This window comes from Rhodococcus sp. IEGM 1381, from assembly GCF_030056795.1.
GTDB lineage: Bacteria > Actinomycetota > Actinomycetes > Mycobacteriales > Mycobacteriaceae > Rhodococcoides.
Genome location: NZ_JASHKQ010000012.1, coordinates 1 through 57671 on the forward strand (window position 1 = coordinate 1; position 57671 = coordinate 57671).

Annotated in this window: 15 protein-coding genes (1 of these 15 running past the window's edge); 8 read left to right on the plus strand and 7 right to left on the minus strand. The window is 65.3% G+C overall.

What is annotated here, in order from left to right:
• The 4 genes from rplW to rpsJ all read right to left on the minus strand — a co-directional run.
• The coding region (gene rplW, locus QM797_RS20405; protein WP_283277550.1) for a 50S ribosomal protein L23 at window positions 1–145 on the minus strand (145 nt) is incomplete at its 3' end.
• On the minus strand, window positions 142–819 hold the full coding sequence (gene rplD / locus QM797_RS20410) for a 50S ribosomal protein L4 (RefSeq protein WP_032404662.1): 678 nt from the start codon (window positions 817–819) through the stop codon (window positions 142–144). The genes rplW and rplD, both read right to left, overlap by 4 nt.
• On the minus strand, window positions 816–1481 hold the full coding sequence (gene rplC / locus QM797_RS20415) for a 50S ribosomal protein L3 (protein ID WP_283277489.1): 666 nt from the start codon (window positions 1479–1481) through the stop codon (window positions 816–818). The genes rplD and rplC overlap by 4 nt, the downstream gene beginning before the upstream one ends.
• A 14-nt stretch (window positions 1482–1495) precedes the next feature.
• Window positions 1496–1801, minus strand: a complete 306-nt coding sequence (rpsJ, locus tag QM797_RS20420) for a 30S ribosomal protein S10 (protein ID WP_003938093.1) — start codon at window positions 1799–1801, stop codon at window positions 1496–1498.
• A gap of 490 nt (window positions 1802–2291) precedes the next feature.
• On the opposite strand from rpsJ, the gene QM797_RS20425 reads away from it, so the two are divergent.
• The 8 genes from QM797_RS20425 (at window position 2292) to QM797_RS20460 (ending at window position 9536) form a co-directional block, all read left to right on the plus strand.
• A complete protein-coding gene (locus QM797_RS20425; RefSeq protein ID WP_283277490.1) occupies window positions 2292–2786 on the plus strand; it encodes a hotdog fold domain-containing protein in 495 nt (164 codons plus the stop codon).
• 12 nt (window positions 2787–2798) lie between these two features.
• Window positions 2799–3704 carry a prephenate dehydrogenase dimerization domain-containing protein gene (locus QM797_RS20430; protein WP_283277491.1) on the plus strand — a complete coding sequence of 302 codons (906 nt, stop codon included), beginning with the start codon at window positions 2799–2801 and terminating at the stop codon, window positions 3702–3704.
• 32 nt (window positions 3705–3736) lie between these two features.
• Window positions 3737–4690 carry an AurF N-oxygenase family protein gene (locus tag QM797_RS20435; RefSeq protein ID WP_283277551.1) on the plus strand — a complete coding sequence of 318 codons (954 nt, stop codon included), beginning with the start codon at window positions 3737–3739 and terminating at the stop codon, window positions 4688–4690.
• A 121-nt stretch (window positions 4691–4811) separates the two neighbouring features.
• Entirely contained in the window at window positions 4812–5783 is a 972-nt protein-coding gene (locus QM797_RS20440; protein WP_283277492.1) for an ATP-binding cassette domain-containing protein, read from the plus strand.
• Window positions 5780–6637, plus strand: a complete 858-nt coding sequence (locus tag QM797_RS20445; protein ID WP_283277493.1) for an ABC transporter permease — start codon at window positions 5780–5782, stop codon at window positions 6635–6637. The genes QM797_RS20440 and QM797_RS20445 overlap by 4 nt, the downstream gene beginning before the upstream one ends.
• Before the next feature lie 10 nt (window positions 6638–6647).
• Window positions 6648–7502, plus strand: a complete 855-nt coding sequence (locus QM797_RS20450; protein ID WP_283277494.1) for an ABC transporter permease — start codon at window positions 6648–6650, stop codon at window positions 7500–7502.
• A gap of 190 nt (window positions 7503–7692) precedes the next feature.
• Window positions 7693–8616, plus strand: coding sequence for an esterase/lipase family protein (locus QM797_RS20455; protein ID WP_283277495.1), 924 nt, complete (start codon window positions 7693–7695; stop codon window positions 8614–8616).
• 65 nt (window positions 8617–8681) lie between these two features.
• Window positions 8682–9536 carry a glycosyltransferase family 2 protein gene (locus QM797_RS20460; RefSeq protein ID WP_283277496.1) on the plus strand — a complete coding sequence of 285 codons (855 nt, stop codon included), beginning with the start codon at window positions 8682–8684 and terminating at the stop codon, window positions 9534–9536.
• On the opposite strand, the gene QM797_RS20465 is transcribed toward QM797_RS20460, so the two are convergent.
• The 3 genes from QM797_RS20465 to QM797_RS20475 form a co-directional block, all read right to left on the minus strand.
• Window positions 9533–23269, minus strand: a complete 13737-nt coding sequence (locus QM797_RS20465; RefSeq protein ID WP_283277497.1) for a non-ribosomal peptide synthetase — start codon at window positions 23267–23269, stop codon at window positions 9533–9535. The genes QM797_RS20460 and QM797_RS20465 overlap by 4 nt on opposite strands.
• A gap of 219 nt (window positions 23270–23488) precedes the next feature.
• Window positions 23489–45247 (minus strand): non-ribosomal peptide synthase/polyketide synthase, encoded by a 21759-nt coding sequence (locus tag QM797_RS20470; protein WP_283277498.1) that lies wholly within the window; start codon window positions 45245–45247, stop codon window positions 23489–23491.
• A 53-nt stretch (window positions 45248–45300) separates the two neighbouring features.
• Window positions 45301–57671, minus strand: partial view of a non-ribosomal peptide synthase/polyketide synthase gene (locus tag QM797_RS20475; RefSeq protein WP_283277499.1) — the 3' portion only. It continues 8536 nt past the right edge of the window; only the last 12371 of its 20907 coding nucleotides appear in the window; the start codon falls outside the window, past its right edge; the stop codon is at window positions 45301–45303.

A 57671-nucleotide genomic window follows, 5' to 3' on the forward strand; every position in this document is an offset into this window, starting at 1 on the left:
TCTTCTCGACGGCAATCTTGATCTGCGTCTTGTTCGAGTCCGGGTGCACCAGGAACGTGTACGTGCCTTCTTCGATCAGTCCGTAGGACTTCTCGGAGATGACCGGTGCCAGCAAGACGTCGCGTGGATCGGCGATCGTGGTCACTTGCTTGCCTCCTCGTTCTTTGCAGGCCCAGCGATGAAGGTGTTCAGCGCTTCCACGCTGAAAATGACGTCATCGGCGTTGAGCACGTCGTACGTGTTGAGCTGGTCGGGTGCGATGGGGTGCACGCCGTCCAGGTTCTGGACGCTCTTCCACGCTGCGGTGTCTTCGCGTCCGACGACGAGCAGGACCTTCTTGCGGTCCGAGAGCTCGGCGAGGAACGTCTTGGCGCCCTTGGTGGATGGAATCTGTCCGGCAACCAGTTCGGTGATCACGTGGATCCGCTCGCTGCGAGCCCGATCGGAGAGGGCACCGCGCAATGCGGCCGCCTTCATCTTCTTGGGAGTCCGCTGGCTGTAGTCACGCGGCTGCGGTCCGTGGACCGTGCCACCGCCGACGAACTGAGGAGCGCGGGTCGAGCCCTGACGGGCGCGGCCGGTTCCCTTCTGGCGGTACGGCTTCTTGCCACCGCCGCGAACCTCGCCACGAGTCTTCGTGGAGTGCGTTCCCTGGCGTGCCGCTGCGAGCTGCGCAATGACAACCTGGTGGAGGAGCGCGATGTTCGCGGGTGCGTCGAAGATCGCCGACGGCAGATCGACGGTTCCGTTGGTCTTGCCACCGACCTCTTTGACGTCCAGCGTCAAGTTGGTTTCGGTCTTCTTGTCGAGGCTGGTCATGCCCGTGCACCACCCTTCAATGCAGACTTGACGATCACGACGTTGCCGCGACGGCCCGGGATTGCTCCCTTGATCAGCAGCAGACCGTTTTCGCTGTCCACCTTGTGGACCGAGAGGTTCTGCGTGGTTACGCGATCGCCACCCATACGTCCGGACATGCGCATTCCCTTGAACACGCGACCCGGAGTTGCGCAGCCACCGATGGATCCGGGGCGACGGTGCACGGCCTGTGCACCGTGGCTCGCACCCTGACCCTTGAAGCCGTGACGCTTCATGGTTCCGGCGAAGCCCTTGCCCTTGCTGGTGCCGGTGACGTCGACGTATGCGCCGTCCTCGAACACTGCAGCGGTGAGCTCCTGGCCGACCTCGAACTGCGAGGCGTCGGCTACGCGAATCTCCACGATGTGGCGACGCGGCGTGACACCTGCCTTCTCGAACTGGCCGGTATCGGGCTTGTTCACCTTGCGCGGGTCGATCGCACCGAATGCGACCTGGACGGCGCTGTAGCCGTCACGTTCCTGGGTGCGGACCTGGGTGACCACATTGGGGCCTGCCTTGATCACGGTCACCGGAACGACGCGGTTGTTCTCGTCGAAGACCTGGGTCATTCCGAGCTTGGTGCCCAGAATTCCTGTCGCAGGCCGGTTCTTGTTATCAGTCATCGTTGTCTCCGCGCTCACTGGATGTTGACGTCGACACTGGCCGGGAGGTCGATGCGCATGAGCGCGTCAACCGTCTTCGGTGTCGGGTCGAGGATGTCAATGAGCCGCTTGTGAGTACGCATCTCGAAGTGTTCGCGCGAGTCCTTGTACTTGTGCGGCGAACGGATGACGCAGTACACGTTCTTCTCTGTCGGCAACGGCACCGGTCCGACGACGCGGGCACCCGTACGGGTGACCGTTTCGACGATCTTGCGCGCTGACGCGTCGATCGCCTCATGGTCGTAGGCCTTGAGCCTGATGCGGATCTTTTGTCCCGCCACGCTTAGTGTCCTTTTCTTGCCGCTTGGTCGTAGAACGGGCCGTTCGGCCTGCTCCACCTCGTCTGCACAGTCCCCGAGCCGGTGGAACCCACCGACCCGAACTGCCTTCGTGCACACACGACAGTGAAAAACGTTGACGACCCAGGCGTGGCCTGCATCCGTTGCCGCTCTTCATCTGTCATGGTTCTCCGGTCCACGCGGTCGGGCGTGTCGCGATTCCGCTCATTCGTCTGCGCTGAAACTTTCGCTTCAACCACTCGAATCCAACGAAACCCGCACCGTTCGAGCTGGTGGTCCGGACGCGCTCACGTGGAGCGCTGATCTCATGTCCTACTCAGCCGGCCCGAAGGCCGACTCACCTGTTTCAGGCCGCACGCATGCGCGTCCCGTGTCCAGGCAACCCGACCAGTATGCCGCAGTCCGGGCGACAGATCAACTCGGGGTTCGTCGACACCGGCCGCGGTACCTTACCGAGCAGTAAGGTAGCGCCATGACAACAGTCGAGAACACCACCGGTGCCACGTATCGCGCCTGGTCCAAGCTTCCGAACAATACTATCGGGTCCACCCTGTTCTCCCTCGGCATGTGTTTGCGGGTTCCCTACTTTGCGTCCGTGCTGCCCAAAGTGGTCGCGCTCGAACCCGGTCGGTGCGAGGTAGCCGCTCCCAAATGGTTCGGTGTCCGGAACCACCTGGGTACCTTCCACGCCATCGCTGCGTGCAATCTCGCCGAGGTCGCGATGGGCATGCTTGCCGAGGCAACGGTGCCGACATCGCACCGGTGGATTCCCAAGTCCATGACAGTCGGCTATCTGACGAAGGCCACCACATCGCTGCGCGCGGTCGCCGAACTAGACAGGATTCCCGACTTCGCGGCCGTCACCGAGGGCATCGACCTCGTCGTCCCGGTCTCGATACGCGACACCGCAGGCATCGAAGTCGTGCATGCGGACATCACGATCTGGGTGTCCGCCGCGGCTCGTTGACATACTCGAACGATGAATGCGGTGCGGCAGTCGGAGTCCGATGGCTCGGTAGTGGTGGTCGGTGGCTCGGGGGCCGTCGGCCGATTGATGGTCGACCTGCTGCGCGGTGACGGCGTACCGGTGACGGTCGTCGACCTGTCCGGCAGTCCCGATGCCGGCTCTGCCGTCACGGTCGGAAACATCACCGCGCCCGACGAACGGCTCGGCTCGATTCTGGCAAGTGCCGTCACAGTAATTCTGGCGGTGCCCGAATCCGTGGCGTTGGCCGCAGACCTGTCGGCCTTACGGCCCGACGCGCTGCTGGTCGAGACCTTGTCGGTGAAGTCCGGCTTTTCTCGCCATGTGGACGCCATCGATCGACCCGGTGCCACCGTCGGTATCAACCCGATGTTCGCCCCGTCGCTGGGAATGGCCGGACGCCCGGTTGCCGTCGTCGTGCACCGCGAAGGCCCGTTGGCACAGGCCTTTCTCGACGGTGTCGCTCGATGGGGTGGGCGCGTGGTGCTTCTCGACGCCGCACGCCACGATCGCCTCGCCGCCGCGACGCAGGCACTGACGCATGCCAGCGTGCTGGCGTTCGGGTTGGCACTGGCCGAACTCGACCTTCCCTTTGCCGACATCGATGCCGTTGCGCCTCCTCCACACGCCACGATGCTCGCCATGCTTGCTCGCATCACGGGCGGCGAACCCGAGGTCTACTGGGACGTACAGGCAGGCAATCCCCACGCCGCCGAGGCCAGAGCGGCACTGCGCCGCGCTACGCAGACTCTGAACGAGACGGTCGATTCCGGTTCCGAGGCCCAGTTCGCGCGACTGTTGACCGAGGCAGAGTCCGCGTTGGACGGAAGCGGCGATCGCTATCGAGCCGTGTGTGCCGAGATGTTCGGTATCGTTCTGGGTAACAGTGGTAATCGATGACCACGGGTAACAGCGCGGAGGCGAGGCACGCAATGCTGGAACAGCCGTCGTTTCCGGAGTTCGACTCCGACGATGTCGTGGAGAGTGCGGTCGTCTCACGGTTGGCCAAGAACTGGGCGCAGCGCGCGACAGTGAAGAAGCCCGAACCCGAGCTCGACGACCTGTTCGACACGTCCAAACAGGATTTCCCCGACGCCCTCATCCCCTTCGGCGAGCACGACACCTTCACCGGTGCCACCCCCGAGCAGAAGGATCGCCTCCGAGCCTGGGGTTGGATCGCATTCAACAAGAACGTGATGGATGTCGAGCAGCACGTCGTCCATCCTGGTTTCGCGATTCTGGCGCAGGACGTGTTCGAAACCGGAATGGGTGACACCCTCGCAGTAGCAGTGACCCAGGCGATGGTGGACGAGCAGTACCACACGCTGATGCACCTCAACGCGAGCGCAGCGACGCGGCGCGGGCGAGGGTGGGCCCTGTCGGAGCGTTCGTTGCCGTTCAGCTCCACCGTCCGTCGGCAGCGCGCCGCTCAGGCGACCAGCGACGACCCGTGGTCGTCGGCAATCAGTTCGCTCGCCTTCATGACCGTCGCAGAGATCTCCATCACGTCCTACCTCGACTTGATCGAGGACGACGACGTCATCCAGCCCATCAATCGGGCGACCGTGAAACTGCACAATCGCGACGAGTACTGCCATGCGTCGATCGCCGACGACATGGCCGCAATCGTGTTCGATCGGCTCGGAGCCAACGACCGACAGAAGTTCCTCGACGGTCTCGTCGATGGCATGGATGCGTTCTCGAGCAGCGATTTCTCCACCTGGCGACGCATTCTCGAGCTCGAGGGCATCTGCGGTGCCGAAGAGATGCTGGCCGATGTCGAGCAGGACAAGAGTCGCCGTGCTCTGGTTCAGGACTACAGCGGGCTTCGGTCTCTGTGCCGGAAACTCGACGTCGAGGACAGTATCGATATCGATTGGGGCTGACTGCGAAGGTCACCCGGCGTCGACCCGCAGGTAACATTCTCGGGGAATTCCGGTATCAAGTAGTGGCCCTCGACTCCACGGGGTCCTGTCCCACCATTCACCCCGACAGCTCGGAGATTCGATGTCGTCAGCTCAACACGCAGCCGTACACGTGGAGGACGTACACAAGTCCTTCGGTGATGTGCATGCGCTGCGCGGCATCAGCTTCTCCGCCGAACGGGGGACTGTCCTGGGCATTCTCGGCCCCAACGGAGCAGGCAAAACGACCACCGTCAAGGTGCTGTCCACCCTGATCGCACCGGACAGTGGCCGCGCCTTCGTCGCGGGACACGATGTTGCCGCGGACGCCCCGGCGGTACGACGCTCGATCATGATGACCGGACAGTACGCGGCCCTGGACGACACCCTGTCCGGCCGCGAGAACATAGAGTTGTTCGGCCGCCTGATGGGTCTGGACAAGAGGGCCGCCAAGGCGCGCGCCAAGGCTCTGCTCGACGAGTTCGACCTCTCGGACACCGGTAAGCGGCCTGTCAAAGGGTACTCCGGCGGCATGCGTCGCCGCATCGACATCGCGTGTGGCTTGGTCGTGCGGCCGGAGGTCGTGTTCCTCGACGAGCCGACCACCGGACTCGACCCTCGCAGCCGACAGGGTGTGTGGTCGCTGGTCGAGGCGCTCAAGGCACAGGGCATCACCGTGCTGTTGACGACGCAGTACCTCGAAGAAGCGGACGTCCTCAGCGACAACATCATCGTCATCGACAGGGGCACTGTCATCGCCGAGGGGACCTCGGATCAGCTCAAGGCCATGACCGGCGGCAGCTACTGCGAAGTGGTACCGCTCGATCCCGGTCAGCTCCGAGCAGCCGCCCGTGCGTTGGGTGAAATGGTCCCGGCTGCCGTGCACGCCGAGATCACCGCTACATCCGACCGGCTCTCCGTGCCGGCACCCGACGGCGCAGCGACGCTGTCCGAGATACTGCGCCGCGTCGACGCGGAGGGAATCGTGTTGGCCGACATCGCACTGCGGCGACCCTCGCTGGACGACGTGTTCCTCACCCTCACCGGGCACTCGCAGACGACCACCACACCATGACGGCCACGACGCGAGGCGTACCCAACACGCAGGCACGGATCGTGGAACGGACCGGTGCCGGCTCGACGACTCAGCAGCCGAAACGGCGATCGAAGACGAGGCCGTCGGGTTTCGTGCAATGGCAGGCCCTCACCGGCCGTGCCCTCTGGACCATGTTGACCAAGGGTGAATTGCTCGTCGCGGTCATCGCCCCGCTGATCTTCACCGTCGGCTTCTATCTGCCGTTGAAGTTCGTGATGGGCCTGCAAGGCATCAATTACGCCCAGTTTCTGATGCCGATCATCGTGCTGCAGGCAATGGCGTTCACCGCCATTTCCGCCGCACAACGGGCATCGATGGAGGCCATGAGTGGACTCAATTCTCGTTTGAAGACGATGCCCGTCGTACGCGGTGTCCCACTGGTTTCCCGAATCTCGAGTGGCGTCGTCCGTTCGCTGGTGTCGCTCGTATCCGCCCTGGCTTTCGGTTACGTCATCGGTTTTCGCTTCACTGCAGGCTTCGGTCAGGCCCTTCTGTTCTGCGCACTGGCCATGCTGATCAGCACCACGCTGTCTATCGGTGCCGACGCGATCGGAACGCTGTCGAAGAGCCCCGAAGCGACCAGCCAAGTGTTGACCCTTCCCCAGCTCATTCTCGGTATGGCCTCGTGCGGGTTCGTTCCGGAAAGCGGTTTCCCGGAACTGATCCGCCCGTTCGTTCGCAATCAACCGATTTCGCAGTTCTCTTTCGCGATGCGGGATATGGCCGAAGGCGGAGTCAGCTTCCAGGTGTTGTGGCCGTCGCTCGCGTGGGTGGTCGGCCTCATCCTGTTCTTCGTACCGCTCGCCATCTGGGCGAGCTCGAGACCAGAGTGACGAGTCCGAGATGACGATGTCAGAAGCATCGGTGAACACCACCCGAGTGTCCAGCTTGACCTTCCCCGAACCGAACATGGTGCTGCGCGAAGGGTCTCTTCGTGCACTCTGGACCCACAGTCTGATCCAGGCCAAGCGACTGTTGATGCGATGGATGCGCGATCCGTCGACGATGATTCAAGCATTGCTGTACCCCGCCTTGATGCTGGTCATGTTCCGTGTGGTGCTCGGAAACTCGATTTCCGCGGCCACCGGATCGCCGGCGATCTACGGCCAGGTGCCGATGATCGCCCTCGTCGGAGCCATGTTCGGATCCATCGTCAGCGCAGTCGGCCTCAAGGGCGAACGTAAATCGGGTTTGTTGTCCCGGTTCTGGACGACACCTACGCACCGCGCCGCCGGCCTGCTGGGAAGGATGATCGCCGAAGCAGTTCGAGTGTTCGTCACAACCATTGTCATCACCTGTGCCGGTGTGGCGATGGGGTTCCGATTCACCCAGGGAGTTCCGGCCGGCATCTTGTTGATCTTGGTGCCAGTGGTATTCGGCATCGGGTTCGCGGTGATGGTGACGTTCCTGGCCACCGTCGCCGGCGACGCGCCCCTGGTCGAAGTCGTCTCGATCTTCGCCACCCTGCTCATGTTCTTCAATGCCGGATTCGTACCCGTGCTGGCCTACCCCCCGTGGCTTCAACCGGTCGTCGCCGCTCAGCCGATGTCGGTTGCGGTCGATGCAATGCGAAATCTTGCGATGGGTGGTCCGGTTCTGACGCCGGTATTGCACACCCTTGCGTGGTCACTGGGAATGGCAGCAGTGTTTCTGATCCCCGCAATCCGCGGTTACAAGAAGGCATCTGCGACCGGCTGACACCCCGGCGATCGGGCACCGGCGACAGAAAGCCCGTGCACGTGGGCATCATCACACTGGTGCGGATACACAACCCGTAGACCAGCAATCTTGACATTCTCCACAAGGCTGCAGGCAACAAAGATGTTACGGTCGTGTCAACCACGTTCTGCCGCCGTCGTCCGACGGTGAGCCATATCGGAAAGAGGCCATGGCGATTTCAACCCGAGCTGCGCGTATCTTGTGCGCGATCGCAGCAACGTCCGCCATGATTTTCTCGGGGACCTCCATCGCGTCCGCCGCTCCCGACGCTCCCCCGGTGCCGGTCCCGACCGTCGAGGGAACCAACGACTTCAGCTGTGTTCCCAGCCCAGAGCATCCTCGACCCGTCGTCTTGATACACGGAACCAAGATGGACGCCACGACATGGGCAATTCTCGCCCCTCAGCTCATCGAGCAAGGCTACTGCGTGTTCGCACCCAGCTACGGTGCAGTGGGCCTGCTGTTCGAGCCGGGCAAGGTCATCTGGGGCTCCGGCGACATCCCGCAGTCCGCGCGCGAAATCGGCGGGTTCATCGACAAGGTGTTGACGTCGACCGGAGCCTCCCAGGTAGACATCGTCGGACACTCGCAGGGCGGAACGGTAGCTCGCCAGTACATGAAGTTCGACGGCGGTACAGATCCCACCGACCCAGCGCGCAACAAGGTACACAGCCTCGTCACCTTGGGCGCGACCAACCACGGAACCACGTTCGGTGGGCTCCAGGAGTTGGCAAGGGTGGTCACGTCACTTGGACTCCCCGGTGACGCCATCACACCGTTGACCTGGAACATGGCAGGTGCCCAGCAACTGGTGGGCTCGCCGGTGCTGGTCAACCTCAATGCCGGCGGTGACGCGCTACCAGGAGTGGACTACACGGTGATCGCCACTCGCGACGACACCATCTCGACACCGCCCGATCTGACCTTCCTGCGGACGGGAGACACGGAGTCGGTGCACAACGTCTGGGTTCAGGACGTCTGCCCCGCTGCTACGACCAGCCACGTCGGCCTCGTGACGGATCCAGCACCGAACTTCATGGTGATCTCCGCACTCGACCCGGAATACGCCTCGACTCACACCGCGCCCTGCTGACGGTGAGACGGGCGGACCGGAACGTAGCGTTTCATCCGACCGCCAGCTAGAGAAGGATCTTCTTCGTGTCCGAGTCCATAGCCGTCTCGATCGTGGTGCCCGCTCACAATGCCGGGGAATTACTGGCTGTCCAGTTGACCGCGCTGTTGCAGCAGGACTATGACGGACTGTTCGAGGTCGTGGTGGTCGACAACAATTCGACGGACGGTTCGGTGGACCACCTCGAGAATTCGGATTACGGCCGGCCGGTGCGCATCGTGCGGGCCCACGACGGTGTCGGGCCTGCCTACGCCCGAAATCGAGGGGCAGATGCCGCTCACGGCGAACTGCTGCTGTTCTGTGACGCCGACGATCGGGTCCACCCCGATTGGGTACGCAAGATGGTCGATTTCCTGCACGACGGCAAGTACGACATCGTGACATCTGCTGTCGAGGGACGAACCCTCAACCCTTCAGGGCATCGCAAGATCGCCGAGATCGCGTCTCCGGAAAAGTTTCAATCCCCCAAGTTCTTCGCCCCGATCGTCGTGGGGTGCAGCTTCGGATGCACGGCTGCGGCGTACCGAGCTCTGGGAGGGATCGACGAAACCTACCGGGCGAACGAGGAAGTCGAATTCGGGTGGCGTGCGGTCCGGTCCGGTTACCGAGTGGGCTACTTGCCCGAGGCACTCGTCGCATACCGGTATCGAGTCGGCTTCCGAGCTGGTTTCCGCCAGGGCATGTCTCGCGGAACCAGCTTCGCGCGACTCGCAGATGCGTTCACCGAAAGTGGGCTGCCCGCCCAGTCGGCCACTCGCCTCTGCGGTGAACTCCTCGGACTCGCTGTTGCCCGCGCGACGTCCGAGGAGCGCGGCTTGCTGATGGGTATCGCACTCGGCCGCATGCGCGGCGGGATCACCCACCGCAACCTGCGTCTCTAATCGATCGTTCGCCTCTCGGCCGCAGCCATCGCCGTGTCGAGTACTTGCCCGACCACCGCCAACGACTCCGGTGTGGTCATGTTCGCGTGTGTGGTGTCGACGTCTACATTCTCGATGGTCCCGCTCACAAACGGCGACCACATCAGGGCTGCGTCGGCCGCAGACGGGTGATCGTGTGACGCAGAGAAGAACAGCAGATCCCCCTCCAGGGTCGCAGGCGAGTAGCCGTTGATCTTCGTCGCGCTGGACACCGCGTCGTCGTACAGGTTCGACACCTGCTGCTCGTCGAACATGTCGAGTTCGGCCAATACGAGATCGACCACCTGCCGGCGCGTGGCAGCACTTCGCACGTTTTCGAACTCCCCCACCCCACCGATCCCGAGCGCGCGTAGGTTGTCTGCGAACTCCTCGACGAAAACGGTCTCGTCGACGGTCGGAAGACTGTCGAGCATCGCGACCACGCCGACGTCGTTGCCGGACGCGCGGAGCGCAACGGCGACGGCATGCGCAAGAACGCCTCCGAACGACCAGCCCAACAGATGGATCGGTCCTGTGGGTTGCACGCGAAGAATCTCGCGCGCGTAGAACTCTGCTTGCTCGTCCATCGTGCGCAGTGATGCCGATGCATCGAGCAACCGAGGAAGTTGCAGGCCGTAGATGGGGCGGCCCGGTGCCGTGGTCTCGGCCAACGCGGCGTAGTTCCATGCCAGCCCGATCATCGGGTGGATGCAGAACAGCGCCGGACCGTCACCACCGCCCCGAATGGGAAGTACCGCCGCCAACGGATCCGCCGCCGTGGTCTCCTCGGACGCCGACGCCTCGTGTATGCGACGCGCCAAGAGTTCGACGGTCGGCTCGGTCAAGACCCACTGCACCGACACCGCAGCGCCGCAGCGCGATCGGATGCGTGCCGCGAGCTTGGCGGCGAGGAGCGAATTGCCGCCCAGTTCGAAAAACCTGTCGTCGAGTCCGATGTCGCCGAGACCCAGCACATCGGCCACCGAGGCAGCCACCTCGGCTTCGAGTTCGGTTGTCGGCGCACGAAACTCGATCCGGCGCAGCTGCGGGTCGGGCAGAGCTCGACGATCCAGCTTTCCGTTGACCGTGAGCGGCAACGAATCGAGCACCATCACGGCATCGGGAACCATGTACGACGCCAAACGCCGTGCCACATGCTCCCGCACGAGATCGACATCGAGGGACGCGCCGGCCGCCGCATCGGGTACCACGTAGCCGACCAGCTGCGATCCGAGGTGACCGTCCTCGCGGACCACGGCGACCGTCTGCTTCACGCCGGGCACCGACGAAAGCGCCGCTTCGATCTCACCGAGCTCGATCCGGAAGCCGCGTAACTGCACCTGCGAGTCCGCCCGGCCGACGTAGTCGAGGGTGCCCTGCGGCGTCCACTGCGCCAGATCGCCGGTGCGGTACATTCGCGCGCCGACGCCGTGGAACGGGTTCGCGACGAAGCGTCCCACCGTCAGTCCTGCACGTCCGAGATACCCGCGCGCGAGCTGCACACCGAACACGTAGACCTCGCCCACCACTCCGACCGGAACCGGACGCAGACCCTGATCGAGTACGTAAGTGCCGAGGCCGTCGATCGCCGTCCCGATCGGGTGTCGGACGTTCTCGTCGACACCGCGGACCTCGTGATGTGTCACGTGCACCGTGGTCTCGGTGATCCCGTACATATTGCTCAGCAGTGGTGCATCGGTTCCGTGCGCGTCGAACCAGCCGGTGAGCTTGCTCGGGTCGAGAGCCTCGCCGCCGAACACTATGTGGCGCAGCGCCGTCGGCGACGCCGAGGCGGTCCGCTCGGCGTCGATGAACTGGTAGAACGCCGACGGTGTCTGGCTGAGCATCGTCACGCCCTCGCGCGCCACGAGCTCGACGAACTCCTGTGGCGAACGAGACGTGGCATGTTCCACCACCACCAGAGTTCCGCCGTGCAGCAGCGGCCCCCATATTTCCCACACGGAGAAGTCGAACGCGAACGAGTGAAACATCGTCCAGACGTCGCCCGGTCCGAAATCGAACGTCCGATCGGTGTTGCGGAACAGCCGCACGACATTCTCGTTCGGCACCGCAACACCTTTGGGAGTACCGGTGGACCCGGAGGTGTAGATGACGTACGCCAGGTCGGCGCCGCTGCGCACCGCGGCGCGCCGGGCCGTCGTCTGCCGATGCTCTTCGTCGCTCCCGCGGGCGTCCTCGACATCAATCACGGGTACACCGAACTCGGCGTACGCCGACGCGCCGTCGCTGTCGGTCAGCACACCGACCGGTCGCGCATCCTCGATCATGAACCGCGCCCGGTCGACCGGAAGCGACGTGTCGACGGGCAGGTAGCCGGCACCGGACTTCAGCACGGCCAGCAACCCTACGATCAGCTCGATACCGCGGGGAAGTGCTACGGCCACCAAGGTTTCGCGTGTTGCTCCCCGACGTTCGAGAGCGCCGGCCAGATGCTCGGCGCGCACATCGAGTTCGCGGTAGGTCACGCGCGAATCACCGAACACCACCGCGGTCGCGTCGGGTGCGGCGAGCACCTGCTTCTCGAACAGCGAGATCAGCGATTCATCCGAGTTGTCGGAATCAGGCTCTGCTACAGCCTCTTTCGTGACACCGTTCCAGGTCTGCAAGACCTGCGTCCGCTCGTCACGGTCGAGAATGTCGATGGACCCGGCCGCGCCGGTGGAGTCGCCTGCAACGGCACCGAGCACCCGGGCGAATCTGGTCGTCATCGACGCCGCTGCTTCTGCATCGATCAGATCGGTTCGATACTTCAGAGTGAAGGTGATCTCGGCGTCGGCCACGACCACCATGGTCAACGGGTAGTGGGTTGCGTCCTTGGTGTCGACCCCCATGACGCTCATGCCGTCGATGGAACTCGCGGCGGACAAACCTGACTTGTCGATCGGGTACGACTCGAACACCACGAGGGTGTCGAACATCGCCCCGGTACCCACGGCCTGCTGGATGTCGGTCAGACCGACGTAGTGATGGTCGAGCAACCCCGACTGCTCCCGCTGCGTACGGTGCACCAGATCCTCGATGCTCGTGGTCGCGTCCTGCGTGAACCGAACCGGGACGGTGTTGATGAACAGACCGACCATCGACTCGATGCCGTCCAACTCCGCTGGACGACCGGACACGGTTGTTCCGAACACGACATCGTCGCGAGTCAGCAAACGCGAGAGGAGTATTCCCCACGCCACCTGCACGAGGGTGTTCATCGTGACGCCCAGTTCCGACGCGCGCTCCGACAGCCGAGAAGCATCGGCACCGCTCAGGACGAGCTTCTTCTCGGCTATGCCCTCGGCGCCGGCATCGCCGGTGGCACGCTGCGAGATCAGCGTCGGGTCGTCGAGTCCAGCGAACGCCCGTCGCCATGCGTCCAGCGAATCGCCGATCGCACGCGTGGACAACCACGCGAGGAAATTGCGGTACGGGCGCACTCGCGGCAGAACGCTCGTCTCGCCGCGAGTCGCATACAGAATCAACAGATCCTTCATCAGGATCGGCATCGACCATCCGTCGAGCAGGATGTGATGGCTGGTCACGCCGAGTGTCCAGCGATCGACGGACGTGCGCACCAGCAGGAAACGGATCAGCGGTGGCGTGGTCATGTCGAATCCGAGCGCTTGCTCGCTTCTCAACAGCTCTTCCGCGGATGTCGAATCACTGTCGGCAACAGTGAGATCGACGGTTCGCCACGGCACGCGAACCGAATCGACGACGACCTGAACAGCAGTGCCGGTCTCGTCGCGCAGGAATGCGGTACGCAGGTTCGAATAGCGTTCGAGAATCCGATCCGCTGCGGTGTGCAGCCTGTCGGCATCGACGTCGCCACCGAGGTGCAGCTGTATCTGCGTGGTGTACACGTCGGTGGTTGCCTCGGAGATCGACGCGTGGAACAGCAGACCGTTCTGCAACGGCGACAGTGGCCAGATGTCACCGACCGCCGGCAGCTCCGACTCGATCCGCTCGATGTCGCGTTGGGAGAGGTGCACGAGCGGCAGGTCCGACGGCGTCAGACCTCCGGCGCCGTCGCGACCCCCGTGCTCGACGATCGACGTCAGCGCATCTCGCCAGTGCTCGGCCAACGCTTGCACGTCGGGCTCGGACAGCAAGGTCGTCGGAAAGCCGAAGTCCGCGGTGAGGCGTCCCCCCACCACGACTGCGTTGATGTCGATGGGTGCCATCGCGGGCGCATCCGCGTCCGGGGTCCCGGTGAGATCGCCGAGGTCGCCGGCCGGAATCCACCCGACTGCCCCCATCCCCTCGGGTATGTCGGCGGCCGAGACCCTGCCGAGGTAGTTGAAGCTGATCTGCGCGTGCGCCGCCGAGGGCGGGGCGAACGCCGGGTCGCCCATGTATCGCAGCAAGCCGTAGCCCAGTCCCTTGTCCGGAATCGATCGCAGCTGCTCCTTGACCGACTTGAGCACGGTGCCGGCCGCGGATCCGCCGGAGAAAGCGTCGCCGATGTCGATGGCGTCGAGTTCGAGCCGAACGGGGTAGATGCCGGTGAACCAGCCGACGGTTCGAGACAGGTCGGCCCCTGGTGCCAGGGACTCCTCACGTCCGTGGCCCTCGAGTCGGATCAGGACCGACGAGGACTGCTCGCCCCGCTCACCACGCCATCGGGCTACCGCCAGCGAGAGCGCGGCGAGGAGAACATCGTCGACGCCGGCGTTGAAGGCAGTCGGTATCGCCGCCGTCACGGCATCGGTCGTGGCCTCGTCCACCTCGATGTGTACCTTGCGCACCGTCGATGCCAAGTCGACTGCCGGGTCGAAGTCGCGCGGGCCCACCGGCAACTCGACGTTGTCGACAACTGAAGTCCAGTAGGGCAATTCGGCTCTACGGACGTCGGAAGCTGCGTTGTCGGCGAGTGCATGTGCCCACCGCCGGAACGAGGTACCGGTCGCGTCGAGTGTCGGGACCGCACCGCCCGACACCTGCAGCCAGGCGGAGATCAGATCGGGAACGATGATGCGCCAGGAGACGCCGTCGACGACGAGGTGGTGCGCGGCGACGATGAGCCGGCCCGTGTCGTCGGTTCGTTCTCCCGACGGTGAGGTCGGATCGAGCCACGCGAACTCGACGACTCGTCCGGCCGCCGGATCCAGACGACCGAGCGCGCCCTCAAGTGCTGTCGCGGCGAGCGCCCGACGATCCTCGTCACCGAGGGCCGGGTCCATGGCCGTGCGAGTGACGGCCGCTCCGACGTCGACACTGCCGTGCTCGCGCGTGCGCAGCTCCCATGCGCCGTCGACGCCCCGCTGCAGTACCGCCCGCAGCATGTCGTGGCGATCGACCACGGCGGTGAGGGTGGCGACGATCTGACTCTCGGTGATGCCGGAGGGAAGCTCGAGAGCAAGGTTCTGGGTGAACCGATCGAAGCCACCGGCGCGCTCGACCATGAAGCCGACGGCCGGGGTCAGCGGAATCGTCCCCACTCCCCCGCCTGGCAGTTCCTCGAGCACCTCGGCGGCACCGGATTCCACTATCTCAGCAAGTGCGGCAACGGTTCTGAGCTCGAACACGTCCCGCGGTCCGAAGTTCAGGCCGCGGGCCCGGGCGCGAGAGACCAGCTGGATGGATACGATGCTGTCGCCGCCGAGGGCGAAGAACGAGTCGTCCACGCCCACGGTGTCGACACCGAGTACTTCCGCGAACACCTCACTCAGGGCGCGCTCGGTGTCGGTGGACGGTTCGCGACCTGCACTGGTCTCGAACACCGGCTCCGGCAACGCGTTTCGATCGAGCTTGCCCACCGGCGTCAGCGGGACTTCGTCCACCACGATCACCGCGGAGGGCACCATGTGCGCGGGAAGGGATTTCCCGACGTGGTCGCGAACATCGGCGGCGTCGACGTGAGCTCCCGGCTGCAGTCGGACGTACGACACGAGTGCGGTGCCGCCGGAGGGAAGCGTCCGCCCCAGGGTGGCAACGAAATCCACGCCCGGGTAGGCCGCAACGACGGAGTCGATCTCACCGAGCTCGATACGGAATCCGCGAATCTTGACCTGGAAGTCCGAGCGGCCCACGTATTCGATCACGTTGCTGCCGTTGTTCTTTCGCCAGCGTACGACGTCGCCCGTGCGATACATCCGGTCCACCGCGTCACCGAACGGATTCGCGACGAAGCGCTCGGCCGTCAGTCCGTGCCGCCGGAGATATCCCCGCGATAGCTGAACACCGGCGAGGTAGAGCTCGCCGGTGACGCCGAGCGGCACCGGACGCAGGCGCGAATCCAGGACGTACGACGCCATTCCCCGGATCGGTCCGCCGATCGACAACAGGTCGTTCGACGTCAGGGCATCGCTGATGTTCGTCATGATGGTGGTCTCGGTGGGGCCGTAACCGTTGAAGAACCGAACCCGAGCAGACCAGCGCTGCACCAACTCCGGCGTGCACTGCTCACCGCCGGCGATCACGACGTCGAGACTGGTCACCGCGTCGGGATCGATCGAGGCGAGCACCGTCGGTGTCAGGAACGTGTGCGTCACCGACTCTCGCGTGATCAGCGCCTCCAGCTCGCCGCCGCCGTACGTGCGCGGTGGCGCGATCACCAGGGTGGACGCGGAGGCGACCGCGAGAAGCAACTCGAGAACGGAGGCGTCGAAACTGGGCGACGCGAAGTGCAGCGCACGCGAGTACTCGGTGAGTTCGTACCTCTCGCTCTGCTCGGCCGCAAAGTTGGCCAGCCCGCGATGTGTGACCACCACACCCTTGGGCTTTCCGGTGGAGCCGGAGGTGTAGATGACGTATGCGGCGTCGCCGGTCTGCGCACGGCGAATCGAATCAGGCTGCACTACTGGGGTGTTCGGCTGTACGAGTGTATCGACGACAATCCAGTCCACGTCGGTCGGCAGCGAGTCGACGACATCCGATGTCGTCAGACCGACCTGTACGCCGGAGTCGCTGAGCATGAAGCGAACACGATCGTCCGGATAATCGGGATCTACGGGTACAAAGGCTGCGCCGGATGCAGTCACCGCCCACACTGCGGTCACCGACTCGATGCTGCGGCGCGTGGCCACGGCCACCATGGTGCCCGGTCCGACACCGCGATCTATCAGGGTTTCGGCGATCGCTGCGGACGTCTCGTCGAGCTCACGATAAGTCACCCGGTCGGCGCCCTGCGCCATTGCGACTCCGTCCGGGTTCGAAGCGACTGCGTCGGACATCAGATCCGCGAGAGTGCGCGCGGGCACGGTTCCCACCGGTCCGCGGAGCAGATCCTGCACCTCGCCCGGTGCCGACAACTCGATGTCGCCCACCACCGTCTCGGGATCGGCCGCTACCGCGGCGAGCACCCGCACGAGGCGTGCCGAGATCTCCTCGACGGTGTCTGCATCGAACAGGTCGGTGGCGTAGGTGATCACGCCTGCCATGCCGTCGGGGCTGCCGTCGGACCGGGCTTGCTCGGACAACGTGAACTGCATGTCGAACTTTGCGCTCGTGTCCTCGATGTCGACACCGGCGATCGTCAGATCGGGCAGCGTCAGAGAGCTCGTGGCCGGGTTCTGGAACGAAAGCGCGATCTGGAACAGCGGGTGCCTGGACTGCGACCGCTCCGGGTTGAGCTTTTCCACCAGCCGCTCGAACGGGACGTCGGCGTGGGCGAACGCATCGAGGTCCGAGTGCCGCACCGTGTTCAGAACGGTGTGGAACGAACTGCTCGGCTGCACCTCGGTGCGCAGTACGAGGGTGTTGACGAACATGCCGACGAGGTCGTCGAGAGCGGCGTCGCCGCGTCCCGCGATCGGCGTGCCGATCACCACGTCGTCGGTCGCCGCCAATCGCGCGATCAGCACGGCCAGCGCAGCGTGGACCACCATGAACAGTGTCGAGCCGTTCTCGCGTGCGATTCGGCCCAGGGCATCGTGCAGCGAGGCGTCGATCTCGAATCGAGCCGCCGCTCCCCTGTTGCTGGTCACCGGCGGACGCGGTCGGTCGGTGGGTAGATCCACTCGGTCGGGAATTCCGGCAAGCGTGCGAGCCCAGAAGTCGAGCTGCTTCGAGAGCACCGACTCCGGGTCGGACTCCTCACCCAGTACTCGGCGCTGCCACAGGGTGTAGTCCGCGTACTGCACGGCCAGACTCGACCAGGCCGGGGCGGATCCCGCTGTGCGGGCCGAGTAGGCCACCGCGAGGTCGCGCGCGAGCGGACCCATCGAGAACGCGTCACCGCTGATGTGGTGTACCACCACGGCCAGCACGTACTCGCGGTCACTGAGCCGGTACAGCCAGGCTCGCAGCGGTACCTGGATCGTCACATCGAACGGCATGCCGACTGCATCGGTCAGAACAGCGACGAGTTCGTCGGGCCGAACCGCAATGGGCGTGATGTCAGGCACCTCGATACCCTCGGTCACCACCGATTGCCGGGCACGTCCATCGGTTTCGGGATACAGCGTCCGCAGCGACTCGTGCCGATGCACGATGTCCGATACGGCACCCTGCAGCGCGGCCACGTCCAGGTCACCGGTCAGCGAGATCGCCAACGGCAGGTTGTCGACCGCCGAGGCAGTGTCGAACTGGTTGAGGAACCACATCCGCTGCTGGGCGTAGGACAGCGGGATCTCCGACGGACGCTCGACGGGCTCGAGTGCAGGCACAGCTCGCTCGGTGGACAGCGCAGATACGGCGGCAGCGAACGCGGCGACGGTCGAGGCCTCGAACAGCACGCGCACGGGAACGCGCCATCCTGCGGCGGCTCCCACCCGTGCGACCAATCGGGTTGCGATGAGGGAGTTTCCGCCCAGATCGAAGAAGTCGTCGTCGAGTCCGACGCGGTCCACGCCCAGAACGTCACCGAAGGCTGCGGCGACGATCTCTTCCACCGGTGTCGACGGTGCGCGGTACTGCCGACTGTCGATCGATGGGGACGGCAATGCGCGACGGTCCAGCTTGCCGCTCGAGTTCAACGGCAACGCACTCAGGACGACGACGGCACCCGGAAGCATGTACGCGGGCAACAGATTCTTGACGAACTCGGTGAGCGATGCACGATCGGGTGCGGCGCCGACCGTCGGCACCACATAGGCCACGAGCTGATCACCGGTGGCCGTCGGCACCACCAGCACGACGGCCTGGTTGACGTCCGGTGAGGTGAGCAACGCGGATTCGATATCACCGAGTTCGATGCGCTGGCCGCGGAACTTGACCTGGAAATCGGTACGGCCTATGTAGTCGAGCACGCCGTCCGGTCGACGGCGAACCAGATCGCCGGTGCGGTACATCCGCGTTCCGGAACCATCCACGGCAGCGACGAAACGGTCCGAGGTCAGATCCGGGCGCGCGACGTAGCCACGGGCGAGCTGGTCGCCCACGAGATACAGCTCGCCCTGGACTCCTGCAGGCACAGCGTGAAGACGCCGATCGAGTACTACTGCACCGACGTTCCATTCTGCGACGCCGATCGGTACCGAGCCACGCGAATCCGGCTCTGCGCGATGATGAGTCACCGATACTGCGGCCTCGGTCGGCCCGTAGAGATTGTGGACGCGGGCACTGCTGACGCGTGCGAAATCGGTGACGGTCTCCGGTGGCAACGCTTCGCCGATGACGAAGATGTCACGCAGCGTGGCACATTCGTCGGCGCGCGCGTGGGCGGCGAACACGGTGAGCATCGAGGGAACGAAATCCGTCAGCGTCACCCCGTGCCGGGCGATCGAGGCCGAGATGTACTCCGGATCGCGGTGTCCGTCCGGCGTCGCGAGAACGACGCGTCCTCCGGTTCGCAGTGGAAGGAAGAAGCCCCACACGGAGACGTCGAAGGTGGTCGCCGTCTTCTGGAAATAGACGTCGGTGTCCGTCATGTCGTACTGCGCCGACATCCACGCCAACTGATTTTCGACCGCGCGATGGGAGACCGCGACGCCCTTGGGGTCTCCGGTCGAACCGGAGGTGAAGATGACATAGGCGGGACTGGACGTGTTCAGAGCGCGTAACTCGTTCGCGCGCAGTGGAGTTCCGTCGATCGCCGGATCGAGGGTGTCGACCGCGATGGACTCCGGTGCAGTGTCGTCGTTACTGGATTCGTCGGATCCGACGGCGGTGGCGGTGGTCAGGAGACACAGCGGCGCAGCCGTGCCGAGAATGTGGGATCTGCGCTCGGTCGGTAGGTCGGGGTCGATAGGCACGTATGCGCCGCCTGCGCGGACCACGGCGTAGATTGCCACCAGCAGGTCGATCGAGCGCCGGATGGACACTGCGACGAGCACCTCGGGGCCGACGCCTCGCGAGATCAGGTGCCGCGCCAGTGCGTTGACCTTGTGGTCGAAGTCCGCGTACGTCAGCGTCACGTCCTCGAATGTCACCGCCGGTGAATCGGGTGTGGCCGATACCTGCCGGACGTAGGCCTCCAGAATCGGCCGATCCGGCACCGCCACTGCTTCGACGGCAGAGTGTTCGGTGGACCGTACCCGCTCGGCAGCGTCGAGCAGATCCACATCGCCGACCGCAAGCCCAGGCGATTCGGTGAGTCGAGCGAGCAGCCTGACGAAGCGGTCGGCGATGTCGCGTACCGTCTCCTCGTCGAACAGATCCGCCGCGTAGGTGAACGTTCCTGCGAGCGCGTGCTTCTCGGTTCCGACAGCGCGGTCCTCCAGGACCAGTTGCAGATCGAACTTCGCGACCACCTCGCCGAGGTCGAGCGCAGCGACCGTCAGATCCGGCAGCTCGAGCGTGCCTGTCGCCTGGTTCTGGAAGAACAGAGCGACCTGGAACAACGGGTGCCGGTCACCGGAGCGGATGGGGTCGAGCACCTCGACCAGACGCTCGAACGGAAGATCGGCGTGCGCAAACGCCTGCAGATCGGCTTCGCGAACCTGGGCGAGCAAGTCCGAGAACGTATGGGACGGATCGACCGAAGTGCGCAGCACGAGCGTGTTGACGAACATCCCGATCACGTCGTCGAGGGCCTCTTCACCGCGACCGGCGATCGGCGATCCGACCACCACGTCAGTGGAATCGGACAGCCGAGCGAGCAGCACCGCGAATGCGGCATGCACCACCATGAACGGTGTCGCCCCGTTCTCGCGGGCGAGACGCTCGATTGCGGTCGTCGACGACGCGTCGATGTCGAAGCCGAGTACCCGACCTACGCCCGACGGATCCAGTGGGCGGCTGCGGTCCGTCGGCAGATCGAGCTGATCGGGCAACTCGTCGAGAGCGGACTTCCAGAACGAAATTTGCCGATGCGCAACGGAATCGGGGTCGTCGTCGGACCCCAGTACCTCGTGCTGCCACAGCGTGTAGTCGGCGTACTGGACCGCCATGGGTTCCCAGCCGGGTGCGTCACCGGCGCTGCGAGCGACGTACGCGGTCATGATGTCTCGCACCAGCGGAGCGACCGAGGAGCCGTCGGCGGTGATGTGGTGAGCCACCAACACGAAGACGTAGTGGTCGGCACTCAATTCCAGAAGGTGCAACCGCACCGGGACCCGCTGTGTCACATCGAAACCTGCGAAGGCCAGCTCCCGGACCCGACGCGCGACGTCGTCGGCCTCGACCGGTTCGACCTCGAGCGTGATTCCGCTCGCGGGTGCGTCCCGCACCACCTGGTATCCGGTCCCGTCGACCTCGGGGTAGTACGTGCGCAGAGATTCGTGACGTTCGACGACATCGGTGATCGCAGAGGACAGTGCCTGCACGTCGAGAGTTCCGCGCAAATCGATGGCGGCCGGGATGTTGTTCGCTCCCGACGTCGTGTCGAACCGGTTGAGGAACCACATCCGCCGTTGAGCCAACGACAGTGGGATCCGCTCTGGCCGCTCGCGCTTCGCCAACACCGGCTGCGGTCCGCTCGCGGAGTTGTCGCCATCGGGCGAGGCATTCTCCAGGTGGGCGGCCAGGGCCTGCACCGTCGAGAACTCGAAGACGGTGCGCGCCGGCACTCGGGTTCCGGTCGCGGTACCCAGACGCGCAGCCAATTGCGTTGCGATCAGCGAGTTTCCACCGAGCTCGAAGAAGTCGTCGTCGGCACCGACACGATCCATTCCGAGCAGCGCGCCGAAGGTCTCCGCCACGGTGATTTCGAGCGGCGTCGAGGGGCTACGAAACTCGGCCGCAGCGAAAACCGGAGCGGGCAACGCGGCCCGGTCCAGCTTGCCCACCGGCGTCAGAGGAATCGAGTCGAGTGCGATGATCATCGACGGAACCATGTGCCGCGGAAGACGCTGTGCCGCAACCGAGAGCAACGATTGCTCGTCGAATGCTCCCGCCCCCGAGGGCAACACGTAGGACACCAGGGCGGTGGCTTTCGACGGTGTCTCCCGGCCGACCGTCACCGCGAACTCGACGCTCTCGTCGGCGGACAGAACGGAGTCGATCTCGCCCAGCTCGACGCGGAAGCCACGGATCTTGACCTGGAAGTCGTTGCGGCCGATGTATTCGACCACCCGTTCACCCTTGTCCACTCGCCAGCGAACGACGTCCCCGGTGCGATACATTCGCGCACCGTCCTCACCGAAGGGGCATGCGACGAAGCGGTCCGAAGTCAGGCCGAGTCTGCGGTGGTAGCCGCGAGCGAGTCCCGGTCCGGCCAAGTACAACTCGCCTGCCACCCCGTCGGGTGCGGCGTTCAGGGACGCATCGAGGACGTAGGCGGACATGCCACGAATCGGGCCGCCGATGGTCACCCGCTCGTTCTCGGCAATGGGTCCGCCGATATTGGTCATGATCGTCGTCTCGGTCGGCCCGTAACCGTTGTAGAAGCGGCGGTCCGGTGCCCATCGGTTGGCCAGCTCCGGCGGGCATGCTTCTCCGCCGACAACAACGGTCCGCAGGGTCGGAACCTCCACCGGGTTCACCGAGGCCAGCGCCGCCGGAGTGATGAAGGCATGGCTGACGCTCTCGGCGCGTACGAGCGCCGCCAGATCGTCTCCGCCGAGGATCGTCGGAGACGCCACGACCATCGTCGAACCGCGGCCGATGCTCATCAGGAGTTCGAGTACGGACGCGTCGAAGCTCGGTGACGCAAAATGCAGCACTCGTGACTGCGCTGTGAGCGAGTAGCGATCGATCTGTTCCTGACAGAAGTTGCTCAGACCGGAATGGGTGACGACGACGCCCTTGGGCAGACCGGTCGAGCCGGAGGTGTAGATCATGTACGCCGGGTGCGTCGGCTCGAGGGCCCGCCCCCGGTCCTCCGCCGTCACGGGCTCGGCGGACAGTTCATCGAGACGCATGATCATGTCGGCATCGTCGATCACGAGCCATTCGACATCGGCGGGCAGATCCTCGTGTACTGAGCCGACGGTCAGCCCGAGCAGGACTCCGGAGTCGGACACCATGTGCCGCACCCGGTCGGACGGGTAGTTCGGATCGATCGGCACGAACGCCGCGCCGGTCTTGGCCACCGCCCACAGCGCCGTCACGGACAGATCGGAGCGCGGAATCGACAGGGCGACGAAATCCTCGGGGCCGACGCCGCGCGCGATCAGCAAGCGGGCGAGCGCGGACGATCGGGCGTCGAGCTCGGCGTAGGTCCAGGTTCGGCCGTCGAACACGAGTGCACTCGAATCCGGTCCGAGTTCGACGGCCGAGGCCAGCAACTGAGGCAGCAGTGGGGTACGCGGGCGGCGACGAGTCGGACGCTCACGTCGCGCCGGTCGTTCTCTGGTTCGTGCTTCCCGGACGGGTTCTCCCGTACTTCTACCTACCGGGGTCCCGTCGCCAGTCGTTCCTGCAGTTCCCGACGTCTCGGTACCCATCTACTGTCGAACTCCTCACCTCGAACGGCCGCGTTGCCGTCCGCACCCTGACCATCGGTTCTCCGTGCCCGAGCCCTCCGGGTAACGGCCGTTCGTGTTTCCGCCGATACCCGCAGTCGTCCGGTACTCATCCAACGCCGTATCGGGCTGTGCGCGCGGACCGTTACCGCACATCGACTCCTGCCCCACCGGACGACCGAGTCTATCGACCCGGCAGGCTCAGCCGAACTCGGGCGCGCCGTGAACCGACACACCGGCCGGTCGGCCGGCCGGCGCGGAATCTCCGTCGACGACCACCAGCGCCACCAGATCTTCGAGATCACCGGAATCCAATTCGGCCACTGCCGCGGACTCCGCCGAGGTCACGAACGCGTGTGTCAACCACTCGGCGACCACCAGATCGGCGGCCTCCTCGGTCGACTCGGCTCGGTCGACCACCAGCACCGCACCGACCGAAGCAGCTACGACTCCGGCGAACCAGGCCACCGGACCTGCGGTCGCACTCGGCACGCCCAGCCGCGAGTCGTAGTCGACGCCGTACTCGGTGACGCCGCGAACGGCCGCGGCCGCCAGCTCACCGTGGGTGACCGCAGCACCGGTCGCGAGGTCAACGATCAGGGCCGGACTCTCTGCTGTGAGAACCGAGACGCGGTCACTGTAAGTGACCGGGCGTGCCGATCGAGCGGCCACGGACCGAGTCGTGGCCTCGTCGCCCAGATCGACGACGATCGGTAGTCGGTCCCACTGCTGTGTCTCGTCGCCGTCGACCACAGCCAGGCTCACGCCGACTCGTAACGCGGTGTCCACCTCGTCCACCGGAGCGAGCGTGCCGCCGGCTTTGGCCACGGCCCATCGGGCGACGACGGACTCCACCGCATCGTCGACGACGACCGCGACAGTCACGCCCGGTCCGACCTCACGCTGGATCAATTCCCGGGCCAGACGCGACGACCGTCGGTCCAGTTCCAGGTAGGTCGTTTCCTCACCTGCCGAGGACAACGCCGGTGCCTCCGGATCCGCTTCCACGGTCGCAGCGAGCAGTTGCGGCAACGTTCGACCGACCACCGCGTCGACGGCCTCCCCGACCGGCGTCGGAGACGCCGTCAATGCTGCCCGCTCGTCGGCGCCGAGATCGTCGATCGCACCGACCTTGGTTGCCGGGACCGCCGCAACGGCTTCGGCGATCCGGACGAACCGATTCGCCATCGCCGATACGGTCGACTCGTCGAACAGGTCTGCGGCGTAAGCGAACTCGACGGCAAGATCGAGTGCACCCGCACCACCGGAGACGGGCCGAGTCTGCACCGTCACCTGGAGATCGAACTTGGCGGTCGGCTCGAATCCTTCGACGGGCTCGACAGTCAGGTTCGGCAACTCGAAGCGGGCCTCGCCCAGCGGCTCGACGGAGAGCACCGTCTGGAACAGCGGGTTGACGCCGGGGGTTCGATCCTGCCCGATGGCGTCGACAACATGCTCGAACGGCACGTCGGCATTGTCGAACGCCCGCAGGTCGCCCTCACGCACGCCCTGCACGAGTTCCTCGAACGTCCCGTCCGGATCGACGGTCGTCCGCAGCGCGAGGGTGTTGACGAACATTCCGACGATGTCGTCGAGCTGTTCGTCTCCCCTACCGGCAATCGGAGTTCCGACCGCGAAATCCCGTGCACCGCTGGTTCTCGCCAACAAGACGGCGAGGACGCCGTGCAACACCATGAACAGGGTTGCGTTGTTCGCGCGAGCGATCTCGGCGAACGCCTCGTGAATCCGCGCGTCGAGATCGACGACCACGCTTCCGCCCCGCAACGTCGACTCTGCCGAACGTTGCCGATCCCACGGCAGGGCGACAACCGGGGTGAGACCGGCCAGTTCGGTGCGCCAAAATTCGATTTGTCGATTCGATACCGAACCCGAAGCGCTTGCCGAGCCCAACACCTCTCGCTGCCACAGTGTGTAGTCGGCGTACTGGATCGACAGCGGTGGCACCGACGGAACCGTGCCGGCTGTCGCGGCGAGATACGCGGTCATGACGTCGCGAGCCAGCGGTGCCATCGACGCTCCGTCGCCGCTGATGTGGTGCATCACGATGACGAACACGTACTCGTTCCGACTGTCCCCGGTACTCGTCAGTCGGAACAGTGCTCCGCGTACCGGAGGCGCGGCGGTGACATCGAATCCGTCGTACACCAATCGGCGCACTCGGTCTGCGATGTCGGCTTCGCCCGACGCGTCGATCGGATCGAGATCGAGGGTGGTGGCCCGGGCGTCGAGGACTTGCTGGAAAGCCGAGCCGTCTGTGTCCTCGGGGTACCGGGTCCGCAAGGTCTCGTGGCGCTCGATCGCCCATGTCGCGGCCGTCTGCAGTGCGGCGACGTCCAAGTCACCGGTGAGCCGCAGGGCGAGCGGCATGTTGTAGGCACCGGATTCCGGATCGAGGCGGTTGAGCACCCACATCCGCTGCTGGGCGAGCGAGAGCGGTATCCGTTCGCCGCCCGTCCTGGGCCGCAGCGGCACACGATGAACCGTGCCCTGAACGTCAGCGCGTGCCGCCAACGCTGCGACGGTCGAGTTCTCGAACAGCTCGCGTACGCCCACCTGTTTGTCGAGACCAGCGGAGATGCGCGCCGCTGCCCGGGTGGCGGCGAGGGAGTTACCGCCGAGCGCGAAGAAGTCGTCGTCCGATCCCACCCGATCGATACCGAGCACGTCGGCGAACACGTCGGCGATGGCGATCTCGGTCGCGCTCTCCGGCGCGCGGAACTCATGCGCCTCGAACACCGGCTCCGGCAATGCTTTTCGGTCGAGCTTGCCACTGGAGTTCAACGGGAACTCGGCGAGCACCATGATCTGGGTCGGCACCATGTAGCCGGGGAGTCGGCTGCCTGCGAACGCGGTCAGCTCACTCACGTCCACCGACGCACCGGTACGTGGAACGACGTAGCCGACCAGGATTTCGCCCGACGCCGTCGACGTCACCAGCACGGTCGATCGGTCGATGTCGAGGTGTGCCGTCAACGCCGCCTCGATCTCACCGAGCTCGATGCGCAGGCCGCGCAGTTTCACCTGGAAATCGGTGCGGCCGATGAAGTCGAGCTCGCCGTCGACGTTCCACCGGACCAGGTCTCCGGTCCGGTACATCCGAGTACCCGATGCACCGTACGGATCGGCAACGAATCGATCGGCCGTCAGATCCACGCGGCCCAGGTAGCCGCGCGCAAGCTGGACTCCCGCGAGGTAGAGCTCACCCGCGACGCCCACCGGCACCGGTCGCAGCCGCGCGTCGAGCACGGTCACCCGGGTATTGGCCACCGGCACACCGATCGGCACGCCGGCCACGTCGTCGGCGGTGACACGGTGGTAGGTCACGTCCACCGCAGCCTCGGTGGGGCCGTACAGATTGTGCAACTCCGTGTTCGGCAGTACCGCCCGGATGGTCGAGGCCACCGAGACCGCCAGTGCCTCGCCGGAGGCGAACAGCATACGCAGGCTCGTGCACCGCGACACCCCGTCCGCTGCCGCGAACACGGCCAACATCGACGGCACGAAGTGAGCGACGGTGACAGCCCGCTCGGTGACGACGTCCACCAGATAGCCCGGGTCGCGATGCCCGTCCGGTTTCGCAATCGCCAATTCGGCACCGATCTGCAACGGCCAGAACAGCTCCCACACCGACACGTCGAACGTCACCGGAGTCTTCTGCAGCACCACATCGTCGACGGTGAGGCCGTACTCGTCCTGCATCCATACGAGCCGGTTGACGATGGCGGCATGCGTCACGGCAACACCCTTGGGCCTACCGGTCGATCCCGACGTGAAGATCACGTACGCGACATCGCTCGGCCTCAGCGGGGCACGACGCTCCTCGCCGCCAATCGGTTCGGTGGCGAACTCACCGAGGTCGACGGTGTCGACCACGATTCGCGGCGCTACCGACGAGACCTGTTCGAGCGCAGGCGAATCCGCCTTCGTCGTGAGAACTGCGACGGGATCGGCCGTCGCCAGGATGTAGTCGACGCGCTCGACCGGCTGGTCGGGATCGACCGGGACGTATGCCCCGCCCGCGGTGAGCACCGCGTAGACACCGACGAGCATGTCCACCGATCTACGCATGGCGATGGCAACCATCTTCTCCGGGCCGACGCCCTCGCGGATCAGTAGTCGCGCAAGCGAGTTCACTCGGTTCGCGAACTCCGCGTACGTGACTCGCTCGCCCTCGAAGGAGACCGCGATCAGGTCCGGGGACTGCGCCACGCGATCGCCGAACATCGACACCAGCGTTGAAGCGGAGTCGATCTCGCGGACGGTGTCGTTCCACTCATCGAGAATTCGGGAGCGCTCCGCGGGTTCGAGCAGTTCGATGTCGAGCACTCGGCGAGTGGGGTCGGCCGCGAAGGTGCCCAGAAGCGAGACGATACGCGTCAGGATCGACTCGACGGTGCGGACGTCGAACAGGTCGCTGACGTACTTCGCCGTCAGGGTCACTTCCTCGTTCGCCACCACCAGCAGGGTCAGCGGATAGTGCGTGTTGTCGTTGGATCCGACGCCCTCGACGGTCATTCCGTCGATCGACGCGGCTTGCTGCGCCAACTCTGCTTCGTCCACCGGGTACGACTCGAACACCGTCAGCGTGTCGAACAGATTGCCCAGCCCCGCTTCTCGCTGGATATCGACCAAACCTACGTGGTGGTGGTCGAGCAGATCGGCTTGCTCACCCTGGAGTCTCGTCAGGAATTGCGCGACGGTGTCGTGCGCATCGAGGCGAACTCGCACCGGAATGGTGTTGATGAACAGGCCGATCATCGACTCGACTCCCGGCAGGTCCGCGGGCCGACCCGACACCGTGGCTCCGAACACCACGTCGTCGCGGCCCGTCATCTGAGCCAACAACATTCCGTACGCAGCCTGCACCAACGTATTCACGGTGACGCCGAGGCGTCCACCGAGCGCGATCAACGCTGCGGTCGCCTCGGCGTCGATTCGGACCTCGACCTCGGCCGATCGGGTGGAGATCTCCCGGCCCAGCGTCGGTGGAGTCAGCAGCGTGGGCTCCTCCACGCCGTCGAGGGAGCGGGCCCACGCCTGCCTCGAGGTCTCCGGGTCGCGCTGGCCGAGCCAGTGGAGGAACGACCGATACGAACGCGGTCGCGGCATCGACGACGTGTCGCTGCGGACGGCGTAGAGGTAGAGCAACTCCTTCATCACCAGCGGCAACGACCAACCGTCCAGCAGTACGTGATGGTTGGTCATCGCCAGTCGGTACGTCGCGGGCCCGAGTCGAAGCAACAGGAAGCGCAGCAACGGTGCGGTGGTGATGTCGAAGTGCTCCCGCTGTTCGGCATCGAGTGCCGCCGCGACGGCACCGTCGCGCGCATCGTCCTCGACGCCGCTGAGATCGACGGTGCGCCAGGGCAACTGCACGCCCTGCTGAACTATCTGCACGCTGTCGCCGTCCGCGGTCACCGCGAAGACGGCGCGTAGGTTCTCGTATCGATCCAACAGGGCCTGCGCGGCATAGCGCAGACGATCCTGGTCGACCTCGCCTGCGAGGTCGAGGACGACCTGCATGGTGTAGACGTCCAGTGACGTATCGGCGAACAGAGCATGGAACAACAGGCCCTGCTGTAGCGGCGCCAGCGGCCAGATATCGGTCAGATCCGGGTACCGCCGCTCGAAGCCGACGATATCGGTCTGACTCACGGGCACCAGCGGAAGATCCGACGGGGTGAGGCCACCCGCACCCGCAGTACGGGAGTGGGCCGCAAGCAATTCGAGCAGTCGAGACCACAACTGGGTCAGACGCGCCACCGTGGTCTCGGAGATCGCGCCTCGCGGAAACGCCAGTGTGGCGCTCAGCGCGCTGCCCTCGTCGGTATCGACCACGATCGCGTTGATGTCGATCGTCTTGTTCGCAGCCATGTCCGAATCGCCGGGTGCGGACAGGCCGGCGGTGTCTCCGGCAGGCAACCACCCGAGAGACTTCATGTCCTCCGGTACGTCGCCGGTACCGACCCGACCGAGATAGTTGAAGCTGATCTGCCCGGTCGACAGCGGTGAGAGCTCCGCCTCGGTCGCGGCATCGAGGTAGCGAAGCAGACCCCATCCCATTCCGCGATCGGGCAACGCCAGCATCTGTTCCTTCACAGCCTTCACGGCCTCGCCGAGGGCAGGACCGCCGGCCAGGGCGTCGTGAACGTCGATTCCGGTCAGGTCGAACCGAACCGGGAAAAGACTGGTGAACCAGCCCACCGTCCGGCCGAGGTCTGCTCCGGGAACCACGGATTCCTCGCGTCCGTGACCTTCGAGCTGCATCAGCGTGGCCGGGGCGTCGATACCCTGTTCGTCACGCAGCGCGGTGACTGCCAGCGCGAGTGCGGCGAGCAGTCCGTCCGCGACACCGCCGTGGTAGATCTCGGGAACCGTGGTCAGCAACGTGCGCGTCACATCGGACGACAGTGACATCTCGACCCGTTCCAGGGTGTCCATGACGTCGACGGCCGGATCGAACGCTCGCTCTCCCAGGACCGGGTCGTGGGTCTCCGCGACGCTGTGCCACAGCGGCAGCTCGTCCGCTCTGCGCATCGCTTCCTCCGCGAGCGCGTGCGTCCATCGCCGCATCGACGTACCCACATCGGGCAGTACCGGGCTGGCACCACCGGAGATCTGAGCCCACGCGGACACGAAGTCCGGCACCAGAATTCGCCATGACACGCCGTCGACCACGAGGTGGTGCGCGATGACCGTCAGCGTGTTCGGCGCACTGTCGATCCACACGAACGCGAGCATGCGTCCGTTCTCGGGATCGAGTGATCCCACGGCTGCATCCACCGCGGCCGCGGCACCGTCCACATCCGATGTCGACAGCAGCCCGTCGATGTCCACCGAACCCGGTTCGGCAACCTCGAGGCCCCAGCCACGGTCGTCGTGTACCAGGGTCGACCGCAGGATGTCATGGTGGTTCACCACCGCGGTGAGCGTGGCCACGATTCCCTCGCGGTCGATGCCCGCGGGGAGCTCGAGCGTGATCGCCTGGTGGAATCGCGAGTACCCACCACCGCGCTGAAGCAGAGCCATCCCGAACGGTGGCAGCGGCATCCAGCCGACTCCCCCGCCGTCGAGCTCCTCGAGAACGACCGAGTCCGCACCCTCGCCGACGGTGACGGCCACCTCGGCCAGACCGGCAACGGTCTTGCGCTCGAACACATCTCGAGGACCGAACAGGATCCCTCTCGCCTTGGCACGCGAGACCAGCTGAATGGACACGATGCTGTCGCCGCCGAGAGCGAAGAACGAGTCGTCGACACCCACGGACTCGATCCCGAGCACGTCGGCGAACACCTCGGCGATGACGCGTTCGGTATCGGTACTGGCCGTGCGGTATTCGACGTTGCTGCCGAACTCCGGCTCGGGCAGCGCCCGCCGATCGAGCTTGCCGTTCGGCCCCAGCGGCAGAGCGTCGAGCACGAGCACAGTGGACGGAACCATGTACTCCGGCACCGACGTTGCGACCCTGGCGGTCACCGTGGCCGTGTCGAGCACCGAGCCTGCGACGGGAACGACGTAGCCCACGAGAATTTCGCCCGCCGACGGCGTCTGCCGGACGAGTACGACGGCTTGGTCCACGGAAGGGTCAGCAGTCAGCGCAGCTTCGATCTCACCGAGTTCGATGCGCAGACCGCGCAACTTGACCTGGAAGTCGGTGCGGCCCAGGTACTCCAATTCTCCACTGGTGTTCCAACGCACGAGGTCGCCGGTGCGGTACATCCGCGATCCCGCGCGGCCGTACGGATCGGCGACGAACCTGTCCGCGGTCAGATCCGGTCGACTCAGATAGCCCCGAGCAAGTTGGACACCCGAGAGGTACAGCTCTCCCGACACGCCGACCGGCACCGGGTTCAGCCGCGCGTCGAGCACGGTCACCCTGGTGTTCCAGACGGGTGCCCCGATCGGCACGGACACCGAATCGGCCGACGTCACCCGGTGGTAGGTGACGTCCACTGCGGCCTCTGTCGGCCCGTAGAGGTTGTGCAGTTCGGTGGACGGCAATGCAGTGCGCAGGGCCGTGGCCACCGACGCGGGTAGCGCCTCGCCGGAGGCGAACACCGCGCGTAGTCCGGTGCAGTCCGAAACACCATCGGTGGCGGCGAACACCGCGAGCAGCGACGGAACGAAGTGGGCGACGGTGACGCCGCGCTGGGCGACGGTCCGGACCAGATACGCCGGATCGCGGTGTCCATCGGGCTCGGCGACGACGAGCTCTGCGCCGATCTGCAACGGCCAGAACAGCTCCCACACCGACACGTCGAACGTGACCGGCGTCTTCTGGATGACCTTGTCGCTCTCGGTCAGGCCATACTCCGCCTGCATCCACAGGAGTCGGTTGACGATCGACTCGTGGCTGACCGCGACGCCCTTGGGCCGGCCGGTAGAGCCGGAGGTGAAGATGACATAGGCGATGTCGGTCGGTCGCAGCTCCGCGCGGCGGTCAGCGTCGGTCACCGGCGCTGTGGACAGACCTGCGGTGTCGACGGTGTCGATCAGGATGCGGCGGACATCGGTGTCGAGACCTGCGCCGTCGCGTTCGGTGGTGAGCAGTACCACCGGTCCTGCGGTCTCGATGATGTAGTCGATTCGTTCGGCGGGCAGATCCGGATCGACCGGAACGTACGCGCCACCTGCGGTGAGTACCGCGTAGATACCGACCAGCATGTCGACCGATCGCCGCATGGCGGTCGCCACAACGGTTTCCGGGCCGACTCCCTCCGCTACGAGCAGTCGCGCGAGCGCGTTCACTCGGTCCGAGAACTCGCGGTAGGTCACCTGCTCGTCGGCGAAGCTCGTCGCGATGTTGTGTGGGCTCTCGACGACACGTGACTCGAAGAGCGAGACCAGAGTTGCCGCCGAGTCCACCGCATGTTCGGTGGCATTCCATTCATCCAGCACGCGGGCACGTTCGCCGTCGTCGAGAATGTCGATGTCACCGACGACCGTGTCCGGGTCGTCCGTGAGTGCGCCGAGCACGCGAACGAATCGACGTCCCAGCGACTGCATGCTCGCTGCGTCGAACAGATCTGTGGCGTAATCGAATTGGACGTCGATGCCGGCGGCGGCACCGGATTCGTCGATGTTCTCCCACAGTGTCACCTGCAGATCGAATTTCGCGACGCCGCTGCCCAGGTCGATTCCCTCGACCGAGAGATCGGACAGCGTCAAGGTCTGCCGGTTCAGGTTCTGGAACGTGAGCATCACCTGGAATATCGGGTGACGTGCCTGAGACCGGTCCGGTGCCAACGCGTCGACCAGCCGCTCGAACGGAACGTCCGCGTGTCCGAATGCGCCGAGGTCGGTCTCTCGGACCACGGCGAGTTGATCACGCAGTGTCGTCGCCGGGTCCATCGGAGTCCGCAACGCCAGGGTATTGACGAACATACCGACGAGCTCGTCCAGATCGGCGTCGCCGCGGCCCGCCACCGGCGTACCGATCGTGACGTCGTCCGTACCCGCCATCGCCGCCAACAACACGGCCAGCGCGGTGTGCACCACCATGAAATTGGTGGCGTTGTTCGCTCGGGCCACCCGGGTGATCTCGGACTGCAGCGACGCCTCGATGGAGAAGGTGTGTGCCGCACCGCGATACGACGCCACTGCTGGGCGGGGACGATCGGTGGCAAGGTCGAGTTGAGCAGGGCCCCCGGCGAGGGCGGACGTCCAGTACTCGAGCTGTTGTGCCAGCGGCGAGTTCGGATTCTCGGCGGAGCCGAGAACCTCACGCTGCCACAGTGTGTAGTCCGCGTACTGAACGGGAAGCGGTGCCCACTGTGGGCTATCCCCCGCCGCGCGTGCGGCGTAGGCGACCATGATGTCCCGGGTGAGTGGGCCCATGGAGAAACCGTCCGCGGCGATGTGGTGCGCCACGAACGCGAGAACGTGCTCGTTCTCCGCGACCCGTAGCACTCGGATGCGCACCGGGACCGCTCGTGTGACGTCGAAGCCGGCCGAGACGAAGTCTCGCAGAACCTGCTCCAGCGCAGCAGGATCGACGTTCTCGACGTCGACCGAGATGCCGGCCTCCGCCGCAGCGAGCACCACCTGGCGACCCTGACCGTCCACGTCCGGGTACACCGTGCGCAGTATTTCGTGTCGCGTCAGCACATCGTGTACCGCTGCTGTCAACGCGTCGACGTCCAAGGAACCGGACAGCCGGATCGCCACCGGAATGTTGTTCACGGCCGAACTCGGATCGAACTGGCTGAGGAACCACATGCGCTGCTGAGCCATCGACAGCGGCACCGACTCCGGTCGCGGACCGGCTGTCAGAGCCCGGCGGGCTCCCATTCCCACCTTCGACTCGACAGCGCGGGCCAAGCCCGCCACTGTCGGCGACTCGAAGATCGCCCGCACCGGGACCTGGGTGTCGAGAGCCGCGCCGAGGCGGGAGACCACCTGAGTGGCGATCAGCGAGTTGCCGCCGAGCGCGAAGAAGTCGTCGTCGAGGCCCACCCGGTCCACGCCGAGCACGTCCGCGAAGACACCGGCCACAGCTTCCTCGACGGGATCGGTCGGGGCTCGGAACTCGGCAGTCTCGACGTGCGGCGTCGGCAATTCTTGGCGGTCCAGTTTGCCGTTGGCACTCCGAGGGAGTGCGTCGAGCACGACGAAGGCGGACGGAATCATGTACGACGGCAAACGTTCGGCGAGCGCGCGGCTCAGCGCATACCGGTCGAGCGACGCACCCTCTACGGGCACGACGTATGCAACCAATCGAGCTCCGAGTCCGGTGTCGGCGAGCGCAAGCACCGCCACCTCTCGAATCTCGTCCAGCGATCCGAGTGCGGCATCGATGTCGCCGAGTTCGATGCGGAAGCCGCGGATCTTGACCTGGAAGTCGGTGCGGCCGACGTACTCGAGTTCGCCGTCCGCGCGCCAACTCACCAGGTCGCCGGTGCGATAGAGGCGGCCGCCGGGCGTGAACGGATCGGCGACGAAACGCTCAGCGCTCAGATCCGGCCGCGCGAAGTAGCCGTCGGCAAGCTGTGCGCCGGCGAGATAGAGCTCGCCCGCGACGCCCACCGGAACCGGAGCGAGACGGGAGTCCAACACGTACACCCTGGTGTTCCATTCGGGTGCGCCGATGGGCACCGTGGTGCCGTCGACGGTGACGACCTGGTGCGCAGTGACCGAGACCGCCGCCTCGGTCGGGCCGTACAGGTTGTCCAGTCGCGCAGAGGAACTGCGTAGCGTCCGTTCGGCCGCGGCTACCGGCAGCGCCTCGCCGATCGCCAGAATGCGCGTCAGGCTCTTCGGTAGTGCGCCTGCCGAGGCCGCCACCACCGCGTCGAGCATGGACGGCACGGTGTGCAAGGTCGTCACCGATTCGCGGTTCATCAGGTCGACGAGATAGTCGGGGTCGCGGTGACCGCCCGCGTCGGCGATCACGATGGTGCCGCCGGAGGTCGTCGCAACCCAGAACTCCCAGACCGACAGGTCGAACGTCGCAGCCGTCTTCAGCAACACTCGATCCTGGGTCCCGATTCCGTAATGGGCGCTCTGCCACAGAAGCTGATTGACGACGGCGCCGTGACTGACGGCAACGCCCTTGGGTCGACCGGTCGAGCCGGAGGTGAAGATCACGTAGGCGGTGTTCGCCGGGCGTAGCGGGGCGATGCGCTCGTCGTCGGTGATCGGCGCATCCGAGAAGTCGCTGCCGAGCAGTCTGCGATCGGTGTCGATCAGCACGACCGGCACCGTGTCGGCCTCGAATGCATCACGCGCAGTGCTCAATACCAGCGCGGGCGCGGCAACATCGAGAATGTACGTGTTGCGGTCCGTCGGCTGATCCGGCTCGATCGGGACGTACGCTCCGCCGGCCTTGCTGACGGCGTACATCGCCACGAGCAGGTCGACCGAGCGCCGGATGGCCAGCGCCACAGTCACCTGGGGACCGACGCCTGCGTCGATCAGGACGCGGGCGAGTCGGTTGATCCGTTTGTCGAAGTCGCTGTACGACAACCTTTCCGAGGCATGAATCAACGCAATGGCCTCGGGCTGCGACTGCACGTGCCGATCGAACAGCGACACCAGAGTCGATCGGGTGTCGACATCGTGGGCCGTGTCGTTCCACGCGCGCACGATCCTCGTACGCTCGTGTGCCGACAGCAGATCGACATCCCCGACGACGACGGTGGGGTCCGCGGCAACGCGGCGCAGTACCTCGACGAACCGTTCGACGATACCGTCGATGGTGACGCGGTCGAAAAGATCTGTTGCGTAGCTGAATTCGGCGTTCAACTCCGCCGGAGTGCCGTCCGGCGCATAACGATCGGAGATCGACAGTTGCAGATCGGTTTTGGCGGTCGTGGCGTCGGCCTCCACGGCACTGACCGTGAGACCTGGCAGCTCGAAGGTCGACTCGGCGAGATTCTGGAACGACAGACCGATCTGGAACAGCGGATTGCGCGCCGTCGACCGTACGGGGTTGAGTACCTCGACGAGGCGCTCGAACGGAACATCCGCATTCGCGAAAGCTGCAAGGTCACGTTCCCGGGACTGCGCGAGCAGTTGCTCGAACGTCATCGACGGTTCGACCGTAGAACGGAAGACGAGAGTGTTGACGAACATGCCGATCATCGGATCGAGTGCGCGTTCGCCGCGACCGGCGATGGGCGTACCGATCGCGATGTCGTCCGTGGCGGCAAGCCGCGAGAGCAACAGCGCGAACGCAGAGTGCACCACCATGAACAGCGTTGCGTTTCGCGTGCGAGCGAGTTCGGCGAGAGCGCCGTGTACTTCGGCTCCGACGGTGAATCGGACCGCATCTCCGCGGAAGCTCTGAGCCGGCGGACGCGGCCGGTCGGTGGGCAGCACGAGCTGATCGGGCAACTCCGCGAGCGTCTCCTTCCAGAACGACACCTGCAGAGCCGCAACCGAATCGGGAACCGACTCCGAACCGAGTACGGCCCGCTGCCACAGCGCGAAGTCGATGTACTGCACGTCGAGCGGCTCCCAGTCCGGAGCCGAGCCCGCGGACCTGGCGGTGTACGCCGTCATGACGTCGACGGCCAGCGGGCCCATCGACGCGCCATCGGCAGACACGTGGTGCACTACGAAGGCCAGGACGTGTTCGGCCTGGCTCACCCGGAACACCCGGGCATCGACCGGCACCTCGGCGGTCACGTCGAACCCGCGGCCGAAGAACTCGGTCACCGCAGCCACGACGCCGTCATGCCCGGTGGACACGTCGTGAACGGTCAGGTCGAGTGAGACCTCGGACGCCGACAGGACCTGCTGGTACGGCCCTTCGGGGGAATCGGGGTACCGAGTCCGCAGAGACTCGTGGCGCTCGAGCACATCGAGCACCGCCGAAGTCAACGCCTCGACATCGAGGGATCCGGACAAGCGAACTGCGAACGGAATGTTGTCCACTGCCGAGGTGGTATCGAACTGGTTGAGGAACCAGTAGCGTTGCTGGGCCGACGACAGCGGCGGCCGCTCGGGCCGCGGGCCGGCCTCGAGAGCAGCCCTACCGCCGGACCCGACGGCGGTCTTCACATGTGCGACCAGCGCAGCGACGGTCGGACTCTCGAAGAGCGCCCTCACCGGCACGACGGTGTCCAACGCCGCGCCGAGCCTCGACACCACCTGAGTGGCGATCAGCGAGTTGCCGCCGAGCGCGAAGAAGTCGTCGTCGAGTCCGACCTGTCCGATGCGCAGAACGTCGGTGAAGACGCCCGCGACCGTCTGTTCGAGTGCCGTTGTCGGCGCGCGGAACTCGCGCGCCTCGAAGACCGGGGCGGGCAGGGCCTCACGGTCGAGCTTGCCGACCGGGGTGAGCGGTACGGCATCGAGAACGATGATCGACGACGGAACCATGTACGCGGGCAACGATTTTTCGACGAGGGCGGTCAACTCGGCGACGTCCACGGCGGCACCGCGAGCGGGCAGCACGTACGAAACCAACGTGGTGACACCCGAGGGCAGCTCGTGGCCGAGAGTCACGGCGAAGTCGACACCGGGATCCGAGGTGAGGGTCGAGTCGATCTCACCGAGCTCGATGCGGAATCCGCGAACCTTCACTTGGAAATCGGTTCTTCCGACGAACTCCAACTGCAGTTCGCGTGTCCACCTCACCACATCACCGGTGCGATACATCCGCGCTCCGTCGGTGCCGTGCGGGTTGGCGACGAATCGCTCCGCGGTCAGCGCAAACCGATCGAGGTATCCGCGAGCGAGCGCCCCGCCACCCAGATACAGGTCACCGGTAACACCGGTGGGAACGGGGTTGAGCCGCGCGTCGAGAATCAGCGCGGACATGCCGTGGATCGGACGACCCACGGTGATGGGCTCGCCCGGGGTGAGCTCGGCGAAACTGGAGATGATCGTCGTCTCGGTCGGGCCGTACCCGTTGAAGTACTTGCGCCCCGGTGCCCACCGCTCGAGCAACTCCGGTGTCGTCACGTCACCGCCGACGGAGAGCACTTCCAGCGAATCGATCCCCGCCGGATCCATCGTGCCCAGCACCGCGGGCGTGATGATGGCGTGAGTCACCTTCTCCGCCTTCAGCAATTCGGAGAGCTCGGTGCCGCCGAGGATAGACGCGGGCACGATGACCAGCGTGGCCCCGTTGGAGAAGGCAGCCATCCATTCCAACACCGACGGATCGAAGTTCGGCGAACAGATGTGCAGGAATCTCGACGAAGATCTCAGGTGGTACAGCTCGGCGGCGGCGTCGAGAACTCCGCCCAGCCCGGAATGCGTCACCACGACACCCTTGGGCTTGCCGGTCGAGCCGGAGGTGTAGATGACGTACGCCGGATTCTGAAATACCGATGGAAGCAGTCGATCTGCGTCGGTGACCGGATCCGTCGAGCGAGACCGGACGTCGGCGACCACATCGTCATCGTCGAGGCACAGCCAGTCGAGCACACCGTGTTCGGACCGCACCGACTCGACGTCGGCTTTCGACGTCAGGCCCAGGACGGCGCCGGAATCGGACACCATGTGTCCGATTCGGTCGCTGGGGTACGTCGGATCGATCGGCAGATACGCGGCACCGGACTTTGCCACTGCCCACACCGCGAGCACCATCTCGAAGGATCGCGCGAAGCCCAGCGCCACCACGGCTTCGGGTCCTGCCCCGCGCTCGATGAGCACCCTCGCGAGCTGCGAGGACGTGGCGTCGAGCTCGGCGTAGGAGATCGAGCGCTCCCGGTAGCGAACAGCGATCGCCGAAGGGTCGAGAGCGGCTCCGGCAGTGAAGATCTCGGCCAGGGTTCCCCCGGCCAGCACCTCGTCTCCATGCACGTGGGTGAGCCGGTCGTTCTCGTCGTCGTACAGGATCGACAGATCCCCCACCGGAGCATTCGGAGTCCGAACCACAGCGGCAAGGAGCCAGCTCAGGCGGCGGGCGAACACCTCTATCGTGTTCTGGTCGAACAGGTCTCGCGCGAACAGGAAGCTGGCCGACATTCCGGCACCGTCGGGCTTCTCGTGCAGCGTCAGTGACAGATCGAACTTTGCCGTATCGACCTCGAAGTCGACAGCGGAGACCTCGAGTCCGGGCAGGTGGAAGGAGCTCGGCGGAAGGTTCTCGAATGCGATCGCCACTTGGAACAGCGCATGGCGGGCGGTGGAACGTTCGGGATCGAGCAGATCCACCAGGCGCTCGAACGGGATGTCGGCGTGTGCGAACGCGGCGAGGTCGACCTCACGCACAGCAGCGAGCAACTCGTCGAAGCCGAGTCCCCGATCGACCGTAGTACGCAGTACCAGGGTATTGACGAACATTCCGACGACATCGTCGAGCGCGGCGTCACCACGTCCCGCTACCGCGGTACCCACCGCGACGTCGTCCGAGTTCGACATGCGCGCGAGGAACACCGCAAAAGCGGTGTGCATCACCATGAACAGAGTCGTCCCGGTGGCACGAGCCATGTCTGCGAGACCCGCGTGAACGTCGGCGTCGATCTCGAAGGCGACGCGACCACCCGCGTAGGACTGAACAGGAGGACGGGGACGATCGACCGGCAACGACAGTTCGGCGGGCAGGTCCCCCAACGCGGTTCGCCAGTAGTCCGCCTGCCGCGAGATCAGGCTGGTCGGGTCTTCCTCGGCACCGAGAACCGAGCGCTGCCACAACGCGAAGTCGATGTACTGCACCGGTAGCGGTGCCCACTGCGGAGCGTCACCGCCTGCTCGGGCCACGTACGCGGTCATCACGTCGCGGGTCAGCGGTCCCATCGACCACCCGTCGGCGCTGATGTGGTGAACCACGACCACGAGCACGTAGTTCTGCGGAGACACCTCGAACAGTCGCGCACGCAACGGAACCGAGGCCGTCACGTCGAATCCTGCAGAGACGAAACTCGTCACGTCCCCGAGCATCGTCGACGCAGAGGAGGGTGTCGGGGTCAGGTCGGGCAGCGCGGAACTCACCGGCAGCACGACCTGGTGGCCCGTGCCATCCTGGCTCGGATAGACGGTACGCAGGGATTCGTGGCGATCGAGCACATCGGCCACGGCTGCCCTCAGCGCGTCGCCATCGAGTTCTCCGGAGAGACGGATGGCCACTGGGATGTTGTTGACGGCGGATTCCGGCTCGAAGCGGTTGAGGAACCACATCCGTTGTTGCGCAAGCGACAACGGAACGTTCCCCGGTCGTTCCTGCGGCACCAGCGGGGAGCTCTGACCATTGCCGACGTGGCTTTCCAATCGCGCGGCCAGCGCACCGACGGTGCTCGCCTCGAACAGCACCCGTACCGCAACCGTGGTTCTCAGCTCGGCACCGAGCCGCGAGGCCACCTGGGTCGCCACCAGGGAGTTACCACCGAGAGCGAAGAAGTCGTCGTCCACTCCGACGCGATCCACCCCCAGGACGTCGCCGAACACACCGGCGACGATCTCTTCCACCGGATTCGACGGGGCGCGGTACTCGGCTTCCTCGACGGTGACGTCCGGCAACGCCTTTCGATCGAGCTTGCCGCTGGAGCCGATCGGTAGTCGATCGAGCACCACGATCGTGCGCGGAACCATGTAGGTCGCCAGTCGGTCGCCCAGCGCCTCTCGAAGCGCCTCGGTGTCGACGGTGTCACCTTCGGCATCGCCGTCCATGACGATGTAGGCGACCAGTTGGTCGCGACGCACCACGGTCACTGCCTGCCGAACCGAGGGCAGGTCCGTCAAAGCCGATTCGATTTCACCGAGCTCGATGCGCAGACCACGCAATTTGACCTGGAAGTCGGACCGGCCGACGTACTCGATCTCACCGTCCGGCGTCCACTTCACGACGTCACCTGTTCGGTACATTCTCGCGCCGCTCCCGTGTATCGGATCGGCACCGAAGGGGTTGGCGACGAATCGCTCCGCGGTCAGGTCGGGTCGCTCGACGTACGCCCGCGCGAGCTGAACACCTGCGAGGTAGAGCTCACCCTCGACCCCGACCGGGACCGGCTGCAGCCGCGCGTCCAGTACCAGAACAGAGGTGTTCCACACCGGCGCGCCGATGGGCACCGAGGTGATGTCGGAGTCGGTCACGGTATGGAAGGTGACCTCCACCGCTGCTTCGGTGGGGCCGTACAGGTTGAGCACGTCGATCTCGGGCAGCAATGCCCGTAATTCGTGCGCGGTCGCAGGAGCGAGAGCCTCGCCGGATGCAAGAACCCGGCGAAGCGAACGCGCGGCTTCGGGTCGGTTGCGAACCTCGGGAACGAACACCGACATCATCGAGGGCACGAAGTGCGCCGTCGTGATCTGCTCGCGCTCGATCAGATCGAGCATGTACGACGGGTCGCGGTGGCCGTCGGGAGCCGCCAGGACCAGGGTCGCGCCGTTCTGCAGCGCTCCGAACAGCTCGCCGACCGAGACGTCGAAGGTGACGGGTGTCTTCTGGACGATCACGTCGTTCGGCATCGACGGGAAGCTGCCCTGCATCCAGAGCAGTCGGTTGCGAATTGCCCTGTGCGAGACGGCAACACCCTTGGGCCGCCCCGTCGAACCCGAGGTGAAGATGACGTACGCGGTGTTCGTCTCGCGTAGGGGGCACAGTCGCTCGTCGGAGGTCACTGTGACGGCGGACCGCGCGCTCAGATCGAGGGTGTCGATGTCCACGGTCTCGAACCCGTCGATCTCCACGTGGTCGCGTGTCGTGGAGAGGACGCACACCGGTGCGGCCGTGGACGCGATGTACCGATTGCGATCCACGGGCTGAGTGGGATCGATCGGTACGTACGCGCCACCAGCCTTGAGGATCGCGTACATGCCGACCATCATCTCCACGCTGCGATCGATAGCGAGACCGACGGTGCGGTCAGGTCCGACGCCCAGCGAGATGAGGTGTCGCGCCAGGCGATTGACTCGCTGGTCGAACTCCCGGTACGAGAGACGTTCGGTCTCGTAAACCAGTGCAGAGGCGTCGGGAGAAGCTAGTACCTGCGCCTCGAACAGATCCACGAGGGTCGAGCCCGTCGGCACCTCGTGTGCCGTCGCGTTCCAGGACGTCACAACTCGGTCCAGTTCGGCCGCGTCCAGGATGCCGACCTGTCCGATCGGGCCCGCCGGAGTCTGCGTCACTGCCGCGAGTACTCGGCGGAAACGCCTACCGAATTCGGCCATCGTGGATTCGTCGAACAGGTCGGCGGCATAGGTCAGCGCGACGGTCAATCCCGACGGACCACTTTCTGCAGCAACCGAATTCCACAGCGTCACCTGCAGGTCGAACTTGGCGAGATCCGCCTCGTAGTCGAGAGCGGCCACCCGAAGCCCCGGGATCTCCACAGAAGTCTGATCGAGGTTCTGGAACGTCAGCATGACCTGGAAGAGCGGGTGCCGGGCCTGCGACCGAGCTGGCGCCACCGCGTCGACCAGCTTCTCGAAAGGCACATCGGCGTGCGAGAACGCGGCCAGGTCCACCGCCCGCACCTCACGGAGGAAGTCATCGAATGTCGCGTCGGGTTCGACGACGGTGCGCAGGACCAGGGTGTTGACGAACATGCCGATGACATCGTCGAGGACTGCATCACCACGTCCGGCGACAGGTGTACCGATCGAGATGTCCTCGCTGGCAGACAGTTTCGCGAGCAGTATCGCCAGCGCCGCATGCACCACCATGAAGGTCGTCGCGCCGTGGGCGCGGCCGAGCTTCTCGATCGAGAGGACGAGGTCCGCGTCGATCTCGAACTTGTACGTGCCGCCTCGGGTCGTGGCGACGGCAGGACGGGGCCGATCGGTCGGTAGTTCGAGCTGATCGGGCGCGCCACCGAGGCGTCCGCGCCAGTATTCCTGCTGCGCCGAGAGCACGGAGTCGGGGTCGTCCTCGTCACCGAGGACCTTTCTCTGCCAAAGAGTGAAGTCGGCGTACTGCACTTCGAGCGGAGACCACTGCGGAGCTTGCCCGTTCGCGCGCGAAACGTAGGCCGTCACCACGTCGCGAGTGAGCGGACCCATGGAGAATCCGTCGGCGGCGATGTGATGGACCACGAACGCGAGCACGTGCTCGGTGTCCGACAACGCGAGCAGCAATGTCCGGAAGGGCAGCTGAATCGACAGGTCGAACGGGCGGAGAGCGAACTCCAGAAGTGTGGCGGGAAGCTCGGCCGGTTCTGCCGTGGTGATTTCCAATTCGACAGTGGCCGAATCGGATTGGAGTACGTTTTGATAGCCCACTCCGCCGCGGTCCGGGAACACCGTCCGCAGCGACTCGTGCCGATCGAGCACGTCCGCCAGCGCGGCACGCAGTGCGGTGAGGTCCAGTGCGCCGGACAGCGTCAACGCCACCGGAATGTTGTTCACCGCAGACTCGGGCTCGAACCGGTTGAGGAACCACATGCGCTGCTGGGCCAACGACAGAGGAACGTGGTCGCGATCTGGGTATGCCGTCAACGCAATGCGGTGTGCGGTCGAATCGGACGCATCCACCGCTACCGCGAGTTCCGCGACTGTCGGGGCGTCGAAGAACGCTCTGACATCGACCGCCGTGCCGCGTTCGGCGTTCACTCGTGCGATGACGCGCGTGGCATTGAGAGAGTTTCCGCCGACCGCGAAGAAGTCGTCGTCGACGCCGATGCGCTCGATGCCGAGCACGGTCTCGAAGATCGCGACCAATGATGTCTCGGTCTCGGTGCTCGGCGCTCGGTACTCCCGTACCAGCGATGCGAAATCGGGTGCAGGCAGCGCCTTTCGGTCCAATTTGCCACTTGCGTTGAGCGGGAACTCGTCGAGGACGACGAACACCGACGGCACCATGTATTCCGGCGTGCGGCGGCGTACCGCATCCGCCAGACGTTCGTGATCGATATCGGGTTCGGTGCTGACGACGTAGCCGACGAGCTGTTGTTCCGACTGCTCCGACGAATGAAGCAGCACAGCAGCCTGAGTCACCTCCGGCTCGGCGAGCAGAGCCGATTCGATTTCGCCCAGCTCGATACGCAGGCCACGCAATTTGACCTGGAAGTCGGTACGTCCGATGTACTCGATGAGGCCGTCGGAGCGTCGGCGCACGAGGTCGCCCGTGCGGTACATGCGATCTCCAGGCTCACCGAACGGGTCGGCAACGAACCGATCGGCCGTCAGGTCGGTTCGACCGAGGTACCCGCGAGCAAGCTGCAGGCCCGCCAGATAGAGCTCACCCTCGATGCCACGAGGTGACCGCCGCAGCCCTTCGTCGAGCACGTAGAGATCGGTGTCGTCCACGGCAGCGCCGATGGGTACCGAGGCGTCCTCCACCTGCTGCGTTCGGTAGTGCGTGACGTCGACGGCCGCTTCGGTGGGGCCGTAGAGGTTGTGTAGCTCGGCATCGGAGATCGAGTGGAACGCATTGACGGTCCGTGCCGGAAGCGCCTCACCGGAAGCGAAGACCATCCGGAGCGAATTCGATTCCGCTGCAGTGGGTTCGGCAACGTACACCGAGAGCATCGAAGGCACGAAGTGGGTGACGCTCACGCCGCGCTCGCCGATGACTCGGGCGAGGTAGGCAGGGTCGCGGTGTCCCTCGGGCTCGGCGACGACCAGTGTGGCACCGATCTGCAAAGGCCAGAAGAACTCCCACACCGACACGTCGAACGTGAACGGCGTCTTCTGCAACACGACGTCGGCGGCGGTCATGGTGTACTCCCGTTGACGCCATGCGATGTTGGCGACGATGGCGCGGTGGCTCACCGCCACGCCCTTCGGACGTCCCGTCGATCCGGAGGTGAAGATGACGTAGGCGAGGTCGTCCTCGGCCACGGCGGCGAGTCGGTCCGCGTCCGTAACTCGTCCGGCAGCCACATCGGACAGGTCGACCTCGTCGACGAGCACGGTGACCGTGCCGTCCGGCAGCTGAGGCAGGTCATTCGCGGTCGTCAGTACCAGGACCGGTTGAGCGGTGTCGAGAACGTACCCGAGTCGGTCGACCGGATGATCAGGATCCAAGGGAACATACGCGCCGCCGGCCGCCGAGACGGCGTACATGCCCACCAGAAGATCGAACGATCGACGGATCGACAGTCCCACCCGAGAATCGGGTCCGACCCCACGTGCGATCAGCACCCGCGCAAGACGATCGACGGACTCGGCGAACTCTGCGTAGGTTCGAGTCTCGTCCCCGAAGACGAGGGCACGGGCGTCCGGAGTGCGCTCGACCTGATCGGCGAACAAGGAGTACAACGTCGAAGCTTCCGGCGCGGCCGAAGGCGACGCCGAATCACCTCCACCGAGTACCGAAACGGCGTCGGAAAGCACCGAGGCGACCACGGAATCGAGACCCCCGTCGGAGGCCTCGATCAGTCCGGGGACCGTGTTCGAGAGCACGACCGGAACCACAGCGTCGGGGCCGAGCACGCCGCCCATGGCCGCGTCGAGGGACGTGATTTCCTGGTCCAGGCGGGCGTAGCTCACGTCCGTACCGAGGTGCGTGAGCGCGATGCGATCGGGTTCGACCGCCGCAACGCCCCGAACCAAGCGCGGAAGGTCCTCGACCGTCAGAGCTGCATCGCTTCGACGTCCTACCGCCATCTAACTTTTCCTCCTGATCGATACACGTGCACAACCGGCGAGCTCGGCATTCGTCACGACGACGCGATCACCGACTCCGCCCGTTCGATCAACGATGCCAGAGTGGTGGTGAGTCCCTCCGCACCGAGTGCGGGCAAGATGCCCGGAACCAGCGCCGACAACGTCACCGTCACGAGAGCCTGCGGTTTCATCGCAGAGCCCATGGTTGCCGACATCTGCGCCAACCTTGTGTGCAGGGCAGCGAAATCGACCGCTGTCGATTCGTGTTCGACGGCCACCGCATCGGGGGCGACGGCGGCCGCCCGGGCGATCAACTCGGGCAGATCGTCCGTCGTCTTGGGCTTGGCTCGCGGCGCGAACTCCGCCTTCTCCTCGTCCGAGAGGATGTCGATGGACCGCAGCACCACGTGGGGATCGGAGACTACGGCGTTCAGAATCCTCAGCAGCCGATCTGCGAACGTCGCCACCGACGACTCGTCGAGGATCGACGTCGCGTAGGTGAACGTCGCCTCGATGTCCTGCAGTGCCCCGGTGTCGTCGAAGGTCTCGACAGCGGTCAGCTGCAGATCGAACTTGGCCTGGTCCTCACCCGCAGGCACCGCCTGCACCTGCAGACCAGGAAGCTCGAACGTTCCGGTCACATGATTCTGGAACGTCAGCATCGCCTGGAACAGCGGGGTGTAGGCACTGGACCGCTCCCGGCCGAGCGCGTCCACGAGCCGCTCGAACGGTACGTCCGCGTGTCCGAACGCCGCCAGGTCCTTGTCCTTGGCCTGCTGCACCAGGTCGAGGAACGTGCCGTTCGGATCGATCTGCGTACGCAGCACCAAAGTGTTGACGAACATTCCGACCAGGTCGTCCAACTGCTTCTCGCCGCGGCCGGCTGTGGGCGTGCCGATACTGATGTCGGAGGAGTTGCTCAACCTGCCGAGCAGCACGGCGAATGCGCTGTGCACCACCATGAACGTCGTCGCCGCGTGCTCGCGGGCGATCTTTTCGATCGCCGACGCGATGTCGGTGCCGAACGTGAACCCGTACGAGGCACCCTGCATCGTCGGACGAGGCGGGCGCGGACGGTCGAGCGGCAGCGCCAGCTGTTGCGGTGCCCCGGCCAATTCGGTGGTCCAGTAGGCCAGTTGCTTCGCGAGCGGACTGTCGGGATCGCTCTCGCTGCCGAGGACGTCACGCTGCCACAGCGCGAAGTCGGCGTACTGCACCTCCAGCGGCGTCCATGCCGGCATCTCCCCCGCGACCCGGGCGGTATAGGCGACCATGACATCGCGGATCAACGGGCCCATCGAAAAACCGTCGGCGGCAATGTGATGCGCGACCACGGCGAGGACGTACTCGCCGTCACCGACCTGCAGCAGCGCAGCCCGAACCGGAGCGGTCTTCGTGACGTCGAATCCGGCGGACAGGATTTCGGTCAGTCGCGATATCACTGCTTCCGGCGTCACCTGCTCGGGCGTCAGATCGACCCCCACCTCGGCGACGGCCCCGATCTGTTGCACCGGCCCATCCACCGAATCCGGGTAGGCCGTGCGCAGGACCTCGTGGCGTCCGAGGACGTCGTCGAATGCCCCGCGCAGAGAATCGATGTCGAGTTCGCCGGTCAGCCGGACCGCGACAGGAATGTTGTACGCCGACGAACCGGGGTCGATCCGGTTGATCGTCCACATTCTTTCCTGGGCAATCGACAGCGAAAGCATCTCGGGGCGTTCGCGGACGGTCAGCTCTCGACGCGCACCGCCGCCCACGAGAGGAGCGATATGTGCGGCCAGACCCGCGACGGTGGACGCCGCGAACACCGCGCGCACCGGAACCTGCGCATCGAGTGCCTGACCCAGCCTCGAGACCAACTGCGTAGCGATCAGCGAATTGCCACCGAGCGCGAAGAAGTCGTCGTCGAGACCGACGCGGTCGAGCCCGAGCAATTCGGCCACGGTCGTCGCGACGACCTCTTCGATCGGGGTGACCGGGGCACGGAATTCGGCAACCTCGAACTGCGGCGCGGGCAACGCTTTTCGGTCCAGCTTGCCGTTGGCGTTGAGCGGAAGAGCATCGAGAACGACGAACGCAGCCGGCACCATGTAGGACGGCACAGCGCGAGCGAGTTCCGTCTCGACCACTCCCACGTCGAGGACAACTCCGGCCCGTCCGACGACGTAGGCGACCAACTGGTCCCCCATGGATTCGCGGGAGTGCACGACCACTGCGGTCTCGGCCACCGTGGCCAGAGCGCGCAGAGCCGACTCGATTTCGCCGAGCTCGATGCGGAAACCACGAATCTTGACCTGGAAGTCGGCGCGCTCGATGTACTCGAGGTGTGCTGCTGCCGGTGCGCCGTCGGTGTGCGAAACCCGCCAGCGCACGAGGTCACCCGTGCGGTACATCCGCCCGCCGTCCACCGAGAACGGGTTCGCAACGAAACGTTCTGCAGTGAGGTCCTCGCGGCCGAAGTAGCCGCGTGCAAGCTGATCACCGGCGAGGTAGAGCTCGCCGGTGATTCCGGCCGGGACCGGGTGCAGACGCGAATCGAGTACGTGGACAGCAGTGTTCGCTTCGGGCACACCGATGGGAACGACGGCGGTGTCGGCGTCGGTCACCGGGTGAGCGGTCACCGACACTGCGGCCTCGGTCGGCCCGTACAGGTTGTACAGCGCGGCGATGTCCTGACGACGGAACTGCTGAGCAAGGGCGGCCGGAAGTGCTTCGCCGATAGCCAGCACGCGGCGCAGTGAGGAGCCGAGTGCACCGCCGGCGACGGTGGTCAGCATCGACAACATCGACGGCACCAGGTGCAGAGTGGTCACCTCGTGCTCGCGAATCGCCGCGAGCAGATAGTCCGGATCGCGATGCCCGTCGGGAGCTGCGATGACGACACGACCGCCCGACGTCGGCTGAGACCAGAACTCCCACACCGAGAGGTCGAACGTTGCCGTCGTCTTGAGCAGCGACGCATCCTCGCTACCGAGGCCGTACTCCTCACGCATCCATTCGAGCTGATTGACGATGGCACCGTGGCTCACTGCGACACCCTTGGGGCGCCCGGTCGAACCGGAGGTGAAGATGACGTACGCGGTGTTCTCCGGGCGCAACACGGACGACCGCTCGTGCGGCGTCACCGGCTCGGCGGAGTAGCCGGACAGGTCCAGTTGGGTGATGTCGACGGCCGTCGCGACCGAGGCGATATCGTCCTCGGCTGCCCCAACCCCAGCGACGAGCACACACAGCGGGGCGGCGGTCTCGAGCACGAACGCGTTGCGCTCGAACGGCTGATCCGGGTCGAGCGGAACATACGCACCACCCGCGGCCGAGATCGCGTACATGCCGACGAGCAGATCGACGGAGCGCCGAATCGCCAGGCCCACACGCGCTTCCGGTCCTACGCCGATGGAGATCAGATGACGGGCCAGCCGTGCGACGCGATCGGAGAACTCACCGTAGGTGAGCGTGCCCTCGTCGTGGATCAGAGCCACCGCGCTACGATCACGCGCGGCCGATGCGGCGAACAGGTCGGTCAGCGTGCTCTCGGAGATGGTGCGCTGCGTGTCGTTCCAGTGCGAGAGGATGGTCTCGCGCTCGTCGCCGAGCAAGAGATCCAGATCGCCGATGGCCGTCGCAGGTGATGCGACTATCGCGCCCAACAGTTGCTGGAACCGATCGACCAGAGTCCGAGCGGTTCGCTCGTCGAACAGATCTGTGGCGTAGGTCAACATGGCCCCGAACCCGCCGTGCTCGCCGCTCTGTGGGTCGCTCGATCCGGGCGTATCGGTGACGATCAGGTGCAGATCGAACTGAGATGTCGTCGAGTCGGTGTCGAGTGCCGAGATATCGAGACCGTCCAACTCGAAGCTGCGGCGCACGAAGTTCTGGAAGGAGAAGCCCACCTGGAACAGCGGATGCCGAGCCGTCGAACGGGTCGGATTCACCACCTCGACCAGACGCTCGAACGGAATGTCCGCGTGCGCGAACGCCTGCAGGTCGGTCTCGCGAGCCGCTACCAGAAGGTCCTCGAAGCTGGCATCGGCGCGCGCGTCGAGACGCAACACCAACGTGTTGACGAACATGCCGACGAGGTTCTCGATCTCCGCTTCGCCGCGGCCGGCAATCGGGGTACCGACCACGATGTCCTGCGAGCCGGAGATGCGAGCCAGCAGTGTCGCGAATGCTGCGTGCACGGCCATGAACACCGTGGCGTTGTGAGTACGTGCGAGTGCGACCAGAGCGGCCCGGATCTCGGCATCGATGTAAAAATCGATGCGGCTACCGCGGAAGGTCTGTTCTGCAGGCCGTGGGTGATCCAACGGCAGATCCAGTTGGTCGGGAAGGTCGGCCAACGCGTCCGTCCAGTACCGAATCTGTTGCGCTGCGATCGAGTCGGCGTCGCCGTCGTTGCCGAGTACCTCCCGCTGCCACAGCGCGTAGTCGGCGTACTGGACGGTCAACGGAGACCACTGCGGATCGGACCGACGGGAGCGCGCGGCGTACGCCGTCATCACGTCGGTCGAGAGGGGAACGGTGGACAACCCGTCGGCACTGATGTGGTGGATGACCATTCCGAGCACGAACTCGGTGTCGGACACCCGAAAGAGCACCGCCTTCAACGGGATCGACGCGGTGACGTCGAAGGTGGTCGCCAACAGTTCGCCGACGCGGGTGGCGACGGATTCGGCATCGGTGTCCACGACGGTCAGTGCTGTGCGCGCCTCGGACATCGGCACGATCACCTGATGTGGTCCGTCCGGCGAGTCCGGGTACACCGAACGCATGGTCTCGTGGCGTTCGATCACGTCGAGGACGGCCTGCCCCAGCGCGTCGACGTCGAGGCTGCCGCTCAACCGCATCGCGAACGGGATGTTGTACGCCGTCGACGAGTTGTCGAACCGGTTGAGGAACCACATGCGCTGCTGCGCCAGCGACAACGGGACGAAGTCCGGTCGCGGCCGCGCCACCAGTGCAGGGCGCTCGGGCCCGGAGCTGCGTTCCACGCGGTGCGCCAGCGACTCGACCGTCGATGCCTCGAACAACATCCGCACCGGCACGTTTCGGCCGAGGGCGGCACCGATCCGAGAGACCACCTGGGTTGCGACGAGCGAGTTTCCACCGAGCTCGAAGAAGTCGTCGTCGAGTCCGACGCGATCCACTCCCAGCACACCGGCGAAGACACCGGCAACGATCTCCTCGATCGGAGTGGACGGCGAACGGAACTGCCGAAGCTGAGCTGCGGGCGCGGGAAGCGCGCGCCGGTCGAGCTTTCCGTTGACCGTCAACGGAATGGTGTCGAGTACGACGAACGCGGACGGGACCATGTAGTCGGGGAGGTTCTCGGCGACCGATGAGCGCAGGGTGTCGACGTCCACGACAGCACCTGCGGCGGGCACCACATAAGCAACCAGTCGAGCCGAGCCCGGAGTGTCCTCGCGGGCGATCACGGCGGCTTGGCCCACGGCCGCCGCCGCGGCAACAGCGGATTCGACCTCGCCCAGCTCGATCCGGAATCCTCGAATCTTGACCTGATCGTCGGCACGACCGACGAACTCGAGTTCGCCCGAGGCGGACCAGCGCGCGACATCGCCGGTGCGGTACAGCACCGATCCGTCCGCGGCGAACGGATCGGCCACGAACCGGGTGGCGCTCAATCCTGCTCGTCCGAGATATCCGCGTGCGACCTGCCCACCCGAGACGTACATCTCGCCGGGAACTCCGACCGGAAGCACCCCGAGCCGGGAGTCGAGCACGTACACCGAGAGTCCTGAAATTGCCCGTCCCACCAAAGATCCCGAGGCGGACGCGGCCGACGTCACATCGAGCTCGCGGTGCGACACGTGCACCGTGGTCTCGGTGATTCCGTACATGTTCACCAGTCGCGGACGGCTGTCACCGTGCCGGGCGAACCAGCCGGACAGCCTGCGCAGCTCGAGTGCCTCACCGCCGAAGATCACGAACCGCAGCGCGTAATCGGCTGTCGTGGCAGAGGTTCGATCAGCCTCGTCCAACTGATAGAAGGCCGACGGTGTCTGGTTGAGCACGGTCACCCGCTCGGAGACCAGCAACTCCCGTAGAGCCTCCGGCGACCGTGACGTGTAGTAATCCACGACGACCACGGTGCCGCCGGTGGTCAGTGGGCCCCACAGCTCCCAGACCGAGAAGTCGAAAGCGAACGAGTGAAACAGCGTCCACACGTCCTCGGGACCGAAGTCGAACTCGCCCTGCGTGTTCGCGAGCAGGCGAACGACATTGCGATGCGGAATCACCACGCCCTTGGGCTTACCGGTAGATCCCGACGTGTAGATCACGTAGGCGACGTGGGCATCGGAGCGCGGTGAACGCAGTTCGGTCGGCTCGAGTGGCGCAGTGTCGACCGCGTCGTTCGACGAGTCGATCTCGACGCGCGGCAATGTCGTCGGCAGATCCACCTCGACCCCGGACCAGGTCAACATCGCGGCAGGTCGCGAGTCGGTCAACACGAACTCGATGCGATCGGCCGGGTAGGACGGATCGATCGGCACGTACCCGCCACCTGCTTTGAGCACCGCGAGCAAACCGACGACGAGGTCGGCGGACCGCGGAAGAACCACGGCAACAAGGCTTTCCGGTCCCACTCCGACCGCCGACAGGCGACGGGCCAGTGCATTGGATGCCTCGTCGATCTGCCGGTAGGTCGAGCTGCGATCACCGAACACTACAGCGATCGACTCGGGCGCGTCGGCGACGCGAGCGGCGAACAGGTCCACCAGCGTTTCCGGCGTATCCGCGACGGCGGGTGCCGTACGGGCAAGCGTCAGAACGTGGTCCCGCTCGGCCGTGTCCATCAAATCGATGGTTCCCACCGGAGCCCCGTAGTTCTCGGCGACCGTGTCGAGGATGCGCAACAACCGGGTACCGAAGCTACGGGCGGTGTCCTCGTCGTAGAGGTCGCGGGCATAGGTGACGTCGAGTCGCGTGCTGCCGTCGGTGTTGTCGGTGAACGTGAACTGCAGGTCGAACTTGGCCGTGACGATGTCGAGGTCGAGTCCGCGCACGTGCAGTCCAGGCAGCTCGAGTTCGGTCTGCTCCATGTTCTGCACGGTCAGCATCACCTGGATCAACGGGTGTCGCGCGGCCGAACGAGCCGGATCGAGAGCCTCGACGAGACGCTCGAACGGAACGTCCGCGTGGCCGAACGCCGACAGATCCGCTTCACGGACATGCTTGAGCGCAGCAACGAACGACAAATCCAACGCGGCGTCCGTGCGCAACACCAGGGTGTTGACGAACATGCCGATCACATCGTCCAGTGCCGCGTCGCCGCGGCCCGCGACCGGTGTACCGATCGCGATGTCCCGTTCACCCGACAGTCGCGCGAGCAGTACTGCGAGTGCGGTGTGCAGCACCATGAACAGAGACGACTGATGGTCGCGGGCCAGATCCACCAGGCTCGCACGGGTTGCAGCACCGACAGTCAGGACGACGTTTCCGCCGCGATACGACGCGGTGTCCGGGCGGGGCCGATCACCGGGGAACGTGATTTCATCGGGCAGTCCGGACAGCGTGTGCGACCAGTGCCGAATCTGCGTCGAGATCGGCGACCGCGGGTCGTCCTCGGAACCGAGCTCGGCGAGCTGCCACAGGGTGTAGTCCACGTATCGAACCGGAAGTGGTTCCCAGTTCGGTGCCACGCCGGAAGACCTGGCCCCGTAGGCGATCATCAGATCACGGGTCAACGGTCCCATCGAGTAACCGTCGGCAGCGATGTGGTGGGTCACGAACGCAAGGACGTGACGGTCCTGCTCGACCCGCAGCAGAGCTGCACGCAGCGGCGGTGCCGTCGCAACGTCGAATCCGCTCATGAACAGATCGGTGAGCGCACCGATGACCTCGGCCTCGGTGACCGAACGGGCGTGGAGTTCTGGAACCACCTGCGCGGCGTCGACGATGACCTGCGACGCAGTTCCATCGGCCTCGGGATACACCGTGCGCAACGACTCGTGCCGCTCGACGACGTCGGCAACGGCGGCAGCCAGGGCATCGACGTCGAGCGTGCCGGTCAGCTCGATGGCCACCGGAAGGTTGTTGGTTGCGGCGTCGACGTCGAACTGGTTCAGGAACCACATTCGGCGTTGCGCGAGCGAAAGGGGGACCGTCTCGGGCAAGTCGCTGCGCACCAACGACTTTCGTCCGCCGGAACCGGACTGCTCGTCCAGTCTGGCTGCGAGCGCAGACACCGTGGTGGCCTCGAAGATCGCGCGAACCGACACGGTGGTGTCGAGTGCGACGCCGATACGCGACGCCACTCTCGTCGCCACGAGCGAATTTCCACCGAGTGCGAAGAACTCGTCGTCCGCACCCACTCGGTCGACGCCCAGAATCTCGCGGAACACTTCGGACACAACGATTTCCGTGGCGGTGCCCGGTGCTCGGAACTCGCGCTGCACGATCTCGGGATCCGGGAGCGATCGACGGTCGAGCTTGCCGCTCGGTGTGAGAGGCAGGGAATCGAGCACCACGAACGCCGCAGGGACCATGTACGAGATCAGTGAACCCGCGGCAGTCTCGGTCAGCTCGGCCGGGTCGAGGGTCGAGCCCGGAGTAGGTACTACGTACGCGACGAGCTGATCGCCGGTCACCTCGCTCGAATGAACGAGCACCACAGCCGATCCGACACCGGGATGGCGCCGCAGCACGGTTTCGATCTCGCCCAGTTCGATGCGCAGGCCACGAAGCTTGACCTGGAAGTCGGTGCGGCCCAAGTATTCCAGGACCCCACCCGATCCGGTGATGGCCGGACGATTCTCGCCACGCCAGCGCACCAGGTCGCCGGTGCGATACATTCTGTCGCCACGCTCGCCGTACGGGTCGGCGACGAATCGGTCGGCGGTCAGATCGGAACGGTCCAGATATCCGCGCGCCAACTGCACACCCGCGAGATAGAGCTCGCCGGCGACTCCGGGAGCCACCGGTCGCAAACGTGAATCCAGCACGTATGTGTGCGTATTCCACACCGGAGCACCGATCGGCACCACGTCGAGGTCGGCCTCGGTCACGTCGTACGAAGTCACCTCGACCGCAGCCTCGGTCGGACCGTACAGGTTGTGCAGTGTCGTGTTCGGCAACACGGCCCGGAGTCGAGCTCCCACGCCTGCAGACAGGGCCTCACCGGACGCGAACACCATCCGCAGCGACTCGGCGCGCGAAACACCGTCCTCGCCGACGAACACCTCGAGCAGTGCAGGCACGAAATGAGCAGCGGTGATGGAACGTTCGACGATGAGGTCGACGAGATACGTCGGGTCGCGGTGACCGTCCGGTTTCGCGATCACCAACGTTGCCCCGATCTGCAACGGGAAGAACAGCTCCGGTACCGAGACGTCGAACGTCACCGGGGTCTTCTGCAGCATCACGTCGTCGGCAGTCAGAGGGAAATGCTCTCGCATCCACGACAGGCGGTTGACGATCGACAAGTGTGTCACCGCAACACCCTTGGGGGTACCGGTGGAACCCGAGGTGAAGATGACGTACGCGGCGTTCGAAGGCAGCAGTGGGGCACGTCGATCCGCGTCGCGGATCGGAGCGTCCGACACATCGAGGCCCTCGGCGGAATTCTCTGCGATATCGAGAACGGGGACGTCCGAGCCGAAGGAGAACCCGTCGCGGCCGGTCGTCAGAATGCAGACCGGAGCCGCGGTGTCGAGGATGTGGCCGGTACGTTCGGCAGGCTGGTCCGGATCGATGGGGACGTAGGCGCCGCCGGCCGTCACGATGGCATGAATGGCGACCAGCAGCTCGATCGACCGGCGAGCGGCGACGGCAACCGATGTCTCCGGTCCGACTCCACGAGTGATCAGCACGCGAGCGAGTCGGTTGACGCGACTCGAGAACTCCGCGTACGTCAGCGACTCACCCTCGAACACCAGAGCCGTTGCATCCGGGGTCTTCTCGACCTGGGCCGAGAGCAACGAGACCAAGGTCTGCGACCGGTCGACGGGATGCTCGGTGTCGTTCCACTCGCGGAGAACTCGCCTGCGTTCGTTGTCGTCGAGAAGCTCGATCTCGCCGACCACGGCCGCGGGATTCTTCGCGACCGAACCCAGGACGGTGACCAACCGCTCGCACAGGACGAGGACGGTGTCCTCGTCGAACAGATCCGTGGCGTACGTGACGTCCACGACCATGCCCTGTGGGGCACCGGCCGGACCGATCTTTTCCACGAAGGTGAATTGGAGATCGAACAGCGAGACCACGGTTTCGAAGTCGACGGTGGACACCGACAGTCCCGGCAGTTCCAGGTCTTTCTGACCCAGGTTCTGGAACGCGAGCACCACCTGTACGAGGGGATGACGCGCCGTGGAACGGGCAGGGTTGAGGATCTCGACGAGCCGCTCGAACGGAACGTCGAGGTGAGCCAGCGCAGACAGGTCGGTCTCCCGGGTGTCGGCGAGCACCTGGTCGAACCGCCGCGCCGTATCGATCTCGGTCCGCAGGACCAGGGTGTTGACGAACATGCCGATCAGGTCGTCGAGAGCGGCCTCGCCGCGACCGGCGACCGGAGTGCCGATCGCGATGTCGGCTTCACCGGACAACCGCGACAGCAGTACCGCCAGCGAGGTGTGCACCACCATGAACAGCGAAGCGTTCTCAGCTCTCGCGGCGTCGATCAGGCCGCGATGCAGATCCTCGTCGATGGAGAACCGCACCAGCGCACCGCTGTTCGAGGCAACGGCGGGTCGCGGTCGATCGGACGGCACATCCAACTGGTGAGGTAGACCGGCCAATACCGTTGTCCAGTAGTCGATCTGTTGCGAGACGATGGAGGTGGGATCGCTCTCGGAACCGAGGACCTCGCGCTGCCAGAGGCTGTAATCGGCGTAATCGACCGGCAGCGGAGACCAGAACGGTTCCTGGTTCATCGACCGGGCGGCATACGCATTCATCACGTCACGAGTCAGCGGACCCAGTGAGAATCCGTCGGCCGCGATGTGGTGGACGACGAATACGAGCAGGTGCTCGGTAGGACTGACCTCGAACAGCCTCGTCCGGAACGGCAGGTCCTTCGACAGGTCGAAGCCGGTGGTGGCCAGTTCGCGCATCGCGTTCGCCACGTCGTGTGCAGCGATGTCGACAGGCGTCAGGTCGGGGGTCGCCGATTTCGCATCGACGATCACCTGGTGAGCGGTGCCGTCGGTCTCGGGGAACACCGTGCGCAGGGATTCGTGCCGAGCCACGACGTCGGACACCGCGATCTGCATCGCGCGGCGGTCGAGCAGACCGGAAAGACGCACAGCGATCGGGATGTTGTTGGCGGCCGATTCCACGTCGAACTTGTTCAAGAACCACATACGCTGCTGGGCCAACGACAGCGGTATGTGTTCCGGACGCTCCTGCGGCACCAGTGGCGGGCGACTACCGGTGGCGACCAGCGTGCCCAACCGGGCAGCGAGATCGGCCACCGTCGACGTGTCGAAGAGCTCTCGCACCGCGATGCGGGTATCCAGGGCGACGCCGAGGCGAGACACCAACTGTGTTGCGATAAGGGAGTTTCCGCCGAGATCGAAGAAGTCGTCGTCGAGACCGACCCGCTCGATACCGAGCACCTGAGCAAAGACGTCGGCGACGACACATTCGATGTCGTTCGTCGGCTCCCGGTACTCGGTCACCTCGAAGGCGGGATCGGGCAAGGTCTTACGATCGAGCTTTCCACTCGCGCCGAGCGGGAACTCCGCGAGCACGATGAGAGTCGTCGGCACCATGTATTCCGCCAGTCGTGCCCGAAGCGCGGCCAGTACAGCTCCGGTGTCCACCGAGGCACCGGACGGTACGACGTACCCGACGAGTTGCTCGCGGCGCACGACGACAACCGCCTGGGAGATCGAACGCTGCGCCAGCAGTGCCGATTCGATCTCGCCGAGTTCGATGCGCAGGCCACGCAGCTTGACCTGGAAGTCGGAACGTCCGACGTATTCCAGTTCGCCGTGCCGGTTCCACCGCACGACGTCTCCGGTGCGGTAGAGACGCGCTCCGCCCGTCGCGAACGGATGCGCCACGAATCGATCCGCGGTCAGATCGGGGCGACCGACGTAGCCACGAGCCAACTGGGTACCCGCCAGATAGAGCTCACCCGCGACTCCGACGGGAGTGGGGTTCAGTCGCGAATCCAGCACGTACACCGCGGTGTTCCACACCGGAGCACCGATCGGCATGACGTCCGAGTCTTCGTCCGTCACAGCGTGATACGTCACGTCGACCGCGGCCTCCGTCGGACCGTACAGGTTGTGCAGCGCCACTCCCCCGATCGCGCGGCGCAGTGCCCGGGCCGTGGTGGGAGCCAGCGCCTCGCCGGATGCGAACACCAGCCGCAGCGAGGCACCCGACGTCCTGCGGCGCTCCACCTCGGGGACGAACACCGACATCATCGACGGCACGAAGTGCACCACCGAGACATGTT

What these genes read in the sequence shown, in the direction of transcription:
- rplD (WP_032404662.1), bottom strand. Translation starts at nt 819, where the DNA reads ATGACCAGCCTCGACAAGAAGACCGAAACCAACTTGACGCTGGACGTC.
- rplC (WP_283277489.1), bottom strand. Translation starts at nt 1,481, where the DNA reads ATGACTGATAACAAGAACCGGCCTGCGACAGGAATTCTGGGCACCAAG.
- QM797_RS20425 (WP_283277490.1), top strand. Translation starts at nt 2,292, where the DNA reads ATGACAACAGTCGAGAACACCACCGGTGCCACGTATCGCGCCTGGTCC.
- QM797_RS20430 (WP_283277491.1), top strand. Translation starts at nt 2,799, where the DNA reads ATGAATGCGGTGCGGCAGTCGGAGTCCGATGGCTCGGTAGTGGTGGTC.
- QM797_RS20435 (WP_283277551.1), top strand. Translation starts at nt 3,737, where the DNA reads ATGCTGGAACAGCCGTCGTTTCCGGAGTTCGACTCCGACGATGTCGTG.
- QM797_RS20440 (WP_283277492.1), top strand. Translation starts at nt 4,812, where the DNA reads ATGTCGTCAGCTCAACACGCAGCCGTACACGTGGAGGACGTACACAAG.
- QM797_RS20445 (WP_283277493.1), top strand. Translation starts at nt 5,780, where the DNA reads ATGACGGCCACGACGCGAGGCGTACCCAACACGCAGGCACGGATCGTG.
- QM797_RS20450 (WP_283277494.1), top strand. Translation starts at nt 6,648, where the DNA reads ATGACGATGTCAGAAGCATCGGTGAACACCACCCGAGTGTCCAGCTTG.
- QM797_RS20455 (WP_283277495.1), top strand. Translation starts at nt 7,693, where the DNA reads ATGGCGATTTCAACCCGAGCTGCGCGTATCTTGTGCGCGATCGCAGCA.
- QM797_RS20465 (WP_283277497.1), bottom strand. Translation starts at nt 23,269, where the DNA reads ATGGGTACCGAGACGTCGGGAACTGCAGGAACGACTGGCGACGGGACC.
- QM797_RS20470 (WP_283277498.1), bottom strand. Translation starts at nt 45,247, where the DNA reads ATGGCGGTAGGACGTCGAAGCGATGCAGCTCTGACGGTCGAGGACCTT.